The sequence below is a fragment of the Mycoplana ramosa genome, assembly GCF_041930185.1.
In the GTDB taxonomy this organism is placed as follows: domain Bacteria; phylum Pseudomonadota; class Alphaproteobacteria; order Rhizobiales; family Rhizobiaceae; genus Mycoplana; species Mycoplana ramosa.
On the sequence record NZ_JBHEEW010000012.1, the window covers coordinates 115,344 to 168,745 of the forward strand.

At 64.3% G+C, this 53,402-nt stretch carries 54 protein-coding genes, 1 tRNA gene and 1 pseudogene (1 of these 56 only partly in view); 30 read left to right on the top strand and 26 right to left on the bottom strand.

Features of this window, described 5'->3' with window-relative positions:
* From JNC62_RS15995 to rsmI, 5 genes are all read right to left on the bottom strand, one after another.
* On the bottom strand, nucleotides 1–665 hold the 5' end (the start) of the coding sequence (locus JNC62_RS15995) for a YifB family Mg chelatase-like AAA ATPase (RefSeq protein WP_374840013.1). 868 nt of this gene lie to the left of the window's left edge; the window shows 665 of its 1,533 coding nt (coding positions 1–665); its start codon is at nucleotides 663–665; its stop codon lies off the left edge, out of view.
* A 331-nt stretch (nucleotides 666–996) separates the two neighbouring features.
* Nucleotides 997–1,944 carry a glutathione synthase gene (gshB, locus tag JNC62_RS16000; protein WP_374840014.1) on the bottom strand — a complete coding sequence of 316 codons (948 nt, stop codon included), beginning with the start codon at nucleotides 1,942–1,944 and terminating at the stop codon, nucleotides 997–999.
* Between the two features lie 105 nt (nucleotides 1,945–2,049).
* Nucleotides 2,050–2,550: a cupin domain-containing protein gene (locus JNC62_RS16005; RefSeq protein ID WP_374840015.1), complete on the bottom strand. Its 501-nt coding sequence runs from the start codon at nucleotides 2,548–2,550 to the stop codon at nucleotides 2,050–2,052.
* A 111-nt stretch (nucleotides 2,551–2,661) separates the two neighbouring features.
* On the bottom strand, nucleotides 2,662–3,030 hold the full coding sequence (locus JNC62_RS16010; protein ID WP_374840016.1) for a YraN family protein: 369 nt from the start codon (nucleotides 3,028–3,030) through the stop codon (nucleotides 2,662–2,664).
* Nucleotides 3,020–3,943 (bottom strand): 16S rRNA (cytidine(1402)-2'-O)-methyltransferase, encoded by a 924-nt coding sequence (rsmI, locus tag JNC62_RS16015; protein ID WP_374840017.1) that lies wholly within the window; start codon nucleotides 3,941–3,943, stop codon nucleotides 3,020–3,022. The genes JNC62_RS16010 and rsmI overlap by 11 nt, the downstream gene beginning before the upstream one ends.
* A gap of 251 nt (nucleotides 3,944–4,194) precedes the next feature.
* Between rsmI and dnaN the strand changes: the two genes are divergently transcribed.
* The 7 genes and pseudogenes from dnaN to JNC62_RS16050 all read left to right on the top strand — a co-directional run bounded on the left by dnaN (nucleotide 4,195) and on the right by JNC62_RS16050 (nucleotide 9,037).
* Nucleotides 4,195–5,313: a DNA polymerase III subunit beta gene (dnaN, locus tag JNC62_RS16020; RefSeq protein ID WP_374840018.1), complete on the top strand. Its 1,119-nt coding sequence runs from the start codon at nucleotides 4,195–4,197 to the stop codon at nucleotides 5,311–5,313.
* A 480-nt stretch (nucleotides 5,314–5,793) separates the two neighbouring features.
* The gene (pmtA, locus tag JNC62_RS16025; protein WP_374840019.1) at nucleotides 5,794–6,396 is read left to right on the top strand and encodes a phospholipid N-methyltransferase PmtA; all 603 of its coding nucleotides are present in this window, start codon (nucleotides 5,794–5,796) and stop codon (nucleotides 6,394–6,396) included.
* 15 nt (nucleotides 6,397–6,411) lie between these two features.
* Nucleotides 6,412–6,513 (top strand): annotated as a pseudogene (locus JNC62_RS16030) (histidine phosphatase family protein); the annotation flags it as partial.
* Nucleotides 6,510–7,208, top strand: coding sequence for an orotidine-5'-phosphate decarboxylase (gene pyrF, locus JNC62_RS16035; protein ID WP_374840020.1), 699 nt, complete (start codon nucleotides 6,510–6,512; stop codon nucleotides 7,206–7,208). The pseudogene JNC62_RS16030 and the gene pyrF, both read left to right, overlap by 4 nt.
* Before the next feature lie 26 nt (nucleotides 7,209–7,234).
* On the top strand, nucleotides 7,235–7,522 hold the full coding sequence (locus tag JNC62_RS16040) for a DUF1330 domain-containing protein (protein ID WP_374840021.1): 288 nt from the start codon (nucleotides 7,235–7,237) through the stop codon (nucleotides 7,520–7,522).
* Nucleotides 7,523–7,641: 119 nt separating this feature from the next.
* A complete protein-coding gene (locus JNC62_RS16045; RefSeq protein ID WP_374840022.1) occupies nucleotides 7,642–8,616 on the top strand; it encodes a complex I NDUFA9 subunit family protein in 975 nt (324 codons plus the stop codon).
* 268 nt (nucleotides 8,617–8,884) lie between these two features.
* On the top strand, nucleotides 8,885–9,037 hold the full coding sequence (locus tag JNC62_RS16050; protein WP_374840023.1) for a metallophosphoesterase family protein: 153 nt from the start codon (nucleotides 8,885–8,887) through the stop codon (nucleotides 9,035–9,037).
* A gap of 82 nt (nucleotides 9,038–9,119) precedes the next feature.
* Here JNC62_RS16050 and JNC62_RS16055 read toward each other — a convergent pair whose 3' ends face one another.
* Complete coding sequence (locus JNC62_RS16055; RefSeq protein ID WP_374840024.1) at nucleotides 9,120–9,926, bottom strand: undecaprenyl-diphosphate phosphatase; 807 nt, start codon at nucleotides 9,924–9,926, stop codon at nucleotides 9,120–9,122.
* 170 nt (nucleotides 9,927–10,096) lie between these two features.
* Between JNC62_RS16055 and JNC62_RS16060 the strand changes: the two genes are divergently transcribed.
* From JNC62_RS16060 to JNC62_RS16080, 5 genes are all read left to right on the top strand, one after another.
* Entirely contained in the window at nucleotides 10,097–10,789 is a 693-nt protein-coding gene (locus tag JNC62_RS16060) for a glutathione S-transferase family protein (protein WP_310411782.1), read from the top strand.
* A gap of 11 nt (nucleotides 10,790–10,800) precedes the next feature.
* Entirely contained in the window at nucleotides 10,801–11,964 is a 1,164-nt protein-coding gene (queG, locus tag JNC62_RS16065) for a tRNA epoxyqueuosine(34) reductase QueG (protein WP_374840025.1), read from the top strand.
* Nucleotides 11,964–12,836 carry an SDR family oxidoreductase gene (locus JNC62_RS16070; RefSeq protein WP_374840026.1) on the top strand — a complete coding sequence of 291 codons (873 nt, stop codon included), beginning with the start codon at nucleotides 11,964–11,966 and terminating at the stop codon, nucleotides 12,834–12,836. The genes queG and JNC62_RS16070 overlap by 1 nt, the downstream gene beginning before the upstream one ends.
* A 387-nt stretch (nucleotides 12,837–13,223) precedes the next feature.
* Nucleotides 13,224–13,583, top strand: coding sequence for a septal ring lytic transglycosylase RlpA family protein (locus JNC62_RS16075; RefSeq protein ID WP_374840027.1), 360 nt, complete (start codon nucleotides 13,224–13,226; stop codon nucleotides 13,581–13,583).
* Between the two features lie 70 nt (nucleotides 13,584–13,653).
* Nucleotides 13,654–14,940 carry an RsmB/NOP family class I SAM-dependent RNA methyltransferase gene (locus JNC62_RS16080; RefSeq protein ID WP_374840028.1) on the top strand — a complete coding sequence of 429 codons (1,287 nt, stop codon included), beginning with the start codon at nucleotides 13,654–13,656 and terminating at the stop codon, nucleotides 14,938–14,940.
* 51 nt (nucleotides 14,941–14,991) lie between these two features.
* On the opposite strand, the gene JNC62_RS16085 is transcribed toward JNC62_RS16080, so the two are convergent.
* Nucleotides 14,992–15,570 carry a GNAT family N-acetyltransferase gene (locus JNC62_RS16085; RefSeq protein ID WP_374840029.1) on the bottom strand — a complete coding sequence of 193 codons (579 nt, stop codon included), beginning with the start codon at nucleotides 15,568–15,570 and terminating at the stop codon, nucleotides 14,992–14,994.
* A 126-nt stretch (nucleotides 15,571–15,696) separates the two neighbouring features.
* On the opposite strand from JNC62_RS16085, the gene JNC62_RS16090 reads away from it, so the two are divergent.
* Genes JNC62_RS16090 through guaA form a run of 3 tightly spaced genes read left to right on the top strand, consistent with a single transcriptional unit; the run spans nucleotide 15,697 to nucleotide 18,403 of the window.
* Nucleotides 15,697–16,146 (top strand): PaaI family thioesterase, encoded by a 450-nt coding sequence (locus JNC62_RS16090; protein WP_374840030.1) that lies wholly within the window; start codon nucleotides 15,697–15,699, stop codon nucleotides 16,144–16,146.
* Nucleotides 16,143–16,781 carry a 5'-methylthioadenosine/S-adenosylhomocysteine nucleosidase gene (locus tag JNC62_RS16095; RefSeq protein ID WP_374840031.1) on the top strand — a complete coding sequence of 213 codons (639 nt, stop codon included), beginning with the start codon at nucleotides 16,143–16,145 and terminating at the stop codon, nucleotides 16,779–16,781. Before JNC62_RS16090 ends, JNC62_RS16095 begins: the two co-directional genes overlap by 4 nt.
* A gap of 59 nt (nucleotides 16,782–16,840) precedes the next feature.
* On the top strand, nucleotides 16,841–18,403 hold the full coding sequence (gene guaA, locus JNC62_RS16100; RefSeq protein WP_374840032.1) for a glutamine-hydrolyzing GMP synthase: 1,563 nt from the start codon (nucleotides 16,841–16,843) through the stop codon (nucleotides 18,401–18,403).
* 170 nt (nucleotides 18,404–18,573) lie between these two features.
* Here guaA and JNC62_RS16105 read toward each other — a convergent pair whose 3' ends face one another.
* A complete protein-coding gene (locus tag JNC62_RS16105; RefSeq protein ID WP_374840033.1) occupies nucleotides 18,574–19,134 on the bottom strand; it encodes a methylated-DNA--[protein]-cysteine S-methyltransferase in 561 nt (186 codons plus the stop codon).
* A gap of 326 nt (nucleotides 19,135–19,460) precedes the next feature.
* On the opposite strand from JNC62_RS16105, the gene JNC62_RS16110 reads away from it, so the two are divergent.
* Entirely contained in the window at nucleotides 19,461–20,519 is a 1,059-nt protein-coding gene (locus JNC62_RS16110; RefSeq protein ID WP_374840034.1) for a M14 family zinc carboxypeptidase, read from the top strand.
* Between the two features lie 164 nt (nucleotides 20,520–20,683).
* A complete protein-coding gene (locus tag JNC62_RS16115; RefSeq protein WP_374840035.1) occupies nucleotides 20,684–22,147 on the top strand; it encodes a phospholipase D-like domain-containing protein in 1,464 nt (487 codons plus the stop codon).
* Nucleotides 22,148–22,168: 21 nt separating this feature from the next.
* Here the strand turns inward: JNC62_RS16115 and JNC62_RS16120 are convergent, their stop codons facing one another.
* Nucleotides 22,169–23,014 (bottom strand): endonuclease/exonuclease/phosphatase family protein, encoded by an 846-nt coding sequence (locus JNC62_RS16120; protein ID WP_374840036.1) that lies wholly within the window; start codon nucleotides 23,012–23,014, stop codon nucleotides 22,169–22,171.
* A gap of 260 nt (nucleotides 23,015–23,274) precedes the next feature.
* On the opposite strand from JNC62_RS16120, the gene JNC62_RS16125 reads away from it, so the two are divergent.
* A complete protein-coding gene (locus JNC62_RS16125; protein WP_374840037.1) occupies nucleotides 23,275–24,444 on the top strand; it encodes an amino acid aminotransferase in 1,170 nt (389 codons plus the stop codon).
* Nucleotides 24,445–24,527: 83 nt separating this feature from the next.
* A complete protein-coding gene (locus JNC62_RS16130) occupies nucleotides 24,528–24,881 on the top strand; it encodes an ArsC family reductase (RefSeq protein ID WP_374840038.1) in 354 nt (117 codons plus the stop codon).
* A 107-nt stretch (nucleotides 24,882–24,988) separates the two neighbouring features.
* Here JNC62_RS16130 and JNC62_RS16135 read toward each other — a convergent pair whose 3' ends face one another.
* The 5 genes from JNC62_RS16135 to JNC62_RS16155 form a co-directional block, all read right to left on the bottom strand.
* Complete coding sequence (locus tag JNC62_RS16135) at nucleotides 24,989–26,299, bottom strand: calcium-binding protein (protein ID WP_374840039.1); 1,311 nt, start codon at nucleotides 26,297–26,299, stop codon at nucleotides 24,989–24,991.
* 303 nt (nucleotides 26,300–26,602) lie between these two features.
* The gene (locus JNC62_RS16140; RefSeq protein WP_374840040.1) at nucleotides 26,603–27,664 is read right to left on the bottom strand and encodes a 3-carboxy-cis,cis-muconate cycloisomerase; all 1,062 of its coding nucleotides are present in this window, start codon (nucleotides 27,662–27,664) and stop codon (nucleotides 26,603–26,605) included.
* Nucleotides 27,665–27,745: 81 nt separating this feature from the next.
* Complete coding sequence (gene pcaD, locus JNC62_RS16145) at nucleotides 27,746–28,546, bottom strand: 3-oxoadipate enol-lactonase (protein WP_374840041.1); 801 nt, start codon at nucleotides 28,544–28,546, stop codon at nucleotides 27,746–27,748.
* A 296-nt stretch (nucleotides 28,547–28,842) separates the two neighbouring features.
* On the bottom strand, nucleotides 28,843–29,751 hold the full coding sequence (locus tag JNC62_RS16150; protein ID WP_374840042.1) for a ribokinase: 909 nt from the start codon (nucleotides 29,749–29,751) through the stop codon (nucleotides 28,843–28,845).
* Between the two features lie 47 nt (nucleotides 29,752–29,798).
* Entirely contained in the window at nucleotides 29,799–31,025 is a 1,227-nt protein-coding gene (locus tag JNC62_RS16155; protein ID WP_374840043.1) for a DNA recombination protein RmuC, read from the bottom strand.
* A 113-nt stretch (nucleotides 31,026–31,138) separates the two neighbouring features.
* Here JNC62_RS16155 and def point away from each other — a divergent pair, with 113 nt between their 5' ends.
* From def to truA, 3 genes are all read left to right on the top strand, one after another.
* A complete protein-coding gene (def, locus tag JNC62_RS16160) occupies nucleotides 31,139–31,663 on the top strand; it encodes a peptide deformylase (RefSeq protein ID WP_374840044.1) in 525 nt (174 codons plus the stop codon).
* 125 nt (nucleotides 31,664–31,788) lie between these two features.
* On the top strand, nucleotides 31,789–32,727 hold the full coding sequence (gene fmt, locus JNC62_RS16165) for a methionyl-tRNA formyltransferase (RefSeq protein WP_374840045.1): 939 nt from the start codon (nucleotides 31,789–31,791) through the stop codon (nucleotides 32,725–32,727).
* Complete coding sequence (gene truA / locus JNC62_RS16170; RefSeq protein WP_374840046.1) at nucleotides 32,727–33,470, top strand: tRNA pseudouridine(38-40) synthase TruA; 744 nt, start codon at nucleotides 32,727–32,729, stop codon at nucleotides 33,468–33,470. The genes fmt and truA overlap by 1 nt, the downstream gene beginning before the upstream one ends.
* Nucleotides 33,471–33,475: 5 nt before the next feature.
* Here the strand turns inward: truA and JNC62_RS16175 are convergent, their stop codons facing one another.
* The 4 genes from JNC62_RS16175 to dapD all read right to left on the bottom strand — a co-directional run bounded on the left by JNC62_RS16175 (nucleotide 33,476) and on the right by dapD (nucleotide 36,630).
* The gene (locus JNC62_RS16175; protein ID WP_374840047.1) at nucleotides 33,476–34,090 is read right to left on the bottom strand and encodes a hypothetical protein; all 615 of its coding nucleotides are present in this window, start codon (nucleotides 34,088–34,090) and stop codon (nucleotides 33,476–33,478) included.
* Complete coding sequence (dapE, locus tag JNC62_RS16180; protein WP_374840048.1) at nucleotides 34,059–35,252, bottom strand: succinyl-diaminopimelate desuccinylase; 1,194 nt, start codon at nucleotides 35,250–35,252, stop codon at nucleotides 34,059–34,061. The genes JNC62_RS16175 and dapE overlap by 32 nt, the downstream gene beginning before the upstream one ends.
* Nucleotides 35,253–35,389: 137 nt before the next feature.
* Nucleotides 35,390–35,770, bottom strand: coding sequence for a DUF805 domain-containing protein (locus JNC62_RS16185; protein ID WP_374840049.1), 381 nt, complete (start codon nucleotides 35,768–35,770; stop codon nucleotides 35,390–35,392).
* A 2-nt stretch (nucleotides 35,771–35,772) separates the two neighbouring features.
* Nucleotides 35,773–36,630, bottom strand: a complete 858-nt coding sequence (gene dapD / locus JNC62_RS16190; RefSeq protein ID WP_374840050.1) for a 2,3,4,5-tetrahydropyridine-2,6-dicarboxylate N-succinyltransferase — start codon at nucleotides 36,628–36,630, stop codon at nucleotides 35,773–35,775.
* 216 nt (nucleotides 36,631–36,846) lie between these two features.
* On the opposite strand from dapD, the gene JNC62_RS16195 reads away from it, so the two are divergent.
* Complete coding sequence (locus JNC62_RS16195) at nucleotides 36,847–37,740, top strand: LOG family protein (protein WP_374840051.1); 894 nt, start codon at nucleotides 36,847–36,849, stop codon at nucleotides 37,738–37,740.
* A 42-nt stretch (nucleotides 37,741–37,782) separates the two neighbouring features.
* Here JNC62_RS16195 and JNC62_RS16200 read toward each other — a convergent pair whose 3' ends face one another.
* Complete coding sequence (locus JNC62_RS16200) at nucleotides 37,783–38,493, bottom strand: pyrimidine 5'-nucleotidase (RefSeq protein WP_374840052.1); 711 nt, start codon at nucleotides 38,491–38,493, stop codon at nucleotides 37,783–37,785.
* Between the two features lie 98 nt (nucleotides 38,494–38,591).
* Here JNC62_RS16200 and JNC62_RS16205 point away from each other — a divergent pair, with 98 nt between their 5' ends.
* A complete protein-coding gene (locus JNC62_RS16205) occupies nucleotides 38,592–39,497 on the top strand; it encodes a DMT family transporter (protein ID WP_374840053.1) in 906 nt (301 codons plus the stop codon).
* Nucleotides 39,498–39,531: 34 nt separating this feature from the next.
* Here the strand turns inward: JNC62_RS16205 and argB are convergent, their stop codons facing one another.
* Nucleotides 39,532–40,419 (bottom strand): acetylglutamate kinase, encoded by an 888-nt coding sequence (gene argB, locus JNC62_RS16210; RefSeq protein WP_374840054.1) that lies wholly within the window; start codon nucleotides 40,417–40,419, stop codon nucleotides 39,532–39,534.
* Between the two features lie 186 nt (nucleotides 40,420–40,605).
* On the opposite strand from argB, the gene JNC62_RS16215 reads away from it, so the two are divergent.
* Nucleotides 40,606–41,142: a sigma-70 family RNA polymerase sigma factor gene (locus JNC62_RS16215; protein WP_374840055.1), complete on the top strand. Its 537-nt coding sequence runs from the start codon at nucleotides 40,606–40,608 to the stop codon at nucleotides 41,140–41,142.
* Nucleotides 41,139–41,864, top strand: a complete 726-nt coding sequence (locus JNC62_RS16220) for an anti-sigma factor (protein ID WP_374840056.1) — start codon at nucleotides 41,139–41,141, stop codon at nucleotides 41,862–41,864. Before JNC62_RS16215 ends, JNC62_RS16220 begins: the two co-directional genes overlap by 4 nt.
* 95 nt (nucleotides 41,865–41,959) lie before the next feature.
* On the opposite strand, the gene JNC62_RS16225 is transcribed toward JNC62_RS16220, so the two are convergent.
* From JNC62_RS16225 to rpmH, 6 genes are all read right to left on the bottom strand, one after another.
* Nucleotides 41,960–42,490: a DUF1269 domain-containing protein gene (locus JNC62_RS16225; RefSeq protein WP_374840057.1), complete on the bottom strand. Its 531-nt coding sequence runs from the start codon at nucleotides 42,488–42,490 to the stop codon at nucleotides 41,960–41,962.
* Nucleotides 42,491–42,651: 161 nt separating this feature from the next.
* A complete protein-coding gene (yihA, locus tag JNC62_RS16230; protein WP_374840058.1) occupies nucleotides 42,652–43,305 on the bottom strand; it encodes a ribosome biogenesis GTP-binding protein YihA/YsxC in 654 nt (217 codons plus the stop codon).
* Nucleotides 43,306–43,377: 72 nt separating this feature from the next.
* Entirely contained in the window at nucleotides 43,378–44,286 is a 909-nt protein-coding gene (locus tag JNC62_RS16235) for a DMT family transporter (RefSeq protein WP_374840059.1), read from the bottom strand.
* A gap of 167 nt (nucleotides 44,287–44,453) precedes the next feature.
* Nucleotides 44,454–46,241, bottom strand: coding sequence for a membrane protein insertase YidC (gene yidC / locus JNC62_RS16240; protein WP_374840060.1), 1,788 nt, complete (start codon nucleotides 46,239–46,241; stop codon nucleotides 44,454–44,456).
* Nucleotides 46,241–46,630 carry a ribonuclease P protein component gene (gene rnpA / locus JNC62_RS16245; protein ID WP_374840061.1) on the bottom strand — a complete coding sequence of 130 codons (390 nt, stop codon included), beginning with the start codon at nucleotides 46,628–46,630 and terminating at the stop codon, nucleotides 46,241–46,243. Before rnpA ends, yidC begins: the two co-directional genes overlap by 1 nt.
* A 33-nt stretch (nucleotides 46,631–46,663) precedes the next feature.
* Nucleotides 46,664–46,801 (bottom strand): 50S ribosomal protein L34, encoded by a 138-nt coding sequence (gene rpmH, locus JNC62_RS16250; RefSeq protein WP_108001706.1) that lies wholly within the window; start codon nucleotides 46,799–46,801, stop codon nucleotides 46,664–46,666.
* 348 nt (nucleotides 46,802–47,149) lie between these two features.
* Between rpmH and JNC62_RS16255 the strand changes: the two genes are divergently transcribed.
* The 4 genes from JNC62_RS16255 (at nucleotide 47,150) to JNC62_RS16270 (ending at nucleotide 53,064) form a co-directional block, all read left to right on the top strand.
* Nucleotides 47,150–49,153 (top strand): methyl-accepting chemotaxis protein, encoded by a 2,004-nt coding sequence (locus tag JNC62_RS16255; protein WP_374840062.1) that lies wholly within the window; start codon nucleotides 47,150–47,152, stop codon nucleotides 49,151–49,153.
* Nucleotides 49,154–49,501: 348 nt separating this feature from the next.
* Nucleotides 49,502–50,974, top strand: a complete 1,473-nt coding sequence (locus JNC62_RS16260; RefSeq protein ID WP_374840063.1) for an ATP-binding protein — start codon at nucleotides 49,502–49,504, stop codon at nucleotides 50,972–50,974.
* A gap of 330 nt (nucleotides 50,975–51,304) precedes the next feature.
* Nucleotides 51,305–51,381: transfer RNA gene (locus tag JNC62_RS16265), tRNA-Arg, on the top strand.
* 552 nt (nucleotides 51,382–51,933) lie between these two features.
* Nucleotides 51,934–53,064, top strand: a complete 1,131-nt coding sequence (locus tag JNC62_RS16270; protein WP_374840064.1) for a capsular polysaccharide export protein, LipB/KpsS family — start codon at nucleotides 51,934–51,936, stop codon at nucleotides 53,062–53,064.
* Nucleotides 53,065–53,402 lie beyond the last annotated feature (338 nt).

Here is a 53,402-nt window from a genome sequence, read left to right on the forward strand (position 1 = left end):
CCGGAGCCGGGCGGCCCGACCATCAGGAGGTTGTGCCCGCCGGCCGCGGCCACCTCGAGCGCCCGCTTGGCGCTCTCCTGTCCCTTGATGTCGGCGAGATCGGGCAGATTGGCGGGGGCGGCGCGAATGGCGGGCTCGGGACGGGCGAGCACCTGGGTGCCACGAAAATGGTTGGCGAGCGCAATCAGGCTGCGCGGCGCCAGAATGTCGATCTCCGCGCCGGCCCAGGCCGCCTCGGCCCCGCTGTCGGCCGGACAGATCAGGCCCTTGCCGAGCGCATTGGCGCCGATGGCCGCCGGCAAGGCGCCGGCGATCGCCGCGATCGTACCGTCGAGGTTGAGCTCGCCGATGACGACGTAACCCTCCAGCGCATCGGCCGGGATGGCGCCGAGCGCCGCCATCAGGCCGAGCGCGATCGGCAGATCGAAATGGCTGCCCTCCTTGGGCAGGTCCGCCGGCGCCAGATTGACCGTGACGCGCTTCGCAGGCAGGGAAAGACCGGAGGCGTGCAGCGCGGCCTGGACCCGTTCGCGGCTCTCGGCGACCGCCTTGTCCGGGAGCCCGACGATCTGCATTCCGATCTTCCCGGGCGCCACCATGACCTGGACCTCGACGGGAACGCCGTCGATGCCCTGAAACGCCACCGTACTGATCCGTGCCACCATGACTGTCCCCCTGGCCGCCCGGTCCCTTGTGCGGCATGCCGACAAATCTGGCACGGAAACCGGAATAGAGCAAGAACATTAAGGGAACGATTTTCAGCCTCTCCGTGCAATCCGATTGCATCAGGTTGCAAGGGGCGCCGTGACGAGAACAAGGCCCCAACCGTTGCCGTCCCTTCGGTGCGTACATCGGCAAATCATAGGGAGACCAGACCGACGTTCAGAGGTGTCGGGCAGAGTGGAACTGGAATTGCAGCGAACCGCAACGGGCCGCGTCCGCAATGCAACTGGCGGACGGAGGCGCCCAGCCCTGCCGGGGCGCCTTGAGGAAAGATCAGGCGCGCTTGCGCTCGATCGCGTCCCACAGCAGGGCGGCGACATCGGCGCCGCCGAATTTCCGCACCTCGCGGATGCCGGTCGGCGAGGTGACGTTGATCTCGGTCATGTAGTCGCCGATGACGTCGATGCCGACGAACAGGAAGCCGCGCTCGCGCAGCGACGGGCCGATCCGCCTGCAGATCTCGATCTCGCGGGCGGTCAGGTCGGTCGCCTCAGGCCGCCCGCCGGCATGCATGTTGGAGCGGGCGTCGTGTTCGGCGGGGACGCGGTTGATCGCACCGACCGGCTCGCCGTCGACGAGCAGGATGCGCTTGTCGCCCTTGCGCACGTCCGGCAGATAGGCCTGGGCGATGAACGGCTCGCGGAACATCTGCCCGAACATTTCGAGCAGCGAAGAGAGATTGCGGTCGTCGCGGGTCGAGTGGAAGACGCCGGCGCCGCCGTTGCCATAGAGGGGCTTGAGGATGATGTCGCCCATCTCCTCGCGGAAGCGGCGGATCTCGGCCGGGTCGCGGGTGATCAGCGTTGCCGGCATCAGGTCGGCGAATTCGGTGACGAAGATCTTCTCCGGCGAGTTGCGCACCCAGGCGGGATCGTTGACCACCAGCGTCTTCGGATGGATGCGCTCCAGCAGGTGGGTGGAGGTGATGTAGGCCATGTCGAAAGGCGGATCCTGACGCAACAGCACCACGTCCATCGTCGACAGGTCGACCCGCTCGGGTTCGCCCAGATCGTAGTGGTCACCCTTGACGTCGCGAAGCTGCATCGGCTCGACGTTGGCAAAGACCCGGCCGTCGCGAAGGCTGAGCTTGTCGGGCGTGTAGTGGAAGAGCTGGTAGCCGCGCGCCTGGGCTTCGAGGCTCATGGCGAAGGTGGAATCGCCGCTGATGTTGATGGTGGACACGTGGTCCATCTGGACCGCGACGTTCTTGATCTTTGCCATGGAATGTTTCCTCACGGATTGCCGCCCACATTTAGGCGTGCGACCCGGCAAACGCAACGGGCGGCGCCTGTACGCCGCCCGCCCGTAACTGCCACAACCGACCGCTCAGGCGGCCAGACCAGTCTGTGTCCGCCTGGCACGCATCATGTCACGCAGCCGCAACGCCGTGGCGATCGGGGCGGGAAACTGCTTGCGGCAGAAGGCGATCTTGCGAACGTAGGTGTCGACCCGCCACGTCGCCCAGGTCTTGCCGGCAAAATAGCCGATGTCGCCGGCGCGAAGCGTGCGTTCACTGCCGTCCTCGGCGGTGACATGCACCTCGCCCTCGAGGATCAGCACCGTCTCGTCCCAGCCGAAATACCAGCGAAAGGTGCCGGCCGTGCAATCCCAGATCGCCGTGGTCGACTGATCGTCATGGCCGCGCGAATGCAACGCGACACGGGCATGCGGTGCACCCGCCACGATCCAGGACGGCTCGATCGGCGCGTCCACCATCTCCAGCTCGTCCATGGAAGCGGCGACCAGCGGTCGCGACGGCGCCGTCGCAACCGGCAGGGTCTTGGCCGCCATGCCGATCACCCCCGCAAGCATCAATTTCCAGACCATTGCAACTCCGCACGATTGTTTCACGGCAACCATAGCGGGCGGAGGTAAGGGCGGAGTGCAGATGTTCGATCAAATTTTATCGATCGATGAGTCCGGGTTCGGTCTGCGGGGTCAGAACGCATCCGGCAGATGCCGCGGGATGCGCCACGGCCGCACCGCGATGATATCGTATCGCACGGATAGCCGGTGCGCATCGCGCTGGCGGGCGAGCCACAGGTCGCTGGCGGCGCGGATGCGGCGCTGGGCTGTTCCCGTCACTGCGAAGACAGCGCTCTCCTCGCTGCGCCGCGCCTTCACCTCGACGCAAATGACGAGGTCGCGCTTGCGGGCGATGATGTCGATCTCTCCGACCCTCGTGCGGTAGCGGAGGGCCAGCACGCGGTAGCCTTTGGCGAGCAGATAGAGGGCGGCCACGAATTCGGCCACATGACCGCGGCGAAAGGCCCTGCGGCGCAGCTTGCGTTCGGCCTCAGTCGCCATCGCCCGCCTTCATTGCGATCAGGCGCTGGTAGAGATCGCGGCGCGGCAGGCCCGTCTGGCGCGCCGCCTCCGTGGCGGCCTTGCCGGCCGGCATCTCCCGCGCGAGCGCGGCAAGCAGCGCATCCACATCGGCGATTTCGGGGACAGCCGGCTCGGTCGGCGGGCCGACCACCAGCACGATCTCGCCCTTGACCTGCGGATTTGCCGCGTAATGCGCGGCAAGTGCCGCGAGCGATCCCCTGCGGAATTCCTCGAACGTCTTGGTCAGTTCGCGGCAGACGGCAGCCTGCCTCTGATCGCCGAGCACCTCGGCGGCGGCGGCGAGCGTGGCGGCGATCCGATGCGGCGATTCGAAGAAGATCAAGGTCGCATCGACACGGGCGAACTCGCCGAGCCGATCGCGGCGCGCCTTGTCCTTTACCGGCAGGAAGCCGGCAAAGAGAAAGGCATCACTCGGCAGGCCGGATCCGACAAGGGCGGCCAGGGGCGCCGACGGGCCGGGAATGGGGACAACCTTGCAGCCGGCGGATAGCGCAAGCTGGCCGAGACGGTAGCCGGGATCGGATACCAGCGGCGTGCCGGCATCGGAGACGAGCGCCACCGACTTTCCCTGTTCGAGTGCGGCGACCAGCTTCGGGCCGACCTCGTCGGCATTGTGCTCGTGATAGGCGTAAGGGCGCGTGGGAATGCCGTAGCGATCCAGCAGCACGCGGCTGACGCGGGTATCCTCGCAGGCAAGTACGTCGGCGCCGGCCAGCGTCTCCAGCGCACGCAGCGTGATGTCGCCCAGATTGCCGATCGGCGTCGCCACCAGATAAAGCGCCGCCTCGAGCGGACGCGCCGGGACGGTCACCCCGTGGAGACGATAACTGCGGACACCGGAGGCGCCCCCCTTGTGCGGCTCTTCCTGCATCTGAAGCGTGCGTTCCTGCTGTCTTCCGGCGCAAATTGCGGATCCCGTCTCCTTATGGGCGAGGCCGGAGCGCGCGGCAAGCCCGCTTGGTTCGCACGCGGCATCGGTTTCCACCGCGACGATCGCCGAGCCTCTTGCATTTGCACACGAAAATCTGCCAATTTGCCCGTCCACATCCTTCCGGCGCCAGCCGGCAGCATAAAAGACGTCGCGCCGGCAAGCCGGCGGGCAGGGTCGAAAGCGGTACGTCCATGCGCATCACCATCGAACGGTCCAACCTTCTGAAATCGCTGAACCACGTCCATCGCGTGGTCGAGCGGCGCAACACGATCCCGATCCTCTCCAACGTGCTCTTGCGCGCAGACGGGGGGAGCCTCGAGATGAAGGCAACCGACCTGGACCTCGAGGTCACCGAGGCAACGCCGGCGCAGATCGAGCAGGCCGGCGCCACCACCGTTCCCGCGCACCTGCTTTACGACATCGTCCGCAAGCTGCCGGACGGTTCGGAAGTGCTGCTGGCAAACACGCCGGATGGCGCGGCGATGACCGTCGCTTCCGGCCGCTCCAAGTTCTCGCTGCAGTGCCTGCCGCAGTCCGATTTCCCCGACCTGACCGCCGGCAGCTTCAGCCACACCTTCCGGCTGAAGGCCTCCGACCTGAAGATGCTGATCGACCGCACGCAGTTTGCGATCTCGACGGAAGAGACGCGCTACTACCTGAACGGCATCTTCATCCACACGATCGAAAACGCCGGCCAACTGAAGCTGCGGGCCGTTGCCACCGACGGTCACCGTCTGGCGCGCGCCGATGTCGAGGCGCCATCCGGTTCCGAGGGCATGCCGGGCATCATCATCCCGCGCAAGACCGTCGGCGAGTTGCAGAAGCTGGTCGACAATCCGGATCTGGTCGTGACCGTCGAGGTGTCGGATGCGAAGATCCGCTTCACCATCGGCTCGGTCGTGCTGACCTCGAAGCTGATCGACGGGACCTTTCCGGACTACCAGCGCGTCATTCCGACAAGCAACGAGAAGGAACTGCGGATCGATTGCCAGTCCTTCGCCCAGGCGGTGGACCGGGTTTCGACCATCTCGTCCGAGCGCGGCCGCGCGGTCAAGCTGTCGCTCGCCGAAGGCCAGATGACGCTGACCGTCAACAATCCGGATTCGGGCAGCGCCACCGAAGAGGTGGCGGTCGGGTATGACAGCGATCCGCTGGAGATCGGCTTCAACGCGAAATACCTGCTCGACATCACCGCCCAGCTTTCCGGCGAGGAAGCGGTGTTTCTGCTGGCGGATCCCGGTTCGCCGACGCTGGTGCGCGATCTCGCCGGTGACGATGCGCTGTACGTGCTGATGCCAATGCGCGTCTGATCCGCGCGTTCGGAACGCAGCTGCGTCCAGCCGGTTTATTCCACGCCGCGGCCGACCCGTCGGGCTTCGACCGAAGCAGCCGACGGCACCGTATTGCGCTCGTTTGTGCTCACACGGTCTATTCGCTGTTGGGATTTCATCGCCGACTTCGTCTACGGCCGCCTGCATGGCTCGCAGAAGCTCTGTGTCCGCTGGCCCGATAGCGTGCGCGGATGGTGACGGGGCCGCACGATGCAGCTGTTGCCGGCGACGGCGCCGCGCAATCGCGCATGCGACGTGTCTGCCTCCTTCGACAATACGAATGCTCATGCGCTGTCGCTAGCCAGGCGACTGGGATCTACCGGTCCGGTCGTACAGAATCCGTGGGCGCGGAACCCGAAACGGTCGCAAGCTGACTTGTTTTTGCCGCAACCGGAAACAAATACTTTCGAATCACACGGAAGACGCTTAGGTAGCAGCCATCAGGTCGGGGGAGTGGACATGAATTTGCGCGGGAAGGTCAAGGAACGGCTTGGCAGGAAATTCGACGAGGAGATCCGCTTCTTCAAGGGCTGGATCAGCAACACTCGCGCCGTCGGCTCGATCATACCGACCTCGTCGGTGACGGCGCGCCGGATGGCGAGCGTCATCAATCCGGCCTCCGGCCTTCCCGTCCTTGAGCTCGGCCCGGGCACGGGCGCCATCACCAAGGCGATTCTCGAGACCGGGCTCGCACCCGACAAGGTCGTCTCGATCGAATACTCGACGGAATTCTACACCCATCTGCTCGAGCGTTTCGAGGGGGTGCAGTTCATCAACGGCGACGCCTTCGACCTTGATACCACGCTCGCTGCACTGAGAGACCAGCAGTTCGACAGCGTCATCTCAGCCGTGCCGCTGCTGAACTTCCCGACGCATCGCCGCGTCGCGCTAATCGAAGACCTCCTCAGCCGCATCCCGGTGGGGCGGCCGGTGGTGCAGATCTCCTACGGACCCGTCTCCCCGGTCCCCGCCATGCCCGGCCGCTACCAGATCAGCCACCTCGATTTCGTCGTCCGCAACATTCCGCCGGCGCAGCTCTGGACCTATCGCCGGACGCACTGACGCCCGGGTTCACGACAGCCGGGCGGCGGCGGCAATCTTTTCGCCTTCCGGCTTGCGGATCCAACCGTCACATGCGACTGGACGGCCATGGAGTTGTGGAAAGGCATGTCATCATGAACGCACGCGAACGGCTGATCGTCGGGCTGGACGTCCCGACCGTCACCGAGGCCGAGGCCAAGGTCCGCACGCTCGGGGACAGCGTGCTGTTCTACAAGATCGGCTATCAGCTCGCCTTCGCCGGCGGGCTGGAGTTTGCCCGCGACCTGGCCAAGGACGGCAAGAAGGTCTTCCTCGACATGAAGCTGCTCGACATCGACAACACGGTGGTGAAGGGCGTCGAAAACATCGCCAAGATGGGCATGTCGATGCTGACGCTGCACGCCTATCCGAAAGCGATGCGGGCGGCCGTGGAGGCCGCCAGGGGCTCCGATCTATGCCTGCTGGGCGTTACCGTGCTGACGTCAATGGACGCGCAGGATCTCACCGAGGCGGGCTACGACTGCTCCCCGCAGGCGTTGGTTCTACGCCGCGCCGACCAGGCGCGCGCAGCCGGCATGGGCGGCATCGTCTGCTCGGCCGAGGAAGCCTCCGCAGTGCGAAAGATCGTCGGCTCAGACATGGCGATCGTCACACCGGGCATTCGACCCGCAGGCGCCGACAAGGGGGACCAGAAGCGGGTCATGACGCCGGCGGAAGCGCTGAGGGCCGGATCGAGCCACCTGGTCGTCGCGCGCCCGATCGTCAATGCCGCAGATCCGCGCGCCGCTGCCGAGGCGATCCTCGCCGAAATGGCCGGTGCGCTCGGCACATAATTCGACAAAATTAGGAGGAGGAAAACATGGCCAAGGGATACTGGATCGCGCGCGTCGATGTTCGCGATGCCGAACGCTACAAGGATTATGTCGCGGCGGCAAAGCCCGCTTTCGAAAAGTATGGTGCAAACTTCCTTGCCCGCGGCGGCACTTTCCAGAAACTGGAAGGCCAACCACGGGCCCGTAACGTGGTGATCGAGTTCCCGTCCCTCCAGGCAGCGATCGACTGCTACAACTCGCCTGAATACCAGGTCGCCGCAGCCATCCGCCAGGAAGTCGCCGACGCCGAGATGGTGGTGGTCGAGGGGGTCTGAAACCCCGCGCGGGACAACGCCGGATGAAGCCGGCAGGTGTGTGCAGACAAGCCTTCACCTGCCGGTTTCTTTGGGATATGTAGGCCGCACCCACCTCGCCTATTCCAGGAGCTTCCCGCATGACACTCTCCAACCTTCCGCCGCAGGTCACCGTGTTCGGTGGTTCCGGATTCGTCGGGCGTCATGTGGTGCGAGCGCTGGCAAAACGGGGTTACCGTATCCGTGTCGCCGTGCGGCGGCCGGACCTGGCGGGCTTTTTGCAGCCGATCGGCGGCCTCGGCCAGATCTCCTTCGTGCAGGCGAACCTGCGCAATCGCGCCTCGATCGAACGCGCGGTGCAGGATGCGGACCACGTCGTCAACTGCGTCGGGATCCTCTTCGAGAGCGGACGCAACCGCTTCGACTCGGTTCAGGATTTCGGCGCCCGCGCGGTGGCGGAAGCCGCCCGTGCCCGCGGCGCCACGCTGACGCACATCTCGGCCATCGGGGCAGATGCGAATTCGGCCTCGAGCTACGCACGCTCCAAGGGGCGCGGGGAGCTCGGCATCCGCCAGGTGATGCCCGATGCCGTCATCCTGCGCCCGTCGATCATCTTCGGGCCGGAGGACGGGTTCTTCAACAAGTTTGCCGACATGTCGCGCTTCGCGCCTGCTTTGCCGCTGGTCGGCGGCGGCCACACCAAGTTCCAGCCGGTCTACGTCACGGACGTCGCCGAAGCCGTGGCGCTGTCGGTCGACGGCAAGGCGGCGAAGGGCACGACCTACGAACTCGGCGGTCCGGAAGTGCTGACCTTCCGCCAGTGTCTGGAACTGATGCTGCAGGTCATCGACCGCAAGCGGCCGATGGTCTCCATTCCCTTCGGCATTGCCTCGATGATCGGCTCGCTCTCCTCGCTCATCCCCTTCATCACGCCGCCGCTGACCGCCGACCAGGTGAAGCTGCTGCGGTCGGACAACATCGTGTCCGACGAGGCGAAGAAGGAGGGCCGCACGATCCAGTCGCTCGGGATTACGCCCGCGCTCGCCGAAGCCATCCTGCCCTCTTATCTCATTCGCTACCGCCCAAAGGGGCAGTTCACCCGCGGGACCCTGTAGCGCGGCGTATACGGCACCGGGAAGGCATCGGGCAGGCACACCGTTCTCCCCTTCTTCGGGGCCCCTCTTCATCTGGCCGCTGCCCTGTCTTATGCCCCGACGGCCGAACGTTGCAGTTCTGCCGCAGTAAAAAAGTCCGTACTCTATTTACGTGACATTCAGCATATTGGCTTATTGATGTTTCGCAGGGCGGCGCATACACACCGCCTCGCGTGACGGGCCAGTGGGCAGAGCCGGCGCGGATCTCTCCTTTAAGGACCTCTTCGACATGGGCAAGGCAATTGCACTCTTCTTCGGCTGCGCAGCATTGGTGATCCTGGCCGGCTCCTTCATGGCCCCGACAACAGTGTCTGCCGGCAAGCATGGCTGCGCGCCCGCCTATGGCGTCGATCCCTGCACGACCGCTTCGATCGGTCGCTGAGCCGGAACGACAAAAGCCGGACGATCGCGCCCGGCTTCTTCTTCATATTCCCGCAAGAATGGGTCCGGCTTCAGGACCCGCCCTACCCCCAAAGCGCCAGGCCGATCAATCCGGCCACCCCCACGACGATCCGCCAGATCGCGAATGGTGCGAAGCCGCGCCGCGAGACGAAGTCGAGCAGCGACCGGACAACCAGCAACGCTGCGAAGAATGCAGCGACGAAGCCGACCACGATCAGCATCCCATCGTCAAAGCTCAGCGCATCCCTGTTCTTGTAGAGGTCGAGCGTGAAGGCCCCGAGCATGGTCGGCATGGCGAGGAAGAACGAAAATTCCGCCGCCGAGCGCTTGTCGGCTCCCATCAGGAGCGCACCGGCGATCGTCGCGCCCGAGCGCGAGGTTCCCGGCACCATGGCCAGGCACTGGAACAGGCCGATCTTGAGCGCCAGCGACGGCGGATAATCCATGATGTCCTTGTAGCGCGGCTTCAGCGGCAGCCGATCGATCGCATAAAGTATGACGCCGCCGACAATCAGCACGACACAGATCAACCGCGGCGTCTCGAACAGCACCGTCTTGATGAAGCCATGCGCGATCACGCCAATGAGCGCTGCCGGCAGGAAGGCGATCAGGACACACAGCACGAACCGTCGCGCCTTCGCGCTGGTCGGCAGGGCGAGCGCAATTCGGATCAGCTTCGCCGCGTAGACGGCGAGAATGGCCAGGATCGCGCCGAGCTGGATCAGCACCGCAAAGGTGTTGCCGGGCGACTTGAAGCCGAGGAAATGGCCGGCAAGCAGGACATGGGCCGTGGAGGAAACGGGAATGAACTCGGTCAGCCCCTCGATCAATCCGAGAATGAGGGCACTGACTATCGATTGGTCGGCCATGGAAAATCCTTGAAGAGATGGTGTCACACGCGAGCACGAAAACTGATTCGCTTGTGTTTACGTCGCCATGTTCCTATAGCTTTGTGGCAGGAGTCGTGACCAGTGCAAACCGCCGCTCCGGCCCCGTGGCCGGTCCACTTCCTCCGCCCGTCATCAAAAGAAAAGCCAGAATGCCGACCCTCTACCATCACCCGATGTCCTCCGCCTCGCGTTTTGTCCGGCTGATTCTCGCCGAATACGGCTACCAGACCGATTTCGCAGAGGAGCAGCCCTGGGAGAACAGGCGTGATTTCCTGGCGCTCAATCCGGCCGGCACGCTGCCCGTCTATGTCGATGACAGCATGCGCGCGCTGTGCGGTGCCACCGTCATTTCCGAGTATCTGGACGAGACCCATGGCGTGTTGAAGCGCGACCGGCGGCTGCTGGCGGAGGATCCCTTCCAGCGGGCGGAGATTCGCCGCCTCGTCGAATGGTTCCTGCAGAAGATGGAGCAGGACGTGACCCGGCCGCTGGTGCGGGAGCGGATCTTCAAGCTGCAGATGACGCCCGACCAGGGCGGCGGCCCGCCCGACAGCAAGATCCTGCGCAACTCGCGCGCCAACATCCGCCAGCACATGAAGTATCTTTCCTGGCTCGCCGGGTCGCGCACCTATCTTGCCGGCGATCGCCTCAGCTACGCCGATCTCGCCGCCGCCGCGGCAGTGTCCGTGCTCGACTATCTGGGCGAGATCAACTGGCAGGACGCGCCGCAGGCGAAGGACTGGTATCAGCGGATCAAGTCGCGTCCCTCCTTCCGCCCCATGCTTGCCGAGCGCGTGCGCGGCGTAACCCCGGTTTCGCACTACGCGGACCTTGATTTCTGAGGCCGGGACCCATGCCCGGCGCCGTCGACAGCGCGGACAGATCCGACAAGGCGCGCCAAAAGCTGAAGGCGTTCCTCTTTTCCGAGGCGATCGACAAGGGCTTCGACATCTGCCGCGTGGCACGGCCGGATTCCATCCCGGATGCACCGGCGCGGCTGAAGGCGTTCATCGACGCCGGCTACCAGGGAACGATGGAGTGGATGGCGGCGACGAGCGAGCGCCGCGCCGATCCGCGCGTACTCTGGGGCGACGTGCGCTCGGTGGTGCTTTTCGGGATGAACTACGGGCCGGACGAGGACCCCCGCGGCGTGCTTGCCATGCCCGACCGGGCGGCGATCTCGGTCTATGCCCGCAATCGCGACTATCACGACGTCGTCAAGGGCAAGCTGAAGGAGATCGCCACCCGGTTTGCCGCACGCGCCGGCGAGGACGTGAAGGTCTTCGTCGATACGGCCCCGGTGATGGAAAAGCCGCTCTCCATGCAGGCCGGCCTCGGCTGGCAGGGAAAGCACACGAACCTCGTCAGCCGCACGTTCGGCTCCTGGCTCTTCCTCGGCAGCATGTTCACCACCGCCGAGCTGGCCCCGGACGAGCCCGAGCGCGACCATTGTGGCTCCTGCCGCGCCTGCCTTGATGCCTGTCCGACCAACGCCTTTCCCGCCCCCTACAAAATCGACGCGCGGCGCTGCATTTCCTATCTCACCATCGAGCACAAGGGCCCGATCGACCGCGACTTGCGCCCGCTGATCGGCAATCGGATCTATGGCTGCGACGATTGCCTGGCGGCGTGCCCCTGGAACAAGTTTGCCGCAACGGCCTCGGAAATGAAGTTTCACGCCCGCGAGGAACTGCGGGCGCCGCGCATCGACGCACTGCTGGAGCTGGACGACGCCGCCTTCCGCGCGCTGTTTTCCGGCTCGCCGGTCAAGCGGATCGGCCGCGACCGGTTTATCCGCAACGTGCTGATGGCCGCCGGCAACAGCGCCGATCCGACGCTGATAGCGACCTGCACGAGGCTGGCCGACGACCCCTCGCCGACCGTGCGCGGCATGGCGGTGTGGGCGCTGCGGCGGCTGATGGGCGAAAACGAGTTTCAAGGTTTTGCCGGACGAGCGGCCGGCGAGTCCGACCCCGAGGTGCGGTCGGAATATGAAGCGGCAATGGAGGCTGTCTGATGCGTCTTCTGGTTCTGGGGGCTGGCTTTTCCGGTCGCGCCATCGCGCAAACCTTCATCGCCGCCGGCTATTCGGCCGCGGGGACGACACGCTCGGCGGACAAGGCGGCGGCTCTGCAGGCGCTCGGCATTGTCCCGTTGATCTACGACGGGGAGGCGATCTCCGGCGATCTTGAAGCGATAATGCGGGACACCACCCATCTCGTCCAGTCCATCGCTCCGGGCAAGGACGGCGATCCGCTTTTCCGCCCGGGCACCATGCCACTCCTGGACCTGATGCCGCACCTGCGCTGGGCCGGCTACCTTTCCACGGTCGGCGTCTACGGCGACCACAAGGGGGCCTGGGTCGACGAGGATACGCAGATCCATCCGGTGTCGACGCGCTCGGTGGAACGGGTCGCGGCGGAAAATCGCTGGCTCGCCTTCTCGGCGGAGAGCGGCGTTCCGGTTGCGATCCTGCGGCTTGCCGGCATCTATGGCCCCGGCCGCAACGCGCTGCGCAACGTCGCCGACGGCACGGCAAGGCGGCTGATCAAGAAGGATCAGGTTTTCAATCGTATCCGCGTCGAAGACATCGGCGGCTCGGCGCTGTTTCTGGCCCAAGGCGGGCACGGCGGGATCTTCAACATCACCGACGACGAGCCCGGGCCGCCGCAGGATGTGGTGGCGGAAGCGGCCCGGCTCATGGGCGCAGACATGCCTCCGGAGATCCCGTTTGAAACGGCCGAACTGTCGCCGATGGCGCGGTCGTTCTACGGCGAAAACAAGCGCGTCTCGAACGCGAAGATCCACGCGCTCGGCTTCACCCTCCGCTATCCGAACTACCGGATGTCGCTGGCCCAGATGTGGCACGACGACGTCTGGCGCGGTTGAGGCCGCCGGCTCGGTTAACAAAAGGTTGCCGAAACGGGCGCACACCCGCCCAAGTTCCGTCAATTTTGCACAATCTTTGCGCGAAACAGGCCCCCGACAGATTCGGATTAGGGTACTCTTTTCGACGTATGTGCAATTTTTTTTCGCCACCACCGGCAGGTCGAGGCCGAAAATTCCACGCCTGTCAATACTTGAAGGTTATCGCTGATTCTAAAGGACTTTTGCCGACCGAGCGGGGGCCAACTGGAAGTCGTCGGCATTTTATTCAAATCGTTACCAACTTCTTAACGAAGTAAACCGCCCCGTTGCGTGCCATTTTTCGCCATTTTTCGCCCGAATACACTGAGCCTTGAGAAGAAACTGGACACCAGCTCTGAGGGGGTCAACATGTCTTTCAAGTCCTCTGTGGCGGCACTTGCCGCGATCGTCATCGCTGCGCCCGTTACCTTCGCATCCGTCGCAGAAGCTGCCGGCTGCGGCCGCGCATCATGGTACGCGCTGACATCGCGCACCGCCTCCGGCGAACGCATGAACCCGGCCAAGCTGACGGCCGCCCACAAGTCCTTGCGCTTCGGCACCAAGGTCAAGGTCACCAATTCCAACAACGGCAAGAGCGTTGTTGTCCGCATCAACGACCGCGGCCCGTTCATTCGCGGCCGGGTGCTCGACCTGTCCAAGGCGGCCGCCTCGGAAATCGGCATGATCGGCGCCGGCCACGCCAAGGTCTGCTACCAGATCGTCGGCTGACCATTTCGCCACCTTCGGCTTGCTCTTGCCGCCCATCGCCGTTACCACGGCGTCAAAACGGAGTTGAGCAATGCGTTTGGGTGGACGGCTCGCGGGAGCCATCGAGGTTCTGGCGGATATCGAGACGCGCAATCGTCCGGTGGCCGACGCGCTGAAGGACTGGGGCCTCGCCCACCGTTTCGCCGGCTCCGGAGACCGGGCGGCAATCGGCAATATCGTCTACGACGCGCTGCGCATGAAGCTGTCGCATGCCTACCTGATGAACGACGACAGCGCTGCCTCTCTCGCCTTTGGTGTGATGCTGCGCCAGTGGGGCCTGACGACCGAGGCGCTGGCCCGGGAACTGGACGGCGACAAATTCGCCCCCGAGATCCCCGCCGAGCGACTGAAGGCCTTCGCCACGCGCCGCCTGGACACCGCGCCACTGCATGTGCAGGGCGACATTCCCGCCTGGATCCAGCCCTCCTTCGAGGAGAATTTTTCCGAGGACTGGCTCGCGGAAGCCAAAGCGCTCACGGGCCGTCCGACACTCGACCTGCGCGCCAACACGCTGAAGGCTTCGCGCGAGCAGGTGTTGAAAGCGCTTCAACCCAGCGGCGCCGTGCCGACGACGATCGCCCGCAACGGCATTCGCATTCCCGCCGGCGAGGGCCCGTCGCGCCTGCCGAACGTCATCGCCGAGCCATCGTTCCTGAAAGGTTGGTTCGAGGTTCAGGATGAAGGCTCGCAGATCGTGGCCGACATGGTTTTCGCGCAAGAAGGCGAGCAGATTCTCGATTTCTGCGCCGGCGGCGGCGGCAAGACGCTGGCCATGTCTGCCGCGATGAACAACAAGGGGCAGGTGCACGCCTACGACGCGGACCGCAAGCGGCTGGCGCCGATCGTCGAGCGACTGAAGCGCGCCGGCACGCGCAACGTCCAGGTGCACGAGGATTTTTCCAGCCTTGCATCGCTCGCCGGTCGCTTCGACCGCGTGCTGGTCGATGCGCCCTGCACCGGCACCGGCACCTGGCGGCGCCGGCCCGACACGAAGTGGCGGCTGACGGAGAAAAACCTCGAGGAGCGGCTCGCCCAGCAGGAAGAGGCGCTGGCGAGCGCTGCCGACTTCGTGCGTCCGGGGGGCTACTTGCTGTACGTCACCTGCTCGGTGCTGCCCGAGGAAAACGAAAACCAGGTCTACGGCTTTTGCGAGGACAATCCGTCCTTCGAGATCCTGTCGGCCGCGGAAGTTTGGATGGACCTGTTCGGGACGGACAAGCCGCAGCCCTGGTCGGCGGACATGAAGACGGTGACACTCACGCCGGCTTCGACCGACACGGACGGCTTCTTCTTCTGCGCCATGGGCCGCAAGAATTGAACCCCGCCCGAGATCGGCACATCGTCCGCCTCGACCGGACGTAGCGCAGCCTCAGGCCGCGCCTGCGTCGCGCGAAATCAGCAGGTGCAGGTCACGCCAGGCGTAGGCGACCTGTTCATAGCGATGACCGCCGAGGCTAATGATGCCGGTTTCGACCGGCGTCGCCCCCAGGCGCTCGTAGAAGGCGCGGTTGGGGTTGGTCGAAAGAACCCAGGCAAGCAGGGTGACCGTGCCGCCGTCGACCATCCGCCGCGCCACGGCCCGCACCAGCGCGCCGCCGATGCCGCGCCCCTGATAGGCCGGCAGCACATAGAGTGCGTAGATCTCGCCGACGGGCGTCGGCGCGGTGTAGCGGGCGGGACCATAGTTGGCAAAGCCAACCAAGGCACCGCTCCTGCGGTCGATCGCGACGAAGTGCCCGACGCCGGCCGCGTTGCGCCGGGACATGTGCCGCATCGCCTGCTCGGCCGGCGACATGCGGTCGAGATAGGCATCGTCGAGCTGGCCGCGAAAGGTCGCCCTCCAGGTCTCCACCAGCACCCGGCCGATCGCAAACACGTCTGCGGTCCGGCCTCGCCGGATTTCGATCGCATCGTCCATGTGAAAGATGTAGGGCGCCGGGCCGCGCATGCAAATCTGTCCTCCGCTCGTTGTGCGCGAACGGTCCTGACGCGCGCAATTGACGCCTTGCGATGCGAAAGCATGCGTGCGAGGGTCTCGGCGATGCCGGCAGTCCGGCGAGACGAAACGAGTGACATGACAGACCTTCCACCGGCGGACTTCCGCGAACGCATCACCTCGAGTTTCCAGCGGCAGGCGGCCATGCGCCTGATCGGGGCGCAGTTGACGCGCATCGAGCACGGCACCGTCGAAATCGAGCTCCCCTTCGACGAAAAGCTGACGCAACAGCACGGCTTCCTGCATGCCGGCATCATCTCGGCCGCGCTCGATTCCGCCTGCGGCTACGCCGCCTATTCGGTGATCGACCCCGACGCCTCCATCCTGACGATCGAATTCAAGGTGAACCTCATGTCGCCCGGCCGCGGTGACTGGTTCCTGTTCCGCGGCGAGGTGACGAAGCCGGGATCGAACATCATTGTCGCGGACGGCCGGGGGTACGCCATCGGCGACGGGCCGGCCAAGCTGATCGCCTCGATGACCGGAACGATGATGGTGGTGCGCGGCCGCGAGGACGTCGCCGGATGAGCTATAGACTGAAGCGCGTCGCGAGCCGGAACCTGCTCTATGTGATGGCGGTCGCCTCGGAATACGGCGAGCATCTCAAGGGCCGCATATCGCCGTTGATGACCGGCATCGGTCCGGTCGAGGCGGCGGTGCAGGTCACCCGGGCGCTCGCCGATCTGCAGGCGCAAGACAGCCTTCCCGATCTCGTCGTCTGCCTTGGCTCGGCCGGCTCCGCGACGCTGGAACAGACGGAAGTCTACCAGGCCGCGAGCGTCTCCTATCGTGACATGGACGCCTCCCCTCTCGGTTTCCCCAAGGGCGCCACACCGCTTCTCGACCTTCCGGTCGTGGTGCCAATGCCGCAACGTATAGCCGGAATTCCCGAAGCGCGCCTTTCGACGGGGGCGAACATAGTCTCTGGGGCGGCCTATGACCTGATCGACGCGGACATGGTGGACATGGAGACCTTCGCCGTGCTCCGCGCCTGCCAGACCTTCGGCGTCGCCTTGATCGGCCTGCGCGGCATTTCCGACGGCAAGGCCGAACTGAAGCACGTCGGCGACTGGACCGAATACCTGCACGTCATCGACGAGAAACTTGCAGGCGCCATCGACCGCCTCGAACAGGCCATCCTGAACGGATCGATCGGCGTTTGAAGCCTCAATTTCCGGGCTGCCCGGTTGCGTGCTGCGGCAAATTTCATTAAAGGCTCGCCATGACCCAGACACCCCATCCCGACAGCGTCCTCATCATCGATTTCGGCAGCCAGGTGACCCAGCTCATCGGCCGGCGCGTGCGCGAAGCAGGCGTCTATTGCGAGATCATCCCCTTCCAGTCCGCCGAAGAGGCCTTCCACCGGATGAAGCCGAAGGCGATCATCTTCTCCGGCGGCCCGGCCTCGGTGCTCGACCACGGCAGCCCGCGCGCACCGCAGGTGGTGTTCGATTCCGGCCTGCCGATCCTCGCCATCTGCTACGGCCAGCAGACGCTGGCCACCCAGCTCGGCGGCAAGGTGGAGGGCGGACACGCCCGCGAATTCGGCCGGGCCGACGTGGAGATCCTGAAGGATAGCCCGCTGTTCGACGGCATCTGGGACGTCGGCAAGAAATATCCGGTCTGGATGAGCCACGGCGATCGCGTCACCGTCGCCCCGGAAGGCTTCGAGGTCATCGGCGTCTCCGAAAACGCGCCGTTTGCGGTCTGCGTCAACGAAGCGAAGAAGTACTACACCACCATGTTCCACCCGGAAGTGGTGCACACGCCGGACGGCGCGAAGCTTCTTTCCAACTTCGTGCACAGAATTGCCGGCATCACCGGCGACTGGTCGATGTCGGCCTATCGTGCCCGCGCCGTCGAGGCGATCCGTGAGCAGGTCGGCGACAAGCGGGTTATCTGCGGACTTTCGGGCGGCGTCGACAGTTCGGTCGCGGCGCTGCTCATCCACGAGGCCGTCGGCGAGCAACTGACCTGCATCCTCGTCGACCACGGCCTGATGCGCAAAGACGAGGCGGCGAACGTCGTCGCCATGTTCCGCGAGCATTACAACCTGCACCTCGTCCATGTGGACGCCTCCGACCGCTTCATCGGCGAGCTGGAGGGTGTCTCCGACCCCGAGACCAAGCGGAAGATCATCGGCCGCCTGTTCATCGAGGTGTTCGAGGAAGAAGCGAAGAAGCTCGGCGGCGCCGAGTTCCTGGCGCAGGGCACACTCTATCCGGACGTGATCGAGAGCGTTTCCTTCACTGGCGGCCCGTCGGTGACGATCAAGTCGCACCACAATGTCGGCGGCCTGCCCGAGCGCATGAACATGCAGCTCGTCGAGCCGCTGCGCGAGCTGTTCAAGGACGAGGTGCGCGTGCTCGGCCGCGAGCTCGGCCTGCCCGACAGCTTCATCGGCCGCCACCCCTTCCCGGGTCCCGGTCTTGCCATCCGCTGCCCGGGCGGCATTTCCCGCGAGAAGCTGGAGATCCTGCGCGAGGCCGACGCGATCTACCTCGACGAGATCCGCAAGGCCGGTCTCTACGACAAGATCTGGCAGGCCTTTGCCGTGCTCTTGCCGGTGCAGACGGTCGGCGTGATGGGCGACGGGCGCACCTACGAATTCGTCTGCGCGCTGCGTGCGGTCACCTCGGTCGACGGCATGACGGCCGACTTCTACCACTACGACATGAACTTCCTCGGCCGTGCGGCCACCCGCATCATCAACGAGGTGCGCGGCATCAACCGCGTCGTCTACGACGTGACGAGCAAGCCGCCCGGCACGATCGAGTGGGAGTAAGGGCACGCCCCTTGTTTTGATGAGGTTTGAAAGCCCCGGTGCTGCGCATCGGGGCTTCTGTTTTGCTTCGGACGGCGAAGCGCCGACGCGCGTCTTCTTCGAGCTTGCCCGCCATAAACCACGGCCCGGACAGGCCGGCCAGAGCAATATGGATCAGCTCACCAAGCCAACTAGAACCCGAACGATTGCTGCGCCGGCTCCTGCTGGGCGAAGGAAATACCCTCGAGCGCCAGCATCTTCAGCTTGGACGAGGCGCCGCCCGGGGCGGAGAAGCCGCCGATCTTGCCGCCGGCGGCGAGCACCCGGTGGCAGGGAATGATGAGGGCGACCGGATTTTTCGCCATGGCCTGACCGACATCCCGCGCGGCTTCCGGGCCGGCGCCGAGCTGACGGGCGAGCGCGCCGTAGGTAATTGTTTCCCCCCAGTGAACTTGCCGGACGGCATCGTAAATCGCCTTGAAGAAGGGCGACTGGCCGGAAAGGTCGACGGGTACGCCTGCAAAGTCGACCGCCTCGCCGGCAAAATAGCGACCAATCGCCGAGACTGTCTCCGCAATGGCAGGCGGAGGGTCCGCGGGTTCGGCAGCAGGCAGACGACGCAGAAGCAGGCGGCGCGTCGTGTCCGCATCCCGACCCGGCAGTTGGAAGCGCACGATACCGGCGGCGTTCCAGGCGATGGCGCAATGACCGCTCGGCGTTTCGAAGACCAGGTAGCTGACCGCGTCGGACATGGCGAAAAAGCTCCGTGCTCGCGTATGTCCTAAGATTATGCGTCGACGACAGGAGTTCAACCCGATGACCGTCGTCACCGGACTTGCCCGGCTCTGCGGCCCGGATACTTTTCCGGGCAGCAGCTAACAGGCCCGCTGCGGTCAATCTCCAAATACGCAGGCTTGACGCCGGGCCGGAATTTTCGTGCTAAAGTTGCCATGCCTGGACTTTGCGACCCCAAGGAATGGAACCTTCTTGTCGACCGATACTTGGTCAGCTAACCATGGAGCACTGCGACAATTGTCCAGCCGAAGTCAGCTCAAGCATCGGACCAGCGAACCAAGACATGAACATTTCTGAACTCATCATCCCCGGTGACACGCCCGGCATCGAATGGCGGCTTCCGGTGCTGCATTTCGCCGGCACCTCCGCCACCGCACCGAAGGTCTATATCCAGGCTGCGCTGCATGCCAACGAACTGCCGGGCACGGCACTGATCCATTACCTTTGCGAGCACCTGCGCGAAGCGGAAGCCGAAGGGGCCATCCTCGGCGACATCACGATCGTGCCGCAGGCCAACCCGATCGGTGCCGCACAATCGCATTTCGGTGAGATGCAGGGGCGCTTCGACCTGGCCTCGCGAACCAATTTCAACCGCGACTTCCCGCTGGTCACGCTCGCCGAGCGCGACAGCCTGCTTGCGGATCTCGACGGGCAGACGGCGGTGAACCGGCTGAAGCGGACGCTTCTTCACATGGCGCTCGGGGCCGAGCTCGTGCTCGACCTGCACTGCGACGACGAATCCATCCAGTACGCCTATATCGACGAGGCCTTCTGGCCGGAGGCGTCCGATCTCGCCAGCGCGCTTGCGATGGAGGCCGTATTCCTCTCGGACGGCGAAAGCAGCGCCTTTGAAGAGGCAGTGGGCCATGCCTTCAAGCGGCAGGGCAAGGAGACGCTGGCACAGGTGCCGGGGCGGCTTGCGGTCACCGTGGAGTTGCGCGGCCGGCGCGACGTCTATCCCGACATGGCGAAAGCGGACGCGCATGGGCTCTGGCGTTTCCTTGCCGCCCGCGGCGTCGTTCGCGACGAGGCCGCGCGGCTGGCCGACTTCACCGGGCCGGCGGTGCCGCTCGACAATATCGAGATGGTTCGTGCGGTCGAACCGGGCACGGTCCTGTTCCACAAGGACATCGGCGACACCGTCGAGGCGGGCGACCTGCTTGCCACGCTGATTACGCGACCGGGTTTCGCCGACGGTTCCGTCGACATTCGTGCGTCCGGAGCCGGACTGGTTGCCACCCGCAGTTCCGATCGCTTCGTCCGCCGCGGCGGCGATCTGATGAAAATCGCCTGTGGAAAGCCGACCCGCCTCGACCGAAAGCCGGGCACGCTCGAGGACTAAGCAAATTGCGCGAGCAATCTGCGCCCCTTCAGGCGACGGCCGGTTCCAACCGGCCTGCCCCCTCTCCGGGGCGCGGGACAGAAGCGGCTTTCATTGCCCCCGCCCCCGTTCTAAGGTGAATTTTACCAACGCGTTCAATCACTAGGGGCGGTGTCAGGGCCGATATGCTGCAGACGATTTCCGACTACTGGCCGCACATCCTGGTCGTCCTGTCGATCCTGCTCGGTACGCCTGCGGCAATCCATGCAACGATGACGAAGGAAGAGGTGCGCGCCGCAATCGGCTGGGTCGGCGTCATCCTGCTTTCGCCGATCCTCGGTGCCGGCCTCTACTATGCGTTTGGCGTCAATCGCATCCGCCGCAAGACGCTGACGCTTCAACGAGCCGGCCCGATAGCGCAAAGGGGCCGTCACAATCCGGCCCTCTACGACATCGCCGACGAGACCATCCATACGCGCTATGGCGGTGCGCTCGCGGCGATGAAGCATCTGGGCTACAATGTCGGACGCTTTCCCCTCACCTCCGGCAACCGGATCGAATTGCTCGAATCCGGTGACGTCGCCTACGCGGCCATGCTCGACGCGATCGGCAACGCCAGACGCAGCATCCTGTTGGAAACCTACATCTTCGACCGCGACGACATCGGGACGCGGTTTGTCGAAGCGCTGGCCGCGGCAGCGGCACGCGGTGTCGACGTTCATGTGCTGATCGACGCGGTCGGCGCACGCTACTCGACGCCCAGCATCGTGCCTTCGCTGCGGCACGCCGGCATTTCGGTGCGGGTGTTCAACGGCAACATCGTCATGGGGTTGCGGCTGCCCTACGCGAACCTGCGCACGCACCGGAAGATCCTGGTGGTCGACGGGCAGGTTGCGTTTACGGGCGGCCTCAACATTCGGGCGGAGTTCACGAGCGAATTCGCAGGTGCATCGGTCGCCAAGGACACCCATTTTCGCGTTGCCGGTCCCATTGTCGGCGACCTCTTTCACATTGCCTACGAGGATTGGCGTTTTTCCGGCGGCGAGGCCCTGGACGGCGAGGCCTGGCGGATCGAACCGCCAACGGCCGAGCCGGGGACGGAACTGCTGGCCCGCGTGGTGCCCTCCGGTCCGGACAAGAGCGTCGAAACAAACCTACGCATGCTGATGGGGGCGATTTCGATCGCCAAGAGCCACATCCGCATCATGACGCCCTATTTCCTGCCCGAGCGAGACCTGATCAGCGCGCTGGCGACGGCTGCGCGGCGCGGCGTTCGCATCGACATCGTCGTGCCGGGCACCAACAACCTGATGCTGGTGGACCTGGCGATGACCGCGCAGTTCGACCAGTTGCTGAAGGCCGGCTGCCGCATCTGGCGCTCGAGCGGCAGCTTCAACCACTCGAAGCTGACCGTCGTCGACGGCGTATGGTCCTATATCGGCTCGTCGAACTTCGACCCGCGCTCGCTCCGGCTGAACTTCGAGATCGACATCGAGGTGTTCGACACCTTCTTTGCCGCCGAGATCGAGGCGCGGATCAGCACGGTGCTGAAATCCGCCGAAGCGGTCGATCTCAGTGCGTTGATGGCCCGCCCATTTTCACGCCGGCTGATCGAGCGGATCACCTGGCTGGGCTCACCCTACCTGTAGACCAGCGGCAACGCGCCAGGCTTAGGCGGACTCACGCATGGGCTGCCGCGAACCATAGCCCCGTTCCCAGATAGCCTTCAGGTCGATATGTGCCTTGATCGGCAGGTGGTCGGAGGCCACCTTGGCAAGCGGGCTGTCGTGAACCTCGACGGCGGCGACGAGATCGTGCGGGTGGCCGAGCACGCGATCGAGCGCCAGGACCGGAAACCGCGACGGAAAACTCGGGACGGCGCCCGAGGCCGGATCGAACACCGGCGAAAGCGGCGAAAGGGATGAGCGCCGACCGACGCGCCACTCGTTCAGGTCGCCGATCAGGATCGTCGGCATTTCCTCGTCCTGGGCCACGGACGCCAGGATGTGCTTGGCCTGCATCTCGCGGGATCGCTTCAGAAGGCCGAAATGGGCGGCGACCACCCGGAGCTTGCCGGTCGGAAAGTCGATATTGACCACCAGGGCACCACGCGGCTCCACGCCCGGCAACTTCAATTGCTGAACCTTCAGCACCGTGCCCTTGCGAAACATCAGCATGTTGCCGTGCCAGCCGTGGCCGGTGCTGGACAGGCTGGTGATCGGCACCGGCACCAGGCCGCTGTTCCGCTCGAGGCTGGCCAGATCCAGCAGGCCCGAACGACAGCCAAAACGCTTGTCCGCCTCCTGGATGGCGATCACGTCGGCATCGATTTCGGAAATCACCTCAGCGACGCGCTCCGGATCGAACTTCCGGTCCACGCCGACGCATTTATGCACATTGTAGGAGGCGATGACCGTGTCGCCGCCGTCGCGATTGGCCGATATCGGCCGATGCCCACGGCGATTGCGGATCGCAGACAGGGCTGCGGTGCTCACCTTCTCGTTCAGCTTTCTCAATGAACCTTCCTTCGCACGGTCGTGCAGGCAAAAAGATAGGGGACGCGGCAACGCACCGCAACCGCGGGAGCCGCAAAATGTGCCGACCGGCGCGGCAAACCGGACAGGGCGAAAGATCCCGCTCGAAATCCGCCGCGATTTCCCGTAAACCGTCGGCCAGAGGCGTCGCGAACCTTGCCGGCTTGCCACGCTTTGGGTCATTCCGATTCGCATGTCTTTCGGGAGACATGCTCCGGCTTCCACGCAGCAGGGGTTCTGCCATGTTCGACACGCTCGCCCGCCAATCCGACGATCCGCTACTGGCCCTGATCGGGCTCTACCGAGCCGATGCGAGGCCGGGCAAGGTCGACCTCGGCGTCGGCGTCTACCGCGACGAACAGGGCGGCACGCCGATCTTTCGCGCAGTCAAGGAGGCCGAGCGGCGCCTGCTGGAGGGCCAGACCACGAAATCCTATGTCGGCCCAGAGGGCGACCCCGTATTCCTGGAGCGATTGTGGGACCTGACCACAGGACCGGCCGGCCGCAGCCTTGCCACCGCTGGCGTGCAGACGCCGGGCGGATCGGGGGCGGTGCGCCTTGCCGCGGACCTTCTGGTGCGGATGGGCGTCAAGAAGATCTGGCTCGGTGTGCCGACCTGGCCGAACCATGCCGCCATCTTCAAGGCGGCGGGCCTCGAGGTCGTGACCTACCCGTTCTTCGACGTGCCCTCGCAGACGGTTCTGTTCGACGGGATGATGGAGGCGCTGCAGGGCGCAAGGGCCGGCGATGCCGTGCTGCTCCATGCGAGCTGCCACAACCCGACCGGCGGCGTGCTCTCGCCCGAGCACTGGGCGGCCGTGTCCAAGCTGATCGCCGAGCGAAGCTTGCTGCCGCTCGTCGACAGCGCCTATCAGGGCTTCGGCAAGGGGCTGGAGGCTGATTCGGAAGGATTGCGCACGCTGCTTGCCGCCGTGCCGGAAGCCCTTGTCGCCGTCTCCTGCTCGAAGAACTTCGGTCTGTACCGCGAGCGAACCGGCGCCGTCTTCGCCATCGCAGCGTCCAAGCAGGCTGCCGATGCCGTGCGCACCAACCTCGCCGGCCTCGCCCGCACAAGCTATTCGATGCCGCCAGACCACGGGGCCGCCATCGTCAGCACGATCCTCGGCGACGCCGCGCTGACGGCGGACTGGATGGCGGAACTGGAAACAATGCGCGGCCGCGTCGCATCGATCCGCGAACGGCTGGCCGCCGGCCTGGCACGCCGCTGGCAGGTGATGACGGCGATCGCCGGGCAGGAGGGCATGTTCTCGCTGCTGCCGCTGGAGGAGGCCGACGTCATGCGCCTGCGTGCCGAGCATGCGATCTACATGCCCGCTTCCGGCCGCATCAACATCGCCGGCCTCAAGAGCGCCGAGGTGGACGCCGTGGTCGAGAAGTTCCTCAGCCTCTGACGGCGGACGGGAACGGATGGCGCCACAAAAGAAACGGGCCGCTCAGCGGCGCCCGCCGGCGAGCAACGGGGCATAGGGAGACCATGGCGACAATCACCCTCTACGGCATCAAGAACTGCGACACGATGAAGAAGGCGCGGACCTGGCTGGATGACTGGCAGATCGCCTACCGTTTCCACGACTACAAGGCCGAGGGCATCGACGCGGCCTCGCTCGGGCGCTGGGTCGAGGCGCTCGGCTGGGAGGCCGTGCTGAACCGGGCCGGAACGACATTCCGCGCGCTTGCGCCAGCCGAAAAGACCGGCCTGACGGCGGAAAGAGCCATCGCACTCATGCTGGCCCAACCCGCCATGATCAAGCGCCCGATCCTCGATCGCGGTGGCCAGTACCTCGCCGGTTTCAAACCGGCACTCTACGAGGCGGCATTTTCCGCCTAGGGCGCGTCGCGATCCTTCGGATTCGCTTTCCGCGCTTTGGACCCTTGTTTCCTCGCATGTCGTTTCTTATGCGCGACATGCTTCAGAGCGACGGGCGAACGGCTTGCTCAGATGATGAAGAAGTCGGCAGCCGTCATCTTCAATCCCGCATCCAGCGTTGCGAAAAGCACACGACCGCCGGAACCACTCCCGTCCGGGTCGTAGAAGAGATTGCCGGCGTCCTTCTCGTAGATGATGCGGTCGCTCTTGTCTGCGGCCGTGCCGGTATCGTTGGCGACAAACTGATCGGCGGTCAGCGCTCCGGCGCCCACCAACTTGGTAAAAACCGCGTTCTCGAGCCAGATCGTGTCAGCGGCCACGTTGAAGTCGTCGATCTCGTCGACATTGTTTGCTGCGCTGAGCTTCGTGTTGAACACAAAGGTATCCCTGCCACTGTCACCGCGCAAAAGATCGTTGCCAAGCCCGCCGGCGATCGTGTCGTTGCCAGCGTCGCCGCGCAGCCAGTTGCTGCCTGAGCTTCCCGTCAGCTTGTCGGCGAGCGCAGAACCGCGGACCCCTTCGATGCTCGTCAATGTGTCCGTCTTGCCGAAACCATCGATCGCCGTGCCCGCCTGGAGGTTGACAGTGACACCGGCCTTGCCGCCGCTGTTCTGGTCACGATGATAGCTGACCGTGTCGAAACCGCCACGGCCATCGATGACGTCCCGGCCCCCGATGCCCTGAAAGTCCTCGTCGCGGGCGGATCCTTTCATGATGTCCCTGAACTGGGTGCCGCGAAAGGTCTCGAAATTCTGGAAGGTTTCGGCATTGCCGTAGGGATCCGTCACCGTCCCGGCAGCCGCATCCAGCGCTATGCCGCCGCGCGCGTTGGAATTGTAGCGGGCGTCCTGAAAACTGAGATTGTCCCATCCCGCACCGCCGTCATAGGTGTCCCTCCCCTCGCCGCCGATGACGAAGTCATCGCCGCCGCCGGCGTTGATGGTGTCGTTGCCGGCGAACCCCTCGAGGTCGTCGTTCCCGGCCGATCCGTTCAGCTTGTCGTTGCCCCGCATTATCCAGGCCTGGAGGTTCCAGGGATCAAAGGAATGGGCGGCGTTGTCGAGCGCCTCCAGCGACAGGCCAAGCCCCTCGATTTTCGACACCAAGGTTGTGCCGTTCGACTGAAACAGCTCGATCCTGGTCACCTTGCCGCCAATCGGATCGCCCTTGGAATCGAAGGCGAAATCGGTTCCGCTGAACCGCAACCGAAGGCCGTTGTCCAGCTTCAGGTCCACCCGTGTCGACGTCCTGGCAACCACCGTTGCCGTCGACGGATCCACCAGTTCCCCGAACATCGGATTGTAGTCAAATCCCGCGATCGCCGGTGTATAGCTTTGCGGATACTTCCCGTTGGGAAAGAAAACCGTATAGGTCGCCATTGTCTCCACCTCTCATATTAGATGGCGGAAATGTAGCGCTTGCCGTGCAAGACTGTCGATATCGCCTCCGTTCACTCTAAGGAGGTAAGATGCGCAAGGGGGACCGATGCTTCGGCATAGCCGCCCCCTTCGTAAGTCTGCGGCGGGCATCAAGCGGTCAGACAACGGGTAATCGCGGAACGCGCCGTGCCAGTCTGGAGTATCGGGCATAGAACATCCCGACCGCAAGAACCGGAATTCTCCATTCATCTCAAGCGATGGGATCCGGTCTACCCGCTGGCATGAAGCGAAGGTCCGCCACTCCTACTCATGCCTCCGACCGATATCGTCGATGGACGCAACCAGACCTGTGGCCAACCGCGTCGAAGCACCCGCGGCCACGACCATCTGCGGCAGCAGCATCCATTCCAGCGTCCAGGCGCTTCCCGAGCGCTCCTGTTCGTGAACGAGCGTCTGGTGAAGACCACCAAGCGCGGTGGCGTTGAAGCGCGCCAGGGTTACGAGCACCTCGGCCGCGACCGGATTGTGCTTGTGCGGCATGGAGGAGGACGACCCGCCACCGGCAAGCACGATCTCCCGGCCGTCCTGCACCATCAGCGCGATGTCCTGGCCGAGCTTGCCGAGGCTTCCGGTGATCAGCGAAAGCAGGTTGGCAAAATCGGCAAGACGCTCGCGCTGGCTGTGCCACTGCGGCACGTCGGCGAGCGAAAGCGCATCCGCCAACAGCGCGCGCACGCCCTCGCCTTTTTCGCCAAAGGCCTCGAGCGTCCCCGCCGCCCCGCCAAACTGGAGAGGGAAACGTCGCTCGATGACGAAGCCGAGCCTCTCCAGGTGGTTCTCGACCGGCCGGCGCCAGGTCGAAAGCCGGTCGGCAACGGTGATGTCGATGGCCGCCTGCATGCGCGTGCGTCCCGTCAGCACCCGCCCGCCATGGCGCGCATCAAGTTCGTTCAGCCCCGCCATGATGCGGCGGAGGCGCTCGACGAGGATGGGCGCGGCGCGCGAAAGGCGAACCATCAGGCCGCTGTCGATCACGTCCTGGCTGGTGGCGCCGACATGGACATGCGGGGCATCGTCCTCCGGAATGAATTGCCTGAACTGTCGCACCAACTCCGGAACGACGACTCCATCCCGCGCGGTCGCCTGGCGCAGCGCCGCAACATCCGGCGCAAACCGGCGCGCCGCGGTCACAATCGTCAGCGCCGAACTGAGCGGAACGATGCCCTTGGCCGCCTGCGCACGGGCCAGCGCGACCTCAAAGGCCAGCATGGCCTCCAGTTCGGAAGCGACGGAGAACAGGCCGGCAACCTCTTCGTCACCGAGAAGGCCCGAGAGATACGGATGATCAAAGGGGGAAACAGTCATCGTGCTCTCCTGAAACCGGAACCACCGTTAAGCCCTCGTTCTCCGCCCCGAATCCAGAATCGACCCGAAGGTACTTCCCAATCAAACACGATCCACGAGCGGATCGATGAACGCCCGGAGCAGAGCAGTCAGTGCCTCGGGCTGCTCGACGCAAGGGATGTGACCTGCATCGGCAATGATTTCGTAGCGGGCGGCGGGGATGAGCCTGGCCGTCGACAGGACGACATCGGGCGGCGTCGAACCGTCCTGGTCGCCGACGACGCACAAGGTCGGAACAGCGATGCGCCTCGCGGCGTCCGTGAAATCCGCATCCCGGATTGCCGCGCAGGTGGCGAGGTAACCGGTCGCGGGCTGTCGGACGAGCATGTTGCGATAGCCGTGGTAGGCGGTGTTTTCCGGCCGACGGAAGGCGGGCGTGAACCAGAGGCCCATGACCGCGTCGGCGATGCTTTCGATGCCGTCACGTTCGACGGTCGCGATGCGCGCATTCCAGCTTTCGGTCGTGCCGATCTTGTGGGCGGTATCGCACAGGACAAGCGCCTTCACCAGTTCCGGCCGCGCCGCATAGAGCCCCTGTGCGATCAGGCCGCCGACGGACAGCCCGATGACGACGGCCTCCTTGACGGCGTAGAGATCCAGCAGGCCGGAGAGGTCGCTGACGTGATCGTCGATGGAATAGGGCACCTGGCCGATATCCGACAGGCCGTGTCCGCGCTTGTCGTAGAGGATGATCGGATAGTCGCCGGCCAGCCGCACGACGACGTCACGCCAGATGCGGAAATCCGTCCCGAGCGAATTGGCAAAGACCAGAACAGGCTTGTCCTGCGGGCCGCCGATCACCTGATGGTGAAGACTGATGTCGTTTATCCGGGCGAACTGCAAGGATGTCTCCTCCCGACGCCGCACATTGGTCTGTCGATTTGGTCAGGTAAAGCAATATTTCGCGCTTCTGACCTGCCGCAGCTCTGCGTCCTCGAGGACGAGGCAGGCCGACGACCGCACCAAGTTCCGCCATCTGCAGACCTTTGTCGAGACGGCGCCGGCAAGAGAGCCTCATGAACGCGGCCGGGCATTTGCCCGTCAGCCAGCGAGTGGCTCTCCGCCAGCGCCGCCAGCAACGCCGCGGCACACCCGCCAAATCACATCACGGTCATGCGCCGACCAGCTGCAACGCAGGATCAGGCCTCCCGCATGCGCGCATCGACTTCGGCCGCCTCGGGGATCGACGGCTGGGCGCCGCGCTTGAGGCAGGAGAGCGAGCCGGCGATCGCGGCACGGCGCAGGCAGTCGGCAAAGGGCAGGCCCGCGTCGAGCGATGCCACCAGATAGCCGCAAAAGCTGTCGCCCGCACCGACGGTGTCGATCGGCTCGATCTTCAGGCCCGGAGCGCGGAAAACCGTGCCCTTGCGGATGGCGATGACGCCGTCGGCGCCGAGGGTCACGATGATCGTCTGCCCGGTCTGTTCGTGGAGCGCACGCATCTCGGCCTCCCGCTCCGCATCGGACAGGCCGGACTTTCCGGCATACTGCTCGAACTCGATCTCGTTGGTCACGACGATGTCGGCCTTGGCGCCGAGTCTGCGCGCGTCCGACGTCATCGGCGCGAGATTGATCACCGACGTCACGCGGCGGGCCCTGGCGGCATCGAGCGCCGCCTCGACGGCTTCCGCCGGCACTTCGAGCTGCAGCGCCAGGATATCGCCGGCCGCCATCTGCGCCACGGCCGCCTTGGCATCGGCCGCGGTGACGTCGCCATTGGCACCGGCGACGACGACGATGACGTTCTCGCCGTCGTCGGCAACCAGGATGTGGGCCGTGCCGGTCGGCTCGTCCGCGACCTTGACCAGATCGAGATCCACGCGCGACTGGGTGAGCAGCACCAGGGATTCCGCGGCAAAGGCATCCCCACCGACAGCGCCCGCCATGCGGACCGTTGCCCCGGCCCGCCGGGCCGCCAACGCCTGGTTGGCGCCCTTGCCGCCGGCCGCCGTGGTAAAGCTGTGCCCCTGCACGGTTTCGCTCGCTTTCGGCAAGCGTTCGGTGGTAGCGATGAGATCCATGTTGATGGATCCGAAAACGGTGATCATGGGCGTGCGTTCCTCCGGTATGCCTCGGCCGACACTGCCCGAGCCGGTCAGTCCTCGTCAACCACTCTCAGTTTCAACTGGCCGGTGCGGCTTTCGACCGCACGCTCCGCGCCGGCCGCAGACGGCGCCGGGGCCGGTGCCGGTCCTTGCGGTGCGGCGGCCTCGAACTCCATCTCACCGATCCGCGCGCCGCGCCGGACGAGCTTGTCAGTCGAGGTCAGGATCTGGTCGACATCCTTCTGCGCCGACGTGAAGTGCCCGTGCAGCTTGCGGACACGGTCGTCGAGACGGCCGAGATCCTCCATCAGCCGGATCACCTCGCCCTGGATCACGTGCGCCTGCTCGCGCATGCGCTGATCCTTCAGCAGCGCCTGCAGGACCTGGATCGACAGGAGCAGAAGCGACGGCGAGACGATGACGATGCGGGCGCGATGCGCGCGCTGGACGATCGGCTCGAAGCTCTCATGGATCGCGGCGAAGATCGATTCGGAGGGAACAAAGAGAAAGGCGGTATCCTGCGTCTCGCCGGCCAGCAGGTATTTTTCGGCGATGTCGCGGATGTGGACCTCCATGTCCCGGCGGAACTGCTGCGCCGCAAGCTTGGCGGCCTCCGCATTCGCCGCCGCGCCCATCGCGTTCCACGCCTCCAGCGGAAACTTCGCGTCGATGACCAGCGGCGGCTGGCCGTTCGGCATGCGGATGATGCAGTCCGGCCGCACCCCGCTGGCGAGCTGCGCCTGGAACTGGTAGGCGCCGACCGGCAGGCCGTCGGCCACGATCGCCTCCATTCGGCCCTGGCCAAAGGCGCCGCGGGTCTGCTTGTTTGCCAGGATCGCCTGCAGGCCGACGACGTCCTTCGCCAGCAACTGGATGTTCGTCTGCGCCGTGTCGATCACCGCCAGCCGCTCCTGCAGCCGGCGAAGGTTCTCGTGCGTGGCGCGGGTCTGCTCGCTGATCGACTGGCCGAGGCGCTGCGTCAGCCCGTCGAGACGCTGATTGATCGCCTGGTTCGTCTCGGCCTGGCGCGCGCCGAACACCTCGGCCAGCGCAGCGATACGGCCCTGCATCTCGTTTTGCGCGCGCAGCAGTTCGGCCAGGCGCGTTTCCGCCGCCGCTGCAGTGGCGCGCTGGCGGCTTGCGGCCCGGCGGGCGACGACGATCCAGCCGGCCGCCACGATCGCTGCGAACAGGCAGGCAAGCTGCAGCGCCGGGTCGCGGGCAAGCGCATCGAAAAGCCGAATCACCGCGGCCTGAAGGAATGGTTCCGGATTCATGCGGCAAACATAACAGCATTTGCGCGCAAGAACAGATCATAACGTGAACAAACGTGACCGTGGTGTGACGCAAGGCAATTGAAAGCCGCCCGGCAAACCGCTAAGTGAGGCGAATGACGATCAAACCGCTGATTATCCTTCCCGATCCCATCCTTCGGCAGGTCTCCGCACCGCTGGAGACGGTCAACGACGAAGCAAGGCGCCTCGCCGACGACATGCTGGAGACGATGTACGACGCGCCCGGCATCGGGCTGGCGGCGATCCAGATCGGCGTGCCGCGCCGCATGCTGGTGCTGGACGTGTCCAAGGAGGGCGAGGCCAAGACGCCGCTCGTCTTCATCAACCCCGAAATCGTCACGACCTCTGATGAACGGTCGGTGTACGAGGAGGGGTGCCTGTCGATCCCGGACTACTATGCCGAAGTCGAGCGCCCCGCGACGCTCACCGTTCGCTACCTGGACCGCGACGGCAAAGAGCGGACGATCGACGCCGACGGACTTCTCGCGACCTGCCTGCAGCACGAGATCGACCACCTGAACGGCGTGCTCTTCATCGACCATATTTCCAAGCTCAAGCGCGACATGGTGATCCGGAAGTTCACCAAGGCGGCCAAGACACGCGGCGCCAAGGCGATCTGACCCGACATCGGGCGATAAAAGCCGTTTGAAGGGACCTTCTGCTGCACGTCGCCCAAAAGCGTGCAGCGGTACTGCAGCAAGGACGTGCACGCGACGTGCCTTAGCTTAGACGGGAGCATCGCCGCATGGCGCTTCGCATCATCTTCATGGGTACGCCGGAGTTTTCGGTGCCGACGCTGACGGCCCTCGCCGACGCCGGGCATACGATCGTGGCAGCCTATTCGCAGCCGCCGCGCCCCGGCGGCAGGCGCGGACTGGAACTGCAGAAGTCGCCGGTGCATCAGGCAGCCGAGCGGCTCGGGGTCCCCGTGTTCACGCCGCTGAACTTCAAGGCCGAGGACGATCGCGCCGCCTTCCGGGCGCTGAATGCCGACGTCGCCGTCGTCGTCGCCTACGGCCTTCTGCTGCCCGAGGCGATCCTCGCCGGCACGCGGCTCGGCTGCTACAACGGCCATGCTTCGCTGCTGCCGCGCTGGCGGGGTGCCGCACCGATCCAGCGCGCAATCATGGCCGGCGACAGAGAGACCGGCATGATGGTGATGAAGATGGCCAGGGGGCTGGACGCCGGCCCGGTGGCGCTCACCCAGCGTGTCGTAATCGGCCCGGACATGACCGGCGGAGAACTGCACGATGTGCTGATGCAAGCCGGTGGCACGCTGATGGCCGAGGCAATGGCGCGTCTGGAGGTGGGCGACCTGCCGCTGACGCCGCAGGGCGACGAGGGCGTCCTCTACGCCGCCAAGATCGACAAAGGCGAGACGCGCGTCGACTTCGCCCGGCCGGCCGCCGAGGTGCACAACCATATCCGTGCGCTTTCCCCCTTGCCCGGCGCCTGGTTCGAGCTTGCGCTCGCCGGCAAGCCGGAGCGGATCAAGGTGCTTGGATCGCGGCTCGCCACGGGATCGGGACAACCAGGAACGGTGCTCGCCTCCGACGGGCTCGTCGTCGCCTGCGGCGACGGCGCCGTCTCGCTGACGCGGCTGCAGAAGGCCGGCGGCAAGCCGCTCGACGTCGCAGACTTCCTGCGCGGCACTCCTGTCGCCCCGGGCACGGTGATCGTCTGATGCCGCGCTATCGCCTGATCATCGAATATGACGGAACGCCCTATGTCGGCTGGCAGCGGCAGGAGAACGGGCCCTCCGTCCAAGGGGCGGTGGAAAAGGCGATCCTGTCGCTGACCGGCGAGACCGTCTCGATCCGCGGCGCCGGCCGGACCGATTCCGGCGTGCACGCGATGGGCCAGGTGGCTCATGCCGATCTATCGCGGTCCTGGAAGGCGCACACCCTTCGCAACGCCCTGAACGCGCATCTGGCGCAGGCGGGCGAGCGCGTGGCGATCCTCGACGCGGTCGAAGCGGCAGACGATTTCGATGCGCGCTTTTCCGCCGTGCGGCGGCACTATCTCTACCGCATCATCTCCCGCCGCGCGCCGCTGGCGCTGGAGGCCAAACGCGCCTGGTTCGTGGCAAAACCGCTCGATCACGAGGCGATGCACGCGGCAGCACAGGTGCTGGTCGGCAAGCACGACTTCACCACCTTCCGCGCCGCCCAGTGCCAGGCGAACAGCCCGGTGCGCACGATCGACCGGCTCGACGTGACGCGCGCCGGCGAGCTGATCGAGATCCGGGCCACCGCCCAGAGCTTCCTGCACAATCAGATCCGCTCCTTTGCCGGGACGCTGAAGCTCGCCGGCGAGGGCAAGTGGAGCGTCGAAGACGTCCGCGCCGCGCTGGAAGCCCGCGACCGCAAGGCTTGCGGCCCCGTCGCGCCGCCGGAGGGGCTCTATTTCATGCAGGTCGACTACTGATCCGATCAGTTCGGCAGGGTGCCGAGCGCCACTTGCAGGCCCTGTCCGACCAGCAGCGGCGGCAGCACGAAGAGCGCCGTAAGCGTGGCGGCCAGCAGCGCTTGCTTGCCGAGGCACATCCACAAGAGCCGGTATTGCAGGACGATGCTGGCGCCGAACACGACGTAGAGCAGCAATCCCGACAGCGGTGCGAAGGCCGGCACCACAAGCGCCAGTGCGAAAGGAATGGCTGTCGTATAGGCGAACGGGACTGCGATCCAGTTGCTGGCGATCACCATGGTGGCCAGCCGCTCGGCATAGCCCAGCGGCCGCGCCAGCACCGCCAGCAATGCCAGCGGCAGCAGCCAGCCGACCACGTCGATCAGCAACAGCTTCAGGATGAACTCGACACCGGCCGTCGTCCCTTCGGGCATGCGGCCGAGAAAATAGAGGCGCCAGGACGCCCAGATGACGGCGAGCGCCGGCAGGCTCCAGGCGAAGGCCCAGAAGGACCGAACAAGCCCGCGCCAGCTCAGATCGAGCCAGCGAAACCCGTCCGGCCGCTGCCGGACAAGGTGCCAGATGCCGGTCAGGTAATGCAGGACCTCGTCAAGCGCCGGCATTTCCGAACCAGCGCGCAAGGAAGGTTTCGTAGATCATCGTCAGCGTCTCCAGGTCGGCAACGGAGACGCGCTCGTCGACCATGTGCATGGTCTGGCCAACAAGGCCGAATTCCACCACGGGACAGTAATCCTTGATGAAGCGCGCATCAGAGGTGCCGCCGGTGGTCGAGAGCTGCGGAACGCGGCCGATCGCCGCCTCGATCGCAGACGACAGCGAGGCAATCAGCCGGTCGTCGCGCGTCAGGAACACGTGGCTCGGGCGCTCGGCCCACGTGATCTCGTAGCGTACCGGCGCCCGCCCGGGCCGCAGCCGGTCGTCGGCAGCCGCCACCTCCAGACGACGAACGATCTCCGCCATGACGGTTTCGGCCGTCCAGGTGTCGTTGAAGCGGATGTTGAAACTCGCCGTCGCCCTGGCCGGAATGACGTTGACCGCCCGGTTGCCGACGTCGATGGTTGTCACCTCGAGATTGGAAGGCTGGAAATCGGCCGTCCCGGTGTCAAAGGGCGGGTCCATCAGCGCATCGGCAAGCGCGATCACGCTGCGCACCGGATTGTCGGCCAGATGCGGATAGGCGGCATGGCCCTGCACGCCGTGGACGGTGATGGCGCCCGACACCGATCCGCGCCGGCCGATCTTGATCATGTCGCCGAGCTGGTCCGGATTGGTTGGCTCGCCGACGAGGCAGGCGTCCCAGCGCTCGCCGCGCGCGGCCGCCCATTCGAGCAGCTTGCTCGTGCCGTTGATCGACGGCCCCTCTTCGTCGCCGGTGATGAGGAAGGAGATGGAACCTTTCGGCGGACCATGCTTCTCGATATGGCGGGCGACCGCTGCGACGAAGCAGGCGATGCCGCCCTTCATGTCGACGGCGCCCCGGCCATACATCTCGCCACCGGCGATCGCGGCGGAGAAGGGAGCATGCGTCCAGGCCGCCTCGTCGCCGACCGGCACCACGTCGGTGTGGCCGGCAAACATCAGATGCGGACCATCCACGCCGATGCGAGCGTAGAGGTTTTCCACGTCCGGCGTTCCCGGTTCGGACATCACCATGCGCTCGACGATAAAGCCTAGCGGCTCGAGCATCGCCGCGAGGGCCGTGAGCGCTCCGCCCTCGGCGGGCGTTACCGAGGGGCAACGGATGAGGGTGGCGAGGTTCTGGACGGGGCTTGTCGCTGTCATGATGATGCACTGCCTGCGGGCTGGATTCGGCGCGCGAAACTGCGTCGCCCTGCTCGCCTTCCGATCTAGCCGAAAGGCTTGTCGCTGTCATCAACCTTCACCGAACGGTTCGCCGTTGGACCAGCGCCCCGCCCGCGTCACGCCTTCGGCCGGTCCGGCACGAGGCCGTGCGCATTCGGCCCCGGCGTGCCGGGCCAGACCATGAAGGCGATCAGCGCGAAAATGGAGATGGCCGGCACGAACAGGCACAGGACGAGCGGCGCCGGCAGCGCCATGTCGTGCAGTCGCTTGATCGTCAGCATAACCGAGGAGACGGTCGATACGACGCCGACTGCGAAAAACAGCAGCGTCCAGGTGACGAAGGCCGGCTCGTCATGCGGCGTCATCACCATGCGCGTGAGAAACGCCGCGGCGAGCGCCATCCAAAAGCCCCATGCCAGCGCGTAGGGCAAACGCGACAGGCGGCCGGACCAACCGAAGAAGAGCCATATCAGGCCAGGCTGGTCCGGGCTTGCCATCGTCAGTCCCGCAGCAGTTCGTTGATGCCCGTCTTAGAGCGGGTCTTCTCGTCGACGCGCTTGACGATCACGGCGCAGTAGAGGTTGGGCGCAGGCTGGCCGTTGGCCATCGTGCCGCCGGAGGGCATGGAGCCGGCAACGACGACCGAGTAGGGCGGCACTTCGCCATACATGATCTCGCCGGTGGCGCGATCGACGATCTTGGTCGACTGGCCGATGAAAACGCCCATGCCGAGCACCGAGCCTTCGCGGACGATGCAGCCCTCGACCACCTCCGAGCGGGCGCCGATGAAACAATTGTCCTCGATGATGGTCGGACCGGCCTGCATGGGTTCCAATACACCACCGATGCCGACGCCGCCGGACAGATGCACGTTCTTGCCGATCTGCGCACAGGAGCCGACGGTGGCCCAGGTATCGACCATGGTGCCCTCGCCGACATAGGCGCCAAGATTGACGAACGAGGGCATCAGGATGGCGTTCGGGGCGATGTAGGCCGAGCGGCGGACGACGCAGTTCGGCACGGCGCGGAACCCTGCCTTCTCGAATTCGTTGACGCTCCAGCCGTCGAACTTGGAAGGAACCTTGTCCCACCAGACCGACGCGCCCGGACCGCCGGGGACGATCTCCATCGGGTTCAGCCGGAAGGACAGCAGCACCGCCTTCTTGAGCCATTGGTTGACCGTCCAGTTGCCGTCGGCCCCGCGCTCGGCCACCCGTACCTTGCCGCTGTCGAGCAGGTTCAATGCAGCCTCGACGGCGTCGCGGACTTCGCCGCGCGTCGCGGTATTGACCGACTCGCGCTGCTCGAAAGCACGTTCGATGGTGGCTTCAAGGGCGGAGGCATTGGAGTTGTTCATCGGAATTCCTTAAACTTCGGCCACTATCCTGACGTATCTGGATGCCGGAGGGGCGTGATCTTTCCGGTGCCGAGTCCTAGAGCATGATCCCGGAAAGTTGAAGCCCTTTTCCGGCAGACGGTGTCGCGACGGCGTCGGTGGAATGCTACAGCCGGAATTAGCGCGATTGACACAGAAGAACAGGCCGGCGCGCAGGCCATCGAAACGGAAAGTGAAATGGCACGACTGAAGAAAAAGAACCTCCGCAACAAGAGCGGCGTATGGGATCCCCTCGCTGACAGCGCGTTCGACAAGCATAGAGCGTCAGTCGTTCCCCAAACACCACAGTCGACATCCGGCGCCTACCGCCTCGCCTATGTCGACGACGAGTTTCTCTGCCGCGAGGAACTGCGGCCGGTCCGCCTGCAGCTCGAACTGCTCAAGGTCGAGATGATGCTCACCGAGCGTGGCATCAATTCGACGATCGTGATGTTCGGCGGCGCGCGCATTCCCGCCCCAGGCATGGAGGCATGGGCAGCGCGCAACGAGACGCAGCGGCGAAACCTCGAGGCGGCTTCCGTCTACTATGAAGAGGCGCGCAAGTTCGCGAAGCTCTGCTCGGCGCGTTCGGCAGAAACCGGCTACAAGGAGTTCGTCGTCGTCACCGGCGGTGGCCCGGGCGTCATGGAGGCGGGCAACCGCGGCGCAGCGGAGGCCGGGGCGCCGTCCATCGGCCTGAACATCGTCCTGCCGCACGAGCAGGCGCCGAACGTCTACGTGACGCCCGACCTAAGCTTCAACTTCCACTATTTCGCCGTGCGCAAGATGCACTTCCTGTTGCGGGCGAAGGCCGTGACCGTGTTCCCTGGCGGCTTCGGCACACTGGACGAATTGTTCGAGACGGTGACGCTGATGCAGACCGGGCGCATGGCGCTCGTGCCGCTGATCCTGTTCGGCAAGGAGTTCTGGAAATCCATCGTCAATCTCGAGGCACTGGCCGAGTTCGGCACGATATCGCCGAGCGATGTCGAACTGATGCAATTCGTCGACACCGCCGAGGAGGCCTGGGAGATCATCGAGACCTTCTACGAGAAGCTCTACAAGGAAAACAATTCCGGAAACGGAAAGTGACCCATCGGACGGCCGTCGGAAAGACTCGACGGCCGGCCCCGCTCAACCGTCGATCAGACGGGTCAGAAAATCGGTGAGGTCCGACGTCGTGTAGTCGATGTGCAGGTCCTCGTCGGTCTTCTTTTCCCAGGCATCGCCGAACTCGCGGCTGTCGTCGCGCGGCATCAGGAGGACGGTCTTCATCCCCAGCGCCTTCGGCACCAGCAGGTTGCGGGGAAGGTCCTCGAACATGGCGGCGTGCGCCGTATCGACGCGATGCAACGCCATGAACTTGTCATAGGTGCTGCCGGCCGGCTTCGGCACGTATTCGGCAGCGACGATGTCGAAGATGTCGTCGAAATGGTCGAGGATGCCGAGCGCGCGCGCCGTCATCTCGGCGTGCCTGACGCTGCCGTTGGTGAAGATGAACTTACGCCCCGGCAACGCCCGGATCGCCTCGCCCAGATGTGGATCGGGCGACAGCACGCCGTAGTCGATCGCGTGCGCCATCTCCAGGAACTCCGACGGATTGATGCCGTGGTGGATCATCAGGCCCTGCAGCGTGGTGCCGTGCTCCAGATAGTAGCGCTTCTGGATCGCCCGCGCCTCCTCGCGCGACAGGCCGAGCAACGTGGAGACATAGCTCGTCATGTTGCGGTCGATCTGGGCGAAGAGATCGATGTGATGGGGATAGAGCGTGTTGTCGAGGTCGAACACCCACTCGGTCACATGGGCGAAGTCGGAACGGGTCGGAAGGCGGTGCGTCTCTGTCATGGGCGCCCTTATGACACGGGAGCAACAAGAAGCAAAAAGGATTCGTCATCGCCGCGGCACCGATGGATTTGCCCTTTCCGCCATGCTAGCCGGCAGGCATGGAAGCCTGGATCATCATCACCATTTGCGCCGCGTTCCTGCAGAACCTCAGGTCGGCGCTGCAAAAGCACCTGCGCAGTTCGTTGGGCACGACCGGGGCGAGCTTCGTCCGCTTCGGTTACGGCTTTCCGATCGCCATTGCCTATGCGGCCTGTCTGCATTATTTCGCCGGCTACGAACTTCCCGCGCTCAATGCAGAGTTTGCCTTCTGGTCGGTTGTCGGCGGGCTGGCGCAGATCTTCGCGACTATCCTGCTCGTCTACCTGTTCTCGCTGCGCAACTTTGCCGTCGGCACGGCCTATTCCAAGACCGAGCCGGTGCAGGCGGCAATCTTCGGCCTGATCCTGCTCGGCGAGCGGCTGACGCCGGGCGCGGTCGGCGCCATCATCGTCGGCGTCGTCGGCGTGATGCTGATCTCCGTTGCCCGCATGCCGCTGTCCTGGCGCAACCTGCTCGTCGCCATGACCGGGCGCACGGCGATGATCGGCATCGCCTCGGGCGCGGTCTTCGGTATCTCGGCCGTCGCCTATCGTTCGGCGGCGCTGTCGCTGCACGGCCCCAATCCGATCATGCAGGCGGCGGTGACGCTTGCCTGCGTCACCACCTCCCAAACGGTGTTCATGCTCGCCTGGATGCTGGTCAAGGACCCTCCCGAGATCGGCCGGGTGGCGCGGTCCTGGCGCTCGTCCTCGCTCGTCGGGCTGGCCGGGGTCACCGGCTCGGCCTGCTGGTTCACGGCGATGGCATTGCAGCAGGTAGCCTATGTGCGCGCGCTCGGCCAGATCGAACTGCTCTTCACCTTCGCCGCGTCCGTGTTCGTCTTCCGCGAGCGGATCAACCGCATGGAAGTGGCCGGCTGCCTGCTGATCGTCGCCGGAATTCTGCTGCTGCTGATGTGGAAGTGACGCGGGCCGGATTGTCCGACCCGCCCCCGTTTCATCAGGGAACGATCAGCGTGCCGGCGCCGCCCTCGGTGAAGAGTTCGAGCAGAACCGAGTGGGGCGTCTTGCCGTTGAGGATGACAACGCCTTGCACGCCGGCCTTGATCGCCTCGATGCAGGTCTCCACCTTCGGGATCATGCCGCCGGAGATCGTGCCGTCCTTGATCAGCGCGCGGGCTTCGGCCACCGACAGCTCCTTGATCAGTTCCCCCTGCTTGTTCAACACGCCCGGAACGTCGGTGAGGAAGAGGAGGCGCACGGCATTCAGCGCGCCGGCGATGGCACCGGCGAAGGTGTCGGCGTTGATGTTGTAGGTGTGACCGTCGCGGCCGGGGGCCACCGGCGCTATGACCGGGATCATCTCCGACTTCGCCAGAAGGTCGATCAGCGTGCGGTCGACCTCGACCACCTCGCCGACAAAGCCGAGGTCGAGGATGCGCTCGATGTTGCTGTCCGGGTCGACGACGGTTTTCTTCGCCTTTTCGGCAAACACCATGTTGCCGTCCTTGCCGCAAAGGCCGATCGCCCATTCGCCGGTCTGGTTGATCAGCGCCACGATTTCCTTGTTGATCGAGCCCGCGAGCACCATTTCGACGATCTCGACAGTCTTTTCATCGGTGACGCGCAGGCCGCCTTCGAACTTCGATTCGATCCCCATCTTCGTCAGCATGGCGCCGATCTGCGGGCCGCCGCCGTGGACGACCACCGGGTTGACGCCGGACTGCTTCAGCAGCGCGATGTCGCTGGCAAAGGCTTTGCCGAGTTCAGGATTGCCCATGGCGTGGCCGCCGTATTTCACGACGATCGTCTTGTTTTCATAGCGCTGCATGTAGGGCAGCGCCTGCGCCAGCAGCCGCGCCTGGGTTTCGCTTTCGGTCAGGGACATGGGGGCCTCGCAAATCTAGTCGGGCGCCTGTTTAGCGCATGTTGTGTGACGATGGAATGATCCAGGCCCGAGACCTGCCAAATTCATCCTTTCTGCTAGGGGGCGGGCAACTGCACCACTGCGCGGCGGCCTGATATGCTTCTTGGGGACGTAGAAAGCTCCACTCCGCCAGCCAGGATTCCGCCCGTGCGCGACGACGAGATTGCCTATCTGCTCGGGCGGATTTGCCTCAAGGATCGGCAGGCATTCCGCCGCTTGTACGAGCTGACCAGCGCAAAACTCTTCGGCATCTGCCTACGCTTGCTGCGCAGGCGCGACGATGCGGAGGAGGCGTTGAAGGCGATTTATCCGAAAATCTGGCAGCAGGCGGATCGCTTCGCCCCCGGCGAAACGAGCGCATTGTCCTGGCTTGCCGCCATTGCCCGCCGCCATGCGATCGACGTGATCCGGGCGCGAAGACCAGTGGCAAGCAACATCGAGGAAGCATATGATATCGTCGATGTTGAACCCGGGCCGGAGGAGACCGCCGTTGTCGGTTCCGACGGCAGACGTGTCGAGACGTGCCTGCAAAGGCTCAAGCCCGCGGATGCTTCCGTGGTCAGGAAAGCATATGCGGAGGGGTTGAGCTACGAGGAGATCGCCACGCTCTATGGTATCCCGGTCAACATTGCGAAAACCTGGCTTCGACGGAGCCTGCTGAAACTGAGAGTAGCGGGACGATGACATCTTCCGACCAGAACAACCGGGATCCGCGCCGCGATGAAGTGATCGCCGGCGAATACGTCCTTGGCGTTCTTTCGGCCGAGGATCGTCGCAAGGTCGAGGACCGGTTGCGCAACGATCGGGTTTTCGCGGCGATGGTCAACCGATGGGAGGAAAACCTCTCGGCCATCAACCAGGAGCTCGAGACGGTGACGCCGCCGGCTCGGGTTTATGCCGCGGTCGAGCATGAGCTATTTGCGTCACCGGCGCGCCAAGCAGGCATGTCGGTGTCGGGCACCATCTGGAGCTCGCTTGTGTTCTGGCGCACCGCGGCGCTTGCCTCCCTCGCCGCCGTTGCCACCTTTGTCATCGCCTGGTCAGAAATACTGACGCCCTCGCCCACAAAACGCCCTGTCGCGGAGCTCTCGGGCAAAGACAGCCCGATCGCCCTGGTGGCGCATTATGACGAGGCCAGCGGCACGCTGAGCCTCGCCCCAACGGCGACGGCGCAGGACGGCGCGAAATCGCTCGAACTGTGGCTCGTGCAGGAGGGGCGGTCCCCGGTCTCGCTCGGCATTCTTCCGCAGTCCGGGGAGGGATCGCTGAGCGTCCCTTCAGCCATGCGTTCAAGGCTGACGCGCGACGTCCAACTGGCCGTAAGCGTCGAACCGTCAGGCGGTTCTCCGACCGGCGCCGCAACTGGCCCGGCGATCGCCTCCGGCAAGATCCAGCCATTCCGCTGACCCGAGAAAAATCGGCTTGGAGCGGAGCCGCGATGAAGGTTCAGTGAGCTTCGGTGACGGCGGCTCGCGCCGCCGGAGCACCGGTGCAATGTCGTTCAGGAGGCTGCGGGGGCGCTGGTGACACCCGACAGGGCATCCTGCAGCTTCTTTTCCTGCTCCGGCGACAGCGACGTCTTCAGAACCCGACCGCGCAGGCCCTCCAACTCGGCCAGAACCTTTTCCGGTTGCACCTTGCGGACCAGGACGAAGAGGGCCGAGGAATTGTTCGCAATCGTGTTGCCCAGCGACTTGATGAAGTTGTCATCAATACCATAGTCCGTCAGCGAGCCGGACAGCGCCCCCGCGCCCGCACCCACCGCGCCGCCGATCGCAAACCCGGCCAACGGATTGAGAAACAGAAGTCCGACCAGGCCGCCCCAGAGCGCACCGGAGAGCAGGCCGGAGGAGGCGCCGATCGCCGTGAGGTTGAGGCTCTGCTTCAGATGGACCTTTCCCTCGGCGTCGCGCACGACGACCACCGCATCCTCCAGATCGACCAGATATTCCTTCTTCAGTCCGTTCAGCTTCACAAGGACCTTGTCGGCTTCGTCGGGTGTATCGAATCCTACTACGATCAAATCAGACATGTGCGTGCTCCAGTTTGCCGCGGCGGAGAAGACCGCTCAAAGCAGCTTTCATGCAAAGCTGCGTCCCCCGGCGCGCCGGTGAAAGCGCGCTGCGCTAACGACATAGGGCAGAAATCATGACGGGGTAGTGACGCGGATCAATTGAGTTCGTTTTCGAGCCTTCAGCGCGCGATCGTCGTCTCGATCGCCTCTCGCAGCATGTCGAGCCCCCTGCTCTTCTCGGACGACGTGGCAAGGATCTCCGGATAGGCCGCCGGGCGCTTTCGGATCTTCTCCGCCGTCTCCGCCACCAGTCGTGGAACGCCCGCTTCCTTGATCTTGTCCGTCTTGGTCAGGACCAATTGGTAGGACACGGCCGCCTTGTCGAGGAGGTCGAAGACGTCCTCGTCGTTCTTCTTGATGCCGTGGCGGCTGTCGATCAGGACATAGACGCGCTTGAGGGTCGAGCGTCCGCGCAAATAGTCGAAGACCAGCTTGGTCCATGCGTCTACCTGCTCCTTGGGCGCCTGCGCATAGCCATAGCCCGGCATGTCGACGAGGGCCATCGGCGGGAGATCGCCCGCCTCGCCGGAGTAGCCGTCTGGAACGAAGTAGTTCAGCTCCTGGGTCCGCCCGGGCGTGTTGGACGTGCGCGCCAGACCCTTGTGGCCGACCAATGCATTGATCAGCGAGGACTTGCCGACGTTCGAGCGGCCGGCGAAAGCGACCTCGGGCGGCCCCTCGGGCGGGAGGAACTTCATGGCGGGCACGCCGCGAATAAAGATCCACGGCCGGCCGAAGAGCGGTTTGTCGTCGCCGGATCTGGTCGAAGTCATCGTCTGGCCTTTCGAGCTGTCGGCTCCGACTTCACGGTTTCGGCGATCAAAGTCAAGCGGCAACCGGGCTCGTCAACGCCGCAGCTGGCGCCACATTTCGATGCCGAGATAGCACAGCAGCGCCGCCAGCACGATGATGCCGCCGACGATCGTCCGCTCGCCCGGGACTTCGGCCAGGAAGAGGGCAACCCAAAGCGGCGCCAAAACAGTCTCGGCGGTGCCGAGCAATGCAGCAAGCGCCGAAGGAACCAGGCGGGCGCCGGTGACAAACAGCGCAAGTCCAAGGCCGAAATTGAACGCGCCGAACACGACAAGTATCCCGAGCTCGGCGAAGCTGACGGAATAATCCGTCGCCTGCATCGCCGCCATGCCGCACGCCAGCACTGTTCCGGCGAACACCGCCGGCGTCATCCGCACGTGGGAGAAACGCCGGGTTATCACCGTGGCAGACGCGAAGGCGAAGGCGATCAGCAATGCGAGCGCGTCGCCAATCGGCGAGACCGTGCCGGTGAACGACCCCGAGACCATGACCGCAACGCCGCAAATGACGACGGTGATCGCGGCCCAGGTGTGCAGCGCTATTCGTTCACGAAACAGGACCCAGCTCATCAGCGCCGCGATCAAAGGAACGCTCGCCTGGATCAGCAGGATATTGGCGACGGTGGTGTGTGCGAGCGCAAGAATGAAGGACGTCGAGGCGGTCGCGAAACAAGCACCGACGGCCAGTCCCGGCAAACCCATCTCGGAAAACAGCTTCCGTGTCCCACGCACGCCATCGCGAACGAGCATGAAACCGAGAAGGAAGAGGGCGGCGAAGAGCGCGCGCCAAAACACGACCTTCCAGCCGTCCTCGATGTCGAGGAGGCGGGCCAGCGTGCCGCCGAAGCTCCAGACGATCGCCGAGCCGAGCACGAGTGCCGCGCCATAGCCACGCCTGCGGGCATCTGGATTGACGCTGGACTGAGTCACGGATGCGGACATGCTTGCGCTCGGCAACTGGAGGGTACGCTGACAGTATCACTGGCAGAATGCTTGCAGGACAGCCGCGTAGCAGCGACATCAGCAGGTCGCAAGTGCGGGAAATAGGGGTAGCGAAAAGAAAGAAGCCCCGGAGACCGGGGCTTCGAAGATGGCGGACGCGGATCCGGCTATTTTGCCGGATCGGCTTTTTTCCCGAACATGCCCCTCAGGTTGCTGAACAGCTCCACCTTGACGCCATGACGCTTCATGATGACCGCCTGCTGGATGATGGAAAGCGTGTTGTTCCAGGCCCAGTAGATGACGAGACCGGCGGGGAAGCTTGCCAGCATGAAGGTGAAGATGACCGGCATCCACGTGAAGAGCATCGCCTGGGTCGGGTCCGGCGGCGTCGGGTTCATGCGCATCTGCAGGAACATGGTGACGCCCATGATCAACGGCCAAACCCCGATGAGCAGCATATGCGGCACTTCGAACGGCAGGAGTCCGAACAGGTTGAACAGCGACGTCGGATCCGGCGCCGACAGGTCCTGGATCCAGCCGAAGAACGGCGCGTGCCGCATTTCGATCGTGATGTAGATGACCTTGTAAAGGGCGAAGAACACCGGAATCTGCAGCAGGATCGGCCAGCAGCCGGCCAGCGGATTGATCTTCTCCTCCTTGTAGAGCTGCATCATCGCCTGCTGCAGGCCCATCTTGTCGTCGCCGAACTTGGCCTTCAGCTCTTCCATCTTCGGCTGCAGCCGCTTCATGTTCGCCATTGAGGCGTATTGCTTGCTGGCCAGCGGGAAGAACACGCCCTTGACGACGATCGTCGTGATCAGGATGGCCACGCCGAAATTGCCGAAATAGCGGAAGAAGAAGTCAAGCAGCTGGAACATCGGCTTGGTGAAGAACCAGAACCAACCCCAGTCGATCATCAGGTCGAAGCGGGGAATGGAGAGGTTCGTCTTGTAACCGTCGATGACTGGCACTTCCTTGGCGCCGCCGAACAGCAGGTTCTTGACCTCGGCCTTCTCTCCCGGCGCGATGGTGATGGCGTCCTGGCGGAAGTCTGCCTGGAAGCGCGGCCGGCCGTCGGTGAAGTGTGAGAAGCGCGTCTGGTAGGGGATCGTCTGCGGCGGGACCAGCGCGGTCGCCCAGTACTTGTCGGTGATGCCGAGCCATCCGCTCGTAGCCGATCCCGGCTCGATGGTCGTGTCTTCCTCGGCGGCAGAGTACTTCACCTCGTGCAGGCCGAGTTCGCCGAGATATCCGATGAAGCCCTCGTGGAGGACGTAGATGCTGGGGGTGGTCGGCTTGGAGAAGCGGGTGATGCGGCCGTAGCTGGACAGCGAAACCGGCGCGGCCGCCGTGTTCTCGATCGAGTCGGTGACCTGGAACATGTAGTGTTCGTCGACCGAGACGGTGCGGACGAAGCGGATGCCCTTGTCGTTTGTGTAGGTCAGCGTGACCGGGGTGGTTACCGTCAGCTTGCCCGTGCCCTCCTGCGTCCAGACCGTCTGCGGGCCGGGCACCTGGCCGATGGTGTCGTTGCCGACGTAGCCGACCTCGGCAAAGTAGCCGTGTTCGGTCTCCGCCGGGCTCAGGAGCGTGATGATCGGGCTTGTACGATCGACCGTCTCGTGGAACTCGCGCAGCTTCAGGTCGTCAAAGCGCGCGCCCGTCAGGTTGATGGAGCCCAGCAGAGCGTCTGTCTCGATGGCGACGCGCGGCGAGGCGGTAACGGCGGCCTCTCGGCTTTCCGCCGTCGCACCGGGCACCGCAGCACCAGATGGCGACGGCGTCGTTGCCGTACCCGCCGTGCCCGCGTCCGGCTTGGGCTTGTCCAGTTCCGCCTGCATCTCGGCGACCGCGCGCTCGCGCTCGATCTTCGGATTGACGTAGAGGAACTGCCAGGCGATCAGGATCAGCACCGACAGCGCAATCGCCACGAAATAATTGCGGTTGTTTTCCATCATTCTTTCCCGGGGCCCGCGGAAGCCGGCCTCTTGTGTTTTTGTCTGTTGCTGATGCGCTCGCGAAGGCGGTCCTGCAATTCTGCGAAGGACGCATGAAGGATGTCGCGCCTGGCGACAATGACATAATCGTGTCCGGGCTGCATTGCAAACCCGGCAGAAAGCCGCACCGCCTCCTTCAGGCGGCGACGCATGCGATTGCGCTCGACCGCATTGCCGTGCTTCTTTGTTACGGTGAAGCCGACGCGCGGCGGCGTGTCCGGCTGGAGCCGGTCGCGCATCTCCAGGAGAAACAGCGGCCCCTTGCGCTTCTCCCCCTCCCGCACACAAAGAAACTGCGGGCGGCTTTTCAGCCGTCCGACAGTCAGTTTTTCGTCATTCTTCGTCATTGCCCGGCAATCTCGCTTCGGGCAAGCGCGGCCTTAGGCCGAAAGACGCTTGCGGCCGCGTGCACGGCGGGCGGAAAGAACCGCGCGACCGCCCTTGGTGGCCATGCGAGCACGGAAGCCGTGGCGGCGCTTGCGAACAAGCTTGGAAGGCTGATAGGTACGCTTCGACATTTATTTAATACCGCGGTGTGCGGCCCTTCTTGGGTTTGCGCTTAAGCAAGGAGCGTTACGTTCGCGGACACGACATTCCCTTCGGAATGGCGAGCCTGTCCGGACGTGGGCGGCTTATAGGGCGAAAGCAGCCGGAAAGTCAATTCCGGGTGGCCGGACCACCGGATCCGATACTACGACGCAGGACTGCCACGTTCCACCCCATCCGCGTCCGTGCCTTTGAAAGGCAACGCCGCCGGCCGGCTGTGCGCCGCGTTTGTTAGAATTCTCATTAACCTTTAGCGGATAGCGTCCCCAAAAATGCGCGCCCTGGGGCCGCGCTTTCTGACAGTGTCTGGGGGGACGCATATGAAGATTGGTACCAAGATCTACCTCATCGTCGGGGTCATGGGGTTGATTTCGATCCTTATCGGCGGGATGGCGCTCGGCGTCGTCTATCAATACAGCCAAAAACTGCGCCAGTACGAGAACGCCGCTGACCGCGCCTTTCTCGGCGAACACCTGAACCGCCAGGTCACGGCCGTGGTGATGGAGGCGCGCGGCGTCTACGGCTCGGCCACGACGGAAAAGGCAAAGAAATTCGCCGACGGGATCCTGAAGGAGCTCGACGGCATCGACAGGACCCTCGGCGAATGGAAACCGAAGGTTCCGCAGGCGCAAGTGCCGGCGTTCGAAGCCGTCGTCAGCCGCGCGGCGGAATTCCGCGCCTTCCGCGCCGAAACCGCCCGCCTCGGCACCGACGTTTCGCCGCAGGCCGCCAACGAGCAGGGCAACAATGAGGCGAACCGCGCCAACCGCAAGGCCTTCCAGGAGGAGATCGATGCGGTCGTCAAGGCCGACCGGGAGAATCTCGATGCCATCAAGGCCGACATCTCCGCCTTTGAGGCGCTGATGCTCACGCTTGTGTTGTCTACGGTTGTCGTCGGACTTGCCGCTGGCGGCGGAGCCGCCTTCTACGTGGCCACGAACCAGCTCAGCCGGCCCATCCAGAACGTGACCGAGACGATGAAGAGGCTCGCCTCCGGCGATCTTTCCACGGAAGTGCCCTATGGCGGCCGCAAGGACGAAATCGGCGACATGGCCGCGGCCGTCGCCGTGTTCCGCCAGAACGCCATCGAGGTGCGCGACCTCAACGCCCAGGAACAGGTCCTGCGCGAAAAGAGCGCCGACCTGCAATCGAGCATCGCGATGGTGGTGAATGCCGCCGCAGCGGGCGATTTCAAGCAGCGCATCACCAAGGATTATGGCAACGGCGACCTGAATCGGTTCGCCGCAAGCATCAACGAGTTGGTCGGCAGCGTCGACGCCGGCATCAACGAAACGCGCCGCGTCATCGCGCTGCTCGCCGAGGGTGACCTGACCGGCACGATGAACGGATCCTTCCAGGGTGCCTTTGCCGAACTGCAGACGAACGTCAACGGCACGCTGGCGGCCCTGCAAGGCGCGATGCGCGAGGTGCGCGCCTCGACGGACTCGATCCACGCCAACTCGGGCGAACTGCGCACGGCTTCGGACGACCTTTCCAAGCGCACCGAGCAGCAGGCGGCCGCGCTGGAAGAAACCTCCGCCGCACTCGAGCAGATCACCGCTGCCGTGAAGAACTCCACCGAACGGGCGCAGGAGGCCACCGTCATGGTCGGCGAGGCGACCCGCAGCGCCAAGCAGTCCGGTGAGGTCGTTCGCAACGCCGTCGATGCCATGGGCCGCATCGAACAGGCGTCGAGTGAGATCACCCAGATCATCAACGTGATCGACGAGATCGCCTTCCAGACGAACCTGCTTGCCCTGAACGCAGGCGTGGAAGCCGCGCGCGCCGGCGACGCCGGCAAGGGCTTTGCGGTCGTTGCCCAGGAGGTGCGCGAACTCGCCCAGCGCGCCGCCAGCGCAGCCAAGGACATCAAGGGCCTCATCACCAAATCGAGCGACGAGGTTGCGGTTGGCGTGAAGTATGTCCAGGCGACCGGCGAGTCGCTCTCCGACATCGAGAACCGCGTTTTGAAGATCAACGAATACATCCACTCGATCGCGACGGCAGCGCGCGAGCAGGCAACCGGCCTCCAAGAGGTTTCCACCGCGGTCCACCAGATGGATCAGGTCACGCAGCACAATGCGGCGATGGTGGAGGAAAGTTCGGCTGCGACCCATAAGCTCAACGCCGAGGCCGACAGCCTTGCAAGCCTTGTCTCCCGCTTCCGAACCGGCGGCGCGCAGCAGCATGCCGTCCCCGCTCAGGCGACGCACCGGCCGGTGGCGTCTCCCGCGCGCCGGATGGTGGGCCAGGTCGCGCGCGCCTTCGGCGGCCGTAGCGGCGCAGCCCAGGCGGTTGCCCAAGAGGGCTGGGAGGAGTTCTGATCCGACCACGCAGCACTTGCAAGGGGGCGGCGGGCCTGTTCCGCCGCCCCCTTGCGTTTGAAAGTATCTTGCTGCGCAGCAAGGGCCACCACTGCGAAACGGCATGGCATCGCAAGCGGCGCGATCGATCCGGCGAACACGCTATGGTCGGCTGTGCGGTTGGAAAGTGCCGACACATCCCCTATGATGGCATTCAATGCAGGACCGCGGCACGCGCGGATCCGACGTCGAGATAAGGGCGACAGCCTGCAGCCGCGCAGGCAAGAGGCGTCACGCACCCGGAGCGGCCAAGGAGAGTTCGTCGCCAGCATACCGCCATGCCGCTCGCGGAATGGCCAGGAGCCCGCAATGAAGGATAACGAAGCCCCCCCGATGCTGGGCGATGTGCCGATGCCGAGCGCGCTTTCCGGTCTTTCCGGCAGGCTGCTGTTGCTGACGGTCGCCTTCATCATGCTGGCGGAGGTGCTGATTTTCGTGCCCTACATTGCCAACATGCGGGTGCGGTGGCTCGGCGACCGGCTGAACACCGCTGCCGCCGCGGCAATCGTCGCCGACGGCTTTCCCCAGCAGGACCTTTCGCGTACGCTGCAAGACGAAACGTTGCTGGCGACAGGCACCAAAGCCATCGCCTTGCGGCGCCATGACGCCTCGAGGCTGATTGCGATCGCCGACATGCCGCCGAAGGTGGACGCACAGTATGACATGGCGGCCGTGGAGCCCTTCTCGGCGATTCGCGACGCGTTCGATACGCTGATCTTCGGCGGCAATCGCATCATTCGCGCCTATGGCCCGATCGGCGACAGCGATGCGACGATTGAAATCGTGCTGGCGGACAGGGCATTGCGCAACGCCATGCTGGTCTATGCGCGCAACGTGGCCTTCCTGACCGTCGTCCTGTCGGCGATTGCCGGCGGCCTGATCTTCTTTGCGCTCAACCGGATGCTGATCCGCCCGGTTCGCCGGATGACCGGCAGCATGCGCGACTTCGCCGCCGATCCGACCGATCCGGCCCGCGTGCTGCAGCCGTCCGCAGGCCGCGACGAACTGGCGGTCGCCGGCGTCCATCTCGCCGAAATGCAAAGGGCCCTGCAAGGAACGCTGCGGGAGCAGAAGAACCTCGCCGACCTCGGGCTTGCGGTTTCGAAAATCAACCACGACATGCGCAACATCCTCGCCTCCGCGCAGTTGATGTCGGACCGGCTGGCCGCTGTGGACGATCCCGTCGTCAAACGCTTTGCGCCGAAGCTCTTGCGGACGATCGACAGGGCCGTCGGCTACACCACCGACGTGCTCGCCTATGGCCGGATGCGCGAACCGGCGCCGCGTCGCCGGTTCCTGCCGTTGAGGCCGCTGGTGGTCGACGTGTCGGAGATGCTCGCAATCGACCCGCTTTCGGGGATCGACTTCGTCCTGCAGATCGACCCGGCGCTGGAGGTCGACGCCGACAGCGAGCAGCTGTTCCGCATCATCCACAACATCTGCCGCAACGCCTTCGAGGCGCTCACGCAGCACCCGGAGCGCGAGCGCGAATGCGGCCGGCTAACGGTGGCGGCGGTGCGGACCGGCAGCGTCGTCTCGATCACGATCGACGACACGGGTCCCGGCATGCCGGCCAAGGCCCGCGAGAACCTGTTCACCGCCTTCCGCGGCTCGGCGCGCTCGGGCGGCACGGGCCTTGGCCTCGCCATTGCCCGCGAACTGGTTCTCGCCCACGGCGGGACAATTGCGCTTGTGGAGAAAGCGGCCAAGGGCACGCAGTTCCGCATAGAGATTCCCGACCGTCCGGTCCCCCTGGCCGCCTTTCGCAACAAGGCCTCCTAAGCCACGCGCCTTTCAGACGCCTGGCACGCTTTGATTCCTTGGCGGTCTCGCATGTCTCTCGAAACCGGTTCCCGCTTTCGCAACAGGCGGGCGCGCCGCGCCTTGCCCTCTCAACGTCACTTGCCGTGCTTGAACCCTCCCGCATCTGGCTTACCGGAAACTGGCGGCCATTTCGGACGATCTTCGCTGGCTTTGCCGCACTCGTCGCTGTCGACGATACAGAGACGACACCCACCATGTGCAATTTTTTTTCCGAAAGGCGCTTGCATTAAAGCAGCGGACCATTTAGGAACTCGCTCGCAGCCGGGCGATACGCCCACCGCTAAATACGCACCCGTAGCTCAGCTGGATAGAGCACCAGACTACGAATCTGGGGGTCAGGAGTTCGAATCTCTTCGGGTGCGCCATTTCCTTCACTGCATTAGAATTAGTCTCGGTTTAGCCTGACTACCGTTGTCACACTGTAGTCACAGCGGGGCATGAATGGCGCCCGGGGAACGATACCGGATTAACAGTATCTCGCGCCATTTGATCGCTAGGATCGTCGCAAAGTGACCTCAGAGCGGATCACCTCCTACAGGGACGAACGCCAGGAGGCGCGCGCAGCGCATTATATTTGAATTCTGTGTTCAATGCTTTATAGCGTGATCTCGATCAACGCGAGAGACGTCACTGCGTCGCCTTAAGAGGCCGTAGCCGTAATCATCGTCGCGTACTTGGCTATGGGAACCCCATAAGCTGTACGGTTAGAAATAATCTCTACTTTGGCGGAACGTTAACGTGGTTAATAGCGAGTGATTAGTGAGGGACGTCGGGCAGCAGACCCGTCCGCGAGGCACCTCCCCCTTGCGGCCTTTGCAAGCAACGACTTCTAACACTGACCGGATCGCGCAATAAAAAGACCGTCATCCGACTTACCCAACCATCTCTAACGTGCGCGCATCAAAATGAAGCTTTCAATGGTGGTGATAATCTTTCGAGTTCTCCTGGTGAGTGTTTTCGCGCCCTACCAACTTGTCATGGCGTTATTTGCGCGAAAATTACCGCCGAAAGGTAAACCGCCATTGTTCTTGTTTGGCTTTACCCCATGGAAAACGTTCATTCATGATTGGTTCCCGGATCGGCGGATCATATTCACATCAACTAAAATGCTTCCGGTCGAGTTCAATCTGCACTGGAAGTGGCGCCTTCTCCGCGATCGCCGCTCCGAAGTTTTGACCTGGCAATACCAAGGACTTCCGATAGTCAAGAAATTCTGCCGGGAACGCGACATACCGTTCCAATATGTTGAGGATGGTTTTGTCCGGTCGATAAAGCTAGGCGCTCTTCATGCACCTCCCATGTCGTTGACTTTCGACAGACAGGATATGTATTTTAATGCCGAAGCCCCGACAGATTTAGAGAACATCCTCTCCAGTTACAATTTTGAGGCTGATGCTGCTCTAATCGAACGGTCAAGAGCATGTATCGCGCGCCTTCTGCATACTGGGATCAGCAAGTATAATTCCGGCGCAGCAGTTGATGCGACCGACCTATATGGGCCGAAGAGGTCGAAACGTATCCTGGTTATCGGCCAAGTCGAACGGGACGCTTCGATAGCGTATGGTTGTCGCCAACCATACACCAATAGCCAACTTTTGAAGCTGGCGCGGGACGAAAACCCTGCGGCGGAGATCATTTACAAGCCACATCCCGAGGTATTGAAGGGCATTGCACCAAACACCTTCAGCATCGATGAAGCGGGCGCGTCAACGCGTGTACTCGAAAAAGACATAAGCCTCGCTGACAGCTTTCCGACAATCGACCATGTGTATACGATTACATCGCTGTCGGGCTTCGAGGCCCTGCTTCGCGGACTAAAAGTTACGACCGTAGGCTGCCCTTTCTACTCGGGATGGGGACTCACCGATGACCGTCAGCCAAATCCACGACGCAATCGCCGACTCACCATTGAACAATTATTTGCGGGCGCCTACATTCTTTATCCTCGGTATTTTGATCCTGATACCAAGCGGTACATACAACTTGAAGAAGCCCTAGATATTCTCGCGCTTAAACGCGAACAGCTGTGTAATACGTATAGCGATTGATCCGAACTCATCGGGTCCGATTTCTTCGCCCAATAACATAGATTGGTCTTGCAGGGTTTGGGCCTGATGTGGTCGGCGGCTTCCGTTCCCGGCATCGAAATGTGACAAAGTGTGGCTTGCGGAAAGTCAAAAGAGGCAGACCCGTTCATGGAGCAACCGTAAGCATCTGGCGCCAGCATTGCCGCGCACCGGCAGAGCCTTTGGAACGTCACGCTATCTGCTGCCGCGCAGCGCGTCCGGATACGCTTCATTTGGAGGTAATGGCGGAGGGGATGGGTCTGACGTCCAACCTTCTCCAGTATAAGTCATTGATTTTATTTGATGCGCACAGCTGCTAC

Coding starts and splice junctions, on each gene's coding strand:
- gshB (WP_374840014.1), bottom strand. CDS start 1,944: ATGGCAAAGATCAAGAACGTCGCGGTCCAGATGGACCACGTGTCCACC.
- JNC62_RS16005 (WP_374840015.1), bottom strand. CDS start 2,550: ATGGTCTGGAAATTGATGCTTGCGGGGGTGATCGGCATGGCGGCCAAG.
- JNC62_RS16010 (WP_374840016.1), bottom strand. CDS start 3,030: ATGGCGACTGAGGCCGAACGCAAGCTGCGCCGCAGGGCCTTTCGCCGC.
- rsmI (WP_374840017.1), bottom strand. CDS start 3,943: ATGCAGGAAGAGCCGCACAAGGGGGGCGCCTCCGGTGTCCGCAGTTAT.
- dnaN (WP_374840018.1), top strand. CDS start 4,195: ATGCGCATCACCATCGAACGGTCCAACCTTCTGAAATCGCTGAACCAC.
- pmtA (WP_374840019.1), top strand. CDS start 5,794: ATGAATTTGCGCGGGAAGGTCAAGGAACGGCTTGGCAGGAAATTCGAC.
- pyrF (WP_374840020.1), top strand. CDS start 6,510: ATGAACGCACGCGAACGGCTGATCGTCGGGCTGGACGTCCCGACCGTC.
- JNC62_RS16040 (WP_374840021.1), top strand. CDS start 7,235: ATGGCCAAGGGATACTGGATCGCGCGCGTCGATGTTCGCGATGCCGAA.
- JNC62_RS16045 (WP_374840022.1), top strand. CDS start 7,642: ATGACACTCTCCAACCTTCCGCCGCAGGTCACCGTGTTCGGTGGTTCC.
- JNC62_RS16050 (WP_374840023.1), top strand. CDS start 8,885: ATGGGCAAGGCAATTGCACTCTTCTTCGGCTGCGCAGCATTGGTGATC.
- JNC62_RS16055 (WP_374840024.1), bottom strand. CDS start 9,926: ATGGCCGACCAATCGATAGTCAGTGCCCTCATTCTCGGATTGATCGAG.
- JNC62_RS16060 (WP_310411782.1), top strand. CDS start 10,097: ATGCCGACCCTCTACCATCACCCGATGTCCTCCGCCTCGCGTTTTGTC.
- queG (WP_374840025.1), top strand. CDS start 10,801: ATGCCCGGCGCCGTCGACAGCGCGGACAGATCCGACAAGGCGCGCCAA.
- JNC62_RS16070 (WP_374840026.1), top strand. CDS start 11,964: ATGCGTCTTCTGGTTCTGGGGGCTGGCTTTTCCGGTCGCGCCATCGCG.
- JNC62_RS16075 (WP_374840027.1), top strand. CDS start 13,224: ATGTCTTTCAAGTCCTCTGTGGCGGCACTTGCCGCGATCGTCATCGCT.
- JNC62_RS16080 (WP_374840028.1), top strand. CDS start 13,654: ATGCGTTTGGGTGGACGGCTCGCGGGAGCCATCGAGGTTCTGGCGGAT.
- JNC62_RS16085 (WP_374840029.1), bottom strand. CDS start 15,570: ATGCGCGGCCCGGCGCCCTACATCTTTCACATGGACGATGCGATCGAA.
- JNC62_RS16090 (WP_374840030.1), top strand. CDS start 15,697: ATGACAGACCTTCCACCGGCGGACTTCCGCGAACGCATCACCTCGAGT.
- JNC62_RS16095 (WP_374840031.1), top strand. CDS start 16,143: ATGAGCTATAGACTGAAGCGCGTCGCGAGCCGGAACCTGCTCTATGTG.
- guaA (WP_374840032.1), top strand. CDS start 16,841: ATGACCCAGACACCCCATCCCGACAGCGTCCTCATCATCGATTTCGGC.
- JNC62_RS16105 (WP_374840033.1), bottom strand. CDS start 19,134: ATGTCCGACGCGGTCAGCTACCTGGTCTTCGAAACGCCGAGCGGTCAT.
- JNC62_RS16110 (WP_374840034.1), top strand. CDS start 19,461: ATGAACATTTCTGAACTCATCATCCCCGGTGACACGCCCGGCATCGAA.
- JNC62_RS16115 (WP_374840035.1), top strand. CDS start 20,684: ATGCTGCAGACGATTTCCGACTACTGGCCGCACATCCTGGTCGTCCTG.
- JNC62_RS16125 (WP_374840037.1), top strand. CDS start 23,275: ATGTTCGACACGCTCGCCCGCCAATCCGACGATCCGCTACTGGCCCTG.
- JNC62_RS16130 (WP_374840038.1), top strand. CDS start 24,528: ATGGCGACAATCACCCTCTACGGCATCAAGAACTGCGACACGATGAAG.
- JNC62_RS16135 (WP_374840039.1), bottom strand. CDS start 26,299: ATGGCGACCTATACGGTTTTCTTTCCCAACGGGAAGTATCCGCAAAGC.
- JNC62_RS16140 (WP_374840040.1), bottom strand. CDS start 27,664: ATGACTGTTTCCCCCTTTGATCATCCGTATCTCTCGGGCCTTCTCGGT.
- JNC62_RS16150 (WP_374840042.1), bottom strand. CDS start 29,751: ATGATCACCGTTTTCGGATCCATCAACATGGATCTCATCGCTACCACC.
- JNC62_RS16155 (WP_374840043.1), bottom strand. CDS start 31,025: ATGAATCCGGAACCATTCCTTCAGGCCGCGGTGATTCGGCTTTTCGAT.
- def (WP_374840044.1), top strand. CDS start 31,139: ATGACGATCAAACCGCTGATTATCCTTCCCGATCCCATCCTTCGGCAG.
- fmt (WP_374840045.1), top strand. CDS start 31,789: ATGGCGCTTCGCATCATCTTCATGGGTACGCCGGAGTTTTCGGTGCCG.
- truA (WP_374840046.1), top strand. CDS start 32,727: ATGCCGCGCTATCGCCTGATCATCGAATATGACGGAACGCCCTATGTC.
- dapE (WP_374840048.1), bottom strand. CDS start 35,252: ATGACAGCGACAAGCCCCGTCCAGAACCTCGCCACCCTCATCCGTTGC.
- JNC62_RS16185 (WP_374840049.1), bottom strand. CDS start 35,770: ATGGCAAGCCCGGACCAGCCTGGCCTGATATGGCTCTTCTTCGGTTGG.
- dapD (WP_374840050.1), bottom strand. CDS start 36,630: ATGAACAACTCCAATGCCTCCGCCCTTGAAGCCACCATCGAACGTGCT.
- JNC62_RS16195 (WP_374840051.1), top strand. CDS start 36,847: ATGGCACGACTGAAGAAAAAGAACCTCCGCAACAAGAGCGGCGTATGG.
- JNC62_RS16200 (WP_374840052.1), bottom strand. CDS start 38,493: ATGACAGAGACGCACCGCCTTCCGACCCGTTCCGACTTCGCCCATGTG.
- JNC62_RS16205 (WP_374840053.1), top strand. CDS start 38,592: ATGGAAGCCTGGATCATCATCACCATTTGCGCCGCGTTCCTGCAGAAC.
- argB (WP_374840054.1), bottom strand. CDS start 40,419: ATGTCCCTGACCGAAAGCGAAACCCAGGCGCGGCTGCTGGCGCAGGCG.
- JNC62_RS16220 (WP_374840056.1), top strand. CDS start 41,139: ATGACATCTTCCGACCAGAACAACCGGGATCCGCGCCGCGATGAAGTG.
- JNC62_RS16225 (WP_374840057.1), bottom strand. CDS start 42,490: ATGTCTGATTTGATCGTAGTAGGATTCGATACACCCGACGAAGCCGAC.
- yihA (WP_374840058.1), bottom strand. CDS start 43,305: ATGACTTCGACCAGATCCGGCGACGACAAACCGCTCTTCGGCCGGCCG.
- JNC62_RS16235 (WP_374840059.1), bottom strand. CDS start 44,286: ATGTCCGCATCCGTGACTCAGTCCAGCGTCAATCCAGATGCCCGCAGG.
- yidC (WP_374840060.1), bottom strand. CDS start 46,241: ATGGAAAACAACCGCAATTATTTCGTGGCGATTGCGCTGTCGGTGCTG.
- rnpA (WP_374840061.1), bottom strand. CDS start 46,630: ATGACGAAGAATGACGAAAAACTGACTGTCGGACGGCTGAAAAGCCGC.
- rpmH (WP_108001706.1), bottom strand. CDS start 46,801: ATGTCGAAGCGTACCTATCAGCCTTCCAAGCTTGTTCGCAAGCGCCGC.
- JNC62_RS16255 (WP_374840062.1), top strand. CDS start 47,150: ATGAAGATTGGTACCAAGATCTACCTCATCGTCGGGGTCATGGGGTTG.
- JNC62_RS16260 (WP_374840063.1), top strand. CDS start 49,502: ATGAAGGATAACGAAGCCCCCCCGATGCTGGGCGATGTGCCGATGCCG.
- JNC62_RS16270 (WP_374840064.1), top strand. CDS start 51,934: ATGGTGGTGATAATCTTTCGAGTTCTCCTGGTGAGTGTTTTCGCGCCC.